This window comes from Nostoc sp. FACHB-190 (genome assembly GCF_014696905.1).
GTDB lineage: Bacteria > Cyanobacteriota > Cyanobacteriia > Cyanobacteriales > Nostocaceae > Nostoc_B.
This window is the reverse complement of sequence record NZ_JACJQW010000027.1, coordinates 57,672-115,342: the sequence shown is the minus strand read 5'-3', so window position 1 is coordinate 115,342 and position 57,671 is coordinate 57,672. Positions and strand designations below refer to the sequence as shown.

The window sequence follows — 57,671 nt, the reverse complement described above, 5'->3', positions numbered from 1 at the left end:
AGAGGTTTAATTGCACCGGAAATGATTGATGCTGCTTACGACAAGCAATTAGATGTGTTGTTTTCTGTGGGCGGGAATTTTTTAGAGGTTCTACCAGAACCAGATTATGTGGAAGGTGCTTTGCAAACTATACCTCTGCGGGTACATGCTGATATTGTGTTATCTAGCCAAATGTTAGTGGAACCAGCAGATACCGTAATTTTATTACCTGCAACCACTCGCTATGAAGTACCGGGGGGTGTGACGGAAACTTCTACAGAACGGCGAATCATTTTCAGCCCAGAAATTCCTGGCCCCCGTATTGGTGAGGCGCTACCAGAATGGGAGGTGTTTGTGGAATTAGCAAAACGGGTGCGTCCAGATTTGGCAGAAAAGATTCATTTTGAGAATACGGCGGCGATTCGGGAAGAAATTGCTCAAGTTGTGCCATTATACGCTGGGATGCAACACTTACAGCAGGCGGGCGACCAGTTTCAATATGGTGGTTCGCATTTGTGCTTTGGCTGGAATTTTGCCACAGCTGACGGGAAGGCACACTTTACAGTTTTATCGCCTGCACAAAAGGAAATACCAGAAGGCTGCTTTTTGGTAGCGACACGTCGGGGTAAGCAGTTTAATAGTATGGTGCAAGAACGCAAAGATGCCATTACTGGGGCTTTGCGCGAGGCGGTGTTAATGAATGCGGTTGATGCTGCTAAGTTGAATTTAAAAGATGGAGATCAGGTCATTTTAAAAAATGAATTGAGTGAGTTAACTGGCAGAATTTATCTAGCACCAATTCAGAAAGGAAATTTACAAGTTCATTGGCCAGAAGGGAATGTATTGCTTGATAAAAGTAAGCGATCGCTCGAAGGAGTCCCAGATTACAATGCTGTCGTAAGGCTGGAAAAACTCACCTAAATTATCTTCCAGAAAATTAATATGTTAGGAGCGATCGCAGGTGATATCATCGGTTCGGTATATGAAGTTAACAATATTAAAACCAAGGATTTTCCCTTATTCGATAGGCAATGTCGTTTCACCGATGATACTGTGCTAACTGTCGCAGTAGCGGAAATGATTCTCGATGGTGCAGACTCACTCGACAGTAGTCAATACATCGAGCAGTTTAAGTCTTATTTCCGCCGCTATCCCTACGCTGGTTATGGCAGTACTTTTAGAAGTTGGGCAAACTCTAACGATAGTCAGCCCTACAATAGTTGGGGTAACGGTTCGGCAATGCGCGTTAGTCCCATCGGCTTTGCTTTGCATGACTTAGATACTGTCCTGGAAGCCGCTAAAAGTTGTGCTGCTGTGACTCATAATCATCCTGAAGGTATCAAAGGCGCTCAAGCCACAGCCGCAGCTATATTTCTAGCTCGCACAGGTGCTGATAAACCAGCAATTAAAGCTTATTTGCAAACTACCTTTGATTACGATTTAGAAATTACCCTGGACGAAATTCGACCAAATTACAAGTTTGATGTTTCTTGTCAAGGTTCCGTTCCCCAAGCAATTATCGCCTTTTTAGAATCAACTGATTACGAAGATGCAATTCGGAATGCAATTTCTTTAGGTGGTGACAGTGACACCATTGCTTGTATTGCAGGTGGTATTGCTCAAGCATATTATCATGGCTTACCCCCTGCGATCGCTGACCAAGCACTATCTCATTTAAATGATCATTTATATACAATTACTCAAAGGTTTATGTTGCAGTACTGTAACTAGTGCAACAAGGCTGAAGTTCTGACTCAGCACTCAGCCGTAGCTTTTTGAGTTAACAAATACTCATACACTACACACACAGTCAACCAAATTAAACCTGCGGCGTAACCAGCAATCACATCACTAGGCCAATGTACTCCCAAATACAACCGACTAAAACCAATAGCCAAGATTAAGATTACCGTCAAAGTGAAAATCTGCGATCGCCATTGGGGAAATTCTTGGGATAAGGAATAGCCGATGCAACCATACACCACTATTGACACCATTGCATGGCCACTGGGAAAACTGTAATGATTCACATTAATAATGTAATCCCACAATGCCGGACGCGCCCTGACAAACAATTCTTTCAACAGAAAATTTAAGCTGATTCCACCAACTGCTGCCATCCCAAAGGTAGTAGCTTGGAGGTAACGGCGGCGATGCAGCAGAATTGCTTCCCATGTTAAACAAGTCAACAATAGCAGTGGTGGTTCAGCGAGAGAAGTGATACCCACCATAATTTTGTCTAGTAAAGGCGTGTGGAGTTTTTGAATCGCTAATAAAATCTGGGTGTCTAAATTATTGGTGTTTAAGATAGCTGTCCCCAAGGATAAAGCCGAAAAAGCTGCGGCTACGGGGATGATTTGACTCCGCGATTGAGTTATAGCAGCATTTGACTGCACAAATAAAGTAATACTTTTACTGGGAATAAATTCTGGTGCGGTACTGGGAGGTAATTGTTTATGACTTCTTGTGTAGTCTAGAACAATATTTTGTAGCATCCAGGCGATCGCATTTGGACTAAAATCTGGCTGAAACAGTACCAACACATTGCCTGTTAAATGATTTGCATTGGCTTGCAAAATTCCTTCTTGCTGGGGTAATCGCAATTCTAGATATTTTTTGAGAGTTAGAGAATCAAGCAGTCCCTTGACTTTATATCTAGCTCTACCTTGGATAGAAGTATGTAAGGCTCGAATCAAAGAACTTTCCCCCAGAAGACTGCCAAAATCAGTGTTCATGTTTCTGCTTCACAAATTTTTGTACTAGTTAGCAAAGTCAAGAGAACTGAAAAATCCCTTGCTCACATCGTATCAAGCCTTTCCCACTCTTCACGCCTGATCACAATAGTTATCGAAACATAAATTTTGTGGGCAAATTTTGACAAGTAGTTGATAATTGCGTCAAAGTATCATCAGGAGGAAACATGAGTTTCTATCGTAGTCGGAAAATTGTCGCAGCGTTGTTAATCTCAGTATTATTACTGACAACCGCTTGTAGTCCCAAAACCCCAGGACGGTTTGACCAAGCGCAACAAGAAAGTACTAAACAAAAAAGTGGTCAAGCAGTTGCTAAGACTGCTACCCAGGGAAGTGAATTTAACAAGTTATTCCCCAAATCGGGTGGTGGTTACGATAGCGTATTCACCCAAGAGAAAAAAGGCTTTGCAGAAGCCAAGCTGAAAAAAGCTGGTAAAGAAGTAGCGACGCTATCAATTTCAGATACCAGCAGCACCCCAGAAGCAGCTGCCAAATTCTCTAAAAGTACCAAAAAGATTGCTGGATATCCGGCTGTAGAACAAGGAAAAACCGCAACGGCAGTTTTAGTAGGTAAATATCAAGTCAAAGTTATCTCTAAGGGTACAACATTGACAGCCAGCGATCGCGCTGATTGGATTAGTAAATTCAACCTGAGTGGTTTAGCCAAACTTAAATAATCGCTACTCAAAATCTTTAGACACATAGCATTCCATAAGTTAGGACTATGTTTGTGGCTGAAACTCTTGAAACATTGAGTTACTACTCAGCACTTTGGCATAACAATTGCAACCAAGAGAGGAGATTTTTGTGAACAAACCTATTTTTGAATTAGTTGATCAACTACCCACTGGTGGTTTAACTGTATCTGTGTTGAAGGCTTTAGATTTTGCGGCTCCTGGTGAGTGGCAAAATACTGTTGGTTTTGTGAACACCATCAAAACTGTGACTGGTGAAGAAGATGAAAGTTTAATTCAACAAATTGGCGAACGGGCGATTTATCTGTATAATGACCGTTCTCAAGGCTATCAACGCGCAATGTGGCTTTATCAAACAGTTGATGGTACTGATAAAGCCCTCGGTGCAGCAGCTTTAGCCAACAAAGTCGGTGAAACAATTCCGCTTTTGGGTTTTCTCAACTCGATAACTCCCAAACCAGATAAAGCACAAACCATCGATTTGGCTTTAAAAGTAGTAGCTGAATTGGTAGCTTTCTGCCAAATTAATGGCATTCCTGGAGACAGCATCGGCGATTTTGTTGGTGCTTTAGGAGAGTATAGTGGTGAGTCACTCATCCGCTTGGCGGCATTAGTTTGTATTGATGGCATCATACCTTTAGGGCCAGATTTCATTCAGAAAGCACTATCTTTTATCAGTACCCTTAATCCCCAGGAACTATCACAAAATACGACTTTCAACACCATTCAAGATGCAATTCCTGGTAACGGTACTGGCGGTAAACTCGACTTTATTGGTCAAAGTCTTGATTCAGTCAAAGGTTGGATAGGTGGGTTTGTTAGCCAAAATAATTTAACTCAACAAACTGTTACCAGTCACTTGAAAAGTTTTGTAGAGTTCAGCGACGACAAGTTAGATTATTTGGCAGCTTTCTTAGATGTGTCTACCAATTATTATGAGCATACAGGCACACAAACTTTAGCACGTCGTTTAATTGAACGCGCCGTTGCTGAAATTTAGCTAACGTCAATATCAGTCATTAGTTATGGTTATTAACAAATGACCAATGACTAATGACTATTGACCAACTATAGATTTAAATTTTCTGCGATCGCGTTCAAATAAGGCTGAAAAATTACTAAATTTTCCAATTTTTCAAACTTACCTGTTACCGCACCAGGGTCAAAAGCTGTACTAATGATATAAAGTGAATTTCCATCAAAAGCCGCATAACTAATATATTGCTCTTGTAACCCACCTTCAGCTTTAATTCCTGTAAAACCATAGCGGATTCCTGGTAACTGACTAATTGATATTTCTTCTAATGGATGAGTTGTAAAAATCAGTTTATTGCCGTTACTTTTCTGACGGTCTTTACTCAAAGAAGTATAATAATCTTCCGCCCAAGCTTTCAAGGCGGTGATAGCTTTGCTGTGGTTAGCCGAATTTTTATAATCTAATTTTGAGTCTGGGAGAATGCCTGCATCGGCAAGATGCTTTTGCAAGTTGGGATTTTTACTCACTTGAGCAACACTAATCTCGACTGTACCTAAAACTTCACCTTGAGCAGATACACACAATAAAGGGGCATTTCCCTGACAAGGAATTACTTGCCAGCCACTAGGCACGACAATATTTTTACCTAAAACTTTTTGCCACAAATTTCCTGCTGTGGGCTGAGAAGTTTCTCCCGCCGCAGTTTGAGTAGCTGTCTTGGATGTCGGTGCGGCTTGGTTCTTGGTTTCTACTTTAGTTCCAGTAACGTAGGGAAGCACAAATTTTGCCCCCACTGGCATTAACAAAAGTAAAATTACAGCGATAAAAAGATGATAAACACGCAACATTTTGGGAAAATCCAGGGGCAGAAATTACCGAATTAGGCTACAGAATATAACATTTATAGAGCTTACGCACCAAAATTATTTATGGAGATTGGGTGTAAGGGTTTTGAACACTACACCCTTACAGATAAGTCGAAAGTAAAATAATTTTTGACTTTTAACTTTTGACTTCTCCTATCTCTACCTAAGCCTGATTAAAAATCATCATCATAATTTCGCATCGTTTTCGGGTCAGGCGCAAAGGCTAACCACAAAGGAAATTGCAGTATACCTAAACTGATTTGTTCTTCGGAATCATCAATGATAATTAAAGGTAATTGATTGGCTTTTACCAAACGGTCGGCTTTTTGGGCTAAAGCGTCTGCTGCTTCAAATAAGACAACGCCCCTGTCAGGGCCAAAATCTGGGCGACCGATACCCAAACAGTCTTGCAAACCCCGCCGCCATTCACCCAAGCGTTCTGGTGTGTTGGCTAAAACCAAAGTACGGACGCGATCGCCATACAATTTATGTAATATCGAAATAATCGCCGAAGCAATCAAAGTATTCTGCAAACGGCTACCCATCGTCCGCAAAGCACCCCGTCCCCCTTGACCAAAAAACCAATTCGAGACTCGTTCTGCATGAACAGGTTCAAAGGTGCGGCGTAATTGCCAAGCCGGGCCATAATAATCCGGTTTGTTGCGATATTGGTCAATCAAGCGGCGGACTTGCTTACTCGTTTCTTGAAACTGCTGTTGAGCAAATTGGGGTGTAATTGCTTCTGGTTCGGCGGGTTTAGCTTCTTTAACAGTTGGCTTTTCCCGTTCTCTAACTTCTGGTACCAGTTGTAACTGCTCGGCGGCGACGGCTAAGTCTTGTAAGCTACCAGTCAGATAATCTTTAAAACCTTGCACACGAATAGCCAAATCTTGCGATGCACCAGCAAATGTGGTTCGCATTTCGTTGCGGATGCGTTCTTGGCGGCGTTCTAACTGTTCTACAGAAATTTGCAGGGCTTGTTTACGTTGTTCTAATTGTGCTAATGATTCCTGCACAATGCGCCCTAGTGAAGTTTGCGTTTCACTTAATTGTGTTTGCAGCGTGTTGTAAGTTACTTGCAAACTCGCAATTTCGGCTTTGAGTGCAGCTTCAGTTTCTTGCAACTGAGCTAACCTTTGCTCTGCATCTGCGTATACTGATTCTGTTTTTAACCCTAATACAGTTGTCTCAGTTGCTAAGGGAAATTCTGGGGCTGGTTCATCTGTCAAACTAGCCAATTCTATACTTGTGTTGCTGGGTTCTGCGTCAACTGCTGAAGCGGTTGCTTCTGGTTCCAGAACTGACTCTACAGATGAATTGTCTGGGTTGTCTGTTGTCGGGTTTTCTGGTTGTATTTGCTCTAACCACTCATCTATTGGTTCTGGAGTTGGAGATGACTCAGGGTTCATAAACAATAATCTAATTCCTAGACGCGGATAAATTTTTTGGTTATTTGTCAATAGTCATTGGTCATTGGTTATTTGTGTATGATTCAAAACTGTTAACCATTGACTATTGACTCAGACTTAAATACGGGGACAGCGTTCTTCCAAACAGGTTTTTAAGGTGTTGGGGTCGAACAAAATTGGTAAAAAGTGAATACTGTTAATTTCTTTAAAATAAAACAGAACCGGAAACCCATTCCAGAATATCCGCCAGTTTTGCCATTCTCGGTAGGGAAAACGCCGAATTAACTTTTCACCTCTGTAAATATCTAAGTCGGTGGCAGTAAATTGCAAGCGTAACGTTACAGTTTGAAACAAAAGAAACAACCCAAAAACTGCGATCGCTCCTCCCACCAAAGGTTGCACAATTACAATGGGAATCGCTGCCAGCACCAATACAACAGGGATATTGTAACTAGGTTTGAGTTCCACTGTGGCTGTAGAATTAGGCGCAAATGAACTGGTCACTGTTTCAAATCCTGTTTCGGTAGTAGACATCTTTTTTATTTTAGGATTAGGGGCTAGGGACTAGAGACGAAAAAATAATTTTTACAGTACTTAATTTTGCCTCTCACCTCTAACCTGTAACCTGTAACCTGTAACCTGTAACCTGTAACCTGTCACCTCTAATTTAAAACCCCTTCACAAACGCACTACCCGCACCTTGAAACATCAACCACGACAAAAAGAAGTTGCTAACAAATATCAGTAGCAAAGCAGTCACCACAGCAGTCGTCGTTGATTGTCCTACACCTTTAGCGCCGCCTGTAGTTGTCAAACCCCAACTGCATCCAACAACTGCTATTAATAAGCCGAAACATACAGCTTTTACTAAAGCACTACCAATATCCCAAGTGTCTATTAGGTTGCGGGCAGAGTCTAAAAATACTGTATCAGCCAGTCCGTATATATGAGTGGCAATGATCAAGCCGCCGAACATCCCGGTGACTAACGACAAAAGTGTTAAAACTGGCAACATTAAACAGCAAGCAATCATGCGCGGAATCACTAAATAATCGATGGGGTCTGTTTTTAACACCAACAGCGCATCAATTTGTTCTGTCACTCGCATTGTACCGATTTCTGCGGCAAAGGCAGAACCAACCCGCCCCGCTAAAATCACGGCTGTGAGTACTGGTGAAAGTTCTCTGGTTAAAGCCACCGCCAATACACCACCCACAAGATTACCCGCACCAAAGTTAATAAACTCTCGCGCTACCTGAATGGTAAACACAGCACCCACAAAAATTGCAGTTAACAAAGCAATAAATAAAGAGTCTGGCCCTACGGCTGCCATTTGCTCTAAAGTGTTACGCCAATGAATCTTGCCGCGCAGCAGGTGAACTATTACTTGTCCACCCAGAAAAATCGCTGCCAGCAATCGCTGACCCCACGCTGCTAAACTGGAATTAGATGTAATCTGGCTCAATGTTCTGTAGCTAACTCGGTAATTGCCTTAAGAATAGCGAAAGTTTATAGCCAATAGTCAATAGTAATTTCTTAATACTCCCCACACTCCCCATCCTCCCCACACTTCCCACACTCCCCACCCTTCCCACACCCCCCACCCTCCCCAAACTCCCCACTCCCTCCGTGAACGTTAACTTACTTTAAAGTTACTCTCATAAAATAAAGCTCTACTTATATATGTTTACAATGTGTGGTATTTAGTAGAGATAAGCTCAAACCCTGAATTAGCAAAGATTTTATCGCTGCTCAAGTTGATTTTTCTTTGAAGCAGCTTGTGTTGTTACTGTCTGTTTTTTTAATGAAAACTTAAGATTTTTGACAGATTGGCCTCCAAGGGGCGATCGCACGTATTGTAGAAGATGAAAGATAGTTATTGGGCTGTTGTGCGTTGTCTTCCTGGAGGTTGTCTTTCATGGCTTTTTTGTTGAACTTTCTGCGTTCCTTATTAGTGACGGTTATTTTTAGCTTTGTTGCACCAATATTTTTCGTAGGCGGTATCTTGTTACTTTTAGCTGTGATTGGTTATTTGCCAGGATTACAAACAATCACAGAAGCTAGTGCCGCCAGCATATTACATTTTCTGGCGATTTTTGGTAATGGTACACCCCTACGCGGGCTAGTAATCATCGGTTTAACCTGGAGTTTTGTCGGCGCATTATTTGATTCTTATGCGTATTATCGTTGTCAAATTCTTCGCATAGATTCTTAAAAAATTGCGTAAATCGTCAGGTTTAAATCTGCTAGAAAAAGTTTAAAAATCAACTAGAATAAGCGTTTGAGATTTTAAAGCCCATCCTATTCGGGATAGGGATTATAAATTTAACTTGTAAAATTAATTACTTAATTATTAATCATCACAGTCGGAGTTGGGCAGAAATTAGCAACTGCGATCGCAAAATTGTTCACAAAAAAGCCCATAGCCCCCAGACTGAAGTTTGGGGCTAGATAAACTATGCTTGAATAGCGGAATGCCCATTTATTTTAAGCTCTGGGCATTTTATAGTGGGATAATATACGAGGTTTTTTGACTGCTCATGGTTTGGCCGTTTAAATCCAAGTTTCGTAAACAAATTGCGCGGATTGAAATTACAGGTGCGATCGCAAGTGCAACTCGCAAACGTGTATTAGAAGCCCTCAAGACCGTAGAAGAAAAGAAATTTCCAGCTTTACTTTTACGCATCGATAGCCCTGGGGGAACAGTAGGCGATTCTCAAGAAATATACAGCGCCCTGAAGCGACTGCGCGAAAAAATCAAAATTGTTGCTAGTTTTGGTAATATTTCCGCCTCCGGTGGAGTTTACATCGGTATGGGAGCCGAACACATCATGGCTAACCCCGGAACCATCACCGGTAGCATTGGTGTAATTCTGCGTGGTAATAACTTAGAACGCTTGCTTGACAAAATCGGTGTTTCTTTCAAAGTCATTAAGTCAGGGCCTTACAAAGACATTTTGGCATTTGATCGGGAATTAACAGAACCAGAACAACACATTCTGCAAGAATTGATTGACACCAGTTATCAGCAGTTTGTCCAAACTGTCGCCGAGGGTCGTTCTTTAGCCGTAGAAACTGTGAGAAGTTTCGCCGATGGCCGGATTTTTACCGGGCAGCAAGCCTTAGAATTGGGTGTTGTAGACCGCTTAGGAACAGAAGAAGATGCGCGTCGGTGGACAGCAGAACTAGTCGGTCTCGACCCCGAAAAAACCCCATACTTTACCCTCGAAGAACCCAAACCTTTGTTAAGTCGGATTCTACCGGGGAGTCGTCAGGTTTCATCAAGATTAGGTGCTGGTGCTGACTGGCTAGAATTTGAAATTTCTACTAGTGGTCTGCCATTGTGGTTATATAGACCATAAATGTCATTGGTTATTGGTCATTAGTCATTAGTAAAGGACAAATGACTAATAACAAAGGACAAAGGACAAATAAATTAAGGAGGATTTTTGGCGTGGAATGGCAAATGCGAGCAATTCGTGGAGCAACAACTGTTTCAGAAAATACAATTGAAGCTATGCGAGAAGCAGTTACAGAACTGCTAGATGAACTAGAACAACGCAATAAAATTCAACCACAAGACATGATTAGCGTGACTTTTTCCGTCACACGCGATTTAGATGCGATTTTCCCCGCCGCGATCGCCCGCACACGCTCTGGTTGGGATAATGTTGCAATGTTAGATGTGCAGCAAATGTACGTTGAAGGTAGTTTACAACGTTGCGTCCGCTTCTTAATTCATGCTTATTTGCCAGTCTCTGCGCCAATTCACCACATTTATTTACGTCACGCTTCTAATTTACGTCCCGACTGGAGTTTACCCCAGACTTTACATACATCACAGCCAGCAATTGAAATCCTGAATTCCTAACTGAAGTAGAGCTACGTAAATATTTATAGTTGGGAAAAGGCAGGAGACAGGAGGGTTTTTCTTAATATAGTTTTGTTTTTTCCCACCGACTTAATTAGAGCAAATTCCCAACTTTTAGTTATCAGTTGGCTTGTGATGATGAAAGCGGATTCCTAAAAAAATGTCGTAAACAAATTCAAAAAAATCTTTTTTTTGTAATAATCCCGAAGTTTGATAACAGCCTTTTGCATCTAACAGTGGCTTCATCACATAATATGCTGGTTGATAATTGTACCAGGGAATTGAAGGCCAAAGATGATGCACTAGGTGATAATTTTGTCCCATAATCAAGAGGTTGAGAATGGGATTGGGATAGACGCGGGCATTTTTCCAGCGATCGCGCTCTACAAACGGCCGATGTGGCAGATAATCAAAAAATAATCCCAATGCTATGCCAACTATAAAGGCGGGAATAAACCAAAAATTGAGAATATAACCTAAAAATCCATACTGAACGGAAATATAGACAATAGTCACAACAATCAAGCGGCTGATAAACCACTCTAACAATTCATATTTTCGCCACAGTTTTCTTTTAAAGAAAAACACCTCATGGTATAAAAACCTCACTGCAATCAACCACAAAGGACCCCCTGTAGAGACATAATGATCCGGGTCATCTTCGGGATGATTGACATTACCATGATGTTGCAAATGTACGCGCGTAAACACAGGAAACGCAAAAGCCAATATTAAAGCACTACCATGACCCAGCATCGCGTTAATAATCCGGTTACGATGTGCAGACTGGTGACAAGCATCGTGAATTACTGTCCCAGAGCCATGCAAAGCTAGGGTATTAATCGAAAAGCATAACCAGTGCGGCCATTCCCACAACCAGTAGCCAAAATTTGATAGCACCAGCATTGTGACAGCAGACAAAAAAATTAACATTGTCGGGCTGAAATTACCAGGAGGCTCTAAGAATTCCTTGGGTGGGATTTTCAATACTTTCTGTTCTGCCTCCAACGCCAGCATTCTTTACTCCTTACCTGCTCAAACATTACGAATATACGATCAATATTAGTAAAAAATAAAGTTTAATGAAGTTTTGTATAGCAATTTTTTATCTAAACATCTGCTTCACAGCAGATGAATAACGCTATGATTCCAAACGAAACCCAAGTATTTGCTGATGATTAGGGTGTGTCCCTCAGTTATTCAAGAGTAGAGAGAAAATATATTCCTGGGGAGAGAGGGCATCAAGTTTAGTGTACGATAACTATTCTGTTCCCTAGTTCCTAGGAATAATCCAAGGGAAATCCAGCGATTTAAATTCACAATCTTTCCCCAAATCTACCTTTTATCTGCCCCACGCTAACTGCTTAAATTGATGTGGCAGTAACTGAACACAGCATCTCCCTTAACTTACTATGACTGCTTAATAAGCTCCCTAAAATCAGCCCCTATGCAATTAAGAGATTCTCTACGTCGGACAAAAATTGTCGCTACAATTGGCCCCGCTACCAGCAGCCCAGAAATGCTCAAAGCGATTATCGAAGCAGGAGCAACCACGCTGCGCCTTAACTTTTCTCATGGTACTCATGCTGATCACCAGCGCAATATTCGCTTAATTAGGCAAACTGCTTTTGAACTTAATCAGCCAGTGGCAATTTTGCAAGACTTGCAAGGGCCAAAAATTCGTTTAGGGCGGTTTGAAGATGGGTCTATAGTTTTAGCAAAAGGCGATCGCTTCATCTTAACTAATCGCCAAGTTGTAGGTACACAAGAAATTAGCTGTGTAACTTACGAATATTTGGCAGAAGAAGTCCCAACCGGCGCGAAAATTCTCCTCGATGATGGACGAGTCGAGATGGTGGTGGAAGAAACCAATCGGGAAAAAGGTGATTTGCATTGCCGTGTAACAGTCGGTGGCAAATTATCTAACAACAAAGGTGTAAACTTTCCTGGGGTTTACCTGTCCATTAAAGCCATGACCGACAAAGACCGCGAGGACTTGATGTTTGGTCTCGACCAAGGCGTAGACTGGGTAGCACTTTCCTTTGTCCGCAACCCCCAAGATGTGATCGAAATCAAAGAATTGATTTCTAGCACAGGCAAGCAAGTACCAGTCATTGCCAAAATTGAAAAGCATGAAGCTATTGAACAAATGGAAGCTGTTCTAGCTTTGTGTGACGGCGTAATGGTTGCTAGAGGAGACTTAGGGGTTGAACTACCAGCCGAAGATGTCCCTGTATTACAAAAACGGTTAATTTCCACAGCCAACCGCTTGGGGATTCCGATTATCACCGCTACCCAAATGTTAGATAGCATGGTGAGCAATCCCCGCCCCACCCGTGCGGAAGTATCAGACGTAGCCAACGCCATTTTAGATGGTACTGATGCAGTCATGCTTTCCAACGAAACTGCCGTTGGTAGCTACCCGGTGGAAGCAGTCGCTACAATGGCGCGGATTGCTGAACGGATAGAACAAGAAGAACGGAACTCAGCCACACGCCAACTCCGAGATAGTAGACGTTCCATTCCCAACGCTATTAGCCAAGCTGTCGGTCAAATTGCTGAAAACCTTGGCGCAGCCGCAATCATGACCTTAACCCAAACTGGGGCGACGGCGCGTAACGTGTCTAAATTCCGTCCCCATACCCCTATTTTGGCGGTGACACCCCATGTCAACGTAGCGCGACAATTACAACTAGTTTGGGGTGTAAAACCACTACTAGTATTGGGACTACCTTCCACTGGTCAAACCTTCCAAGCAGCCATCAACGTCGCTCAAGAACATAAATTACTGTTTGAAGGCGATTTGGTCGTGATGACTGCTGGTACACTGCAAGGCGTTTCTGGTTCCACAGACTTAATTAAAGTTGAAGTAGTTACAGCTATATTAGGTCAAGGAATTGGACTGGGCCAAGGTTCCGTCAGTGGTCGCGCCAGAGTTGCTCAAACAGGAATGGATGTCAGCAACTTTAACCCCGGCGATATCTTAGTCGCGCCCCGCACTGGTGCTGATTTTGTCGATGCCATCCGCAAAGCCTCTGGTATTATCACTGAGGAAGAAAGCTTGACTTGTCACGCCGCCGTGATTGGCTTACGCCTGGGTGTACCTGTGATTGTTGGTGTCAAGAAAGCCACCCAAGTCATTCGTGATGGGGCGATTTTAACCTTGGATGTGCAACGGGGGTTAATTTACTCTGGCGCGGTGGGAACACCGTAAACATCACTTCGACTGCGCTCAGTGACCAAACTTCGACTGCGGAGACGCTAACGCGAACGACTGCGCTCAGTGACCAAACTTCGACTGCGGAGACGCTAACGCGAACGACTGCGCTCAGTGAGCAGGGGGTTGGAGGATTTATACTTAATTGAACAAAATTAGGACTTACGCAAAAAACGAAAAAATAGGGTTTTAGAACAGGGTGCAGGGGTATGAGGGTGTAAGTATTCAAAACCCTTACGCCCCATACCCTTACACCCCCACGCCCAATCCCTACAGACAATTTTGGTGCATAAGTCCTGAAAATCTCTAACAACTCTCTGCGCCTCCGCGCACGCCAATGATGTTTCACGCAGTGGCTCCTCTGCGTGAAACATCATTGGAACAAGTGCTAGGACAAAAAAACAGCCGCCCCCACGAGAGAAGCAGCTGTTTTTAATTTATTTGACTACAGAGTATTAGTAATCGAAGTCGCCGCCGCCCATACCAGCGCCAGCAGCAGGAGCAGCATCTTTGGGTTCTGGTTTGTCAACAACGATACATTCGGTTGTCAACACCATACCCGCGATAGAAGCAGCGTTTTGCAGTGCAGAACGAGTTACTTTAGCGGGGTCAACGATACCAGCTGCCAACATATCAACAAATTCGTTGGTAGCAGCGTTGAAACCAACATTAAATTCTTGTTCTTTAACACGTTCAGCAATGACAGCGCCATTTTGACCTGCGTTTTCAGCAATTCTCTTCAGAGGTGCTGGTAATGCGCGAGAGACAATCAAAGCGCCAGTCAACTCTTCATCTTTGAGATTAGCTTTAGCCCACTCTTCGAGTTGAGGAGCGAGGTGAGCCAGAGTTGTACCACCACCAGGAACGATACCTTCTTCTACCGCAGCTTTGGTAGCGTTGATAGCGTCTTCGAGGCGGAGTTTCTTGTCTTTCATTTCGGTTTCGGTGGCTGCACCAACTTTGACTACAGCTACACCGCCAGCCAATTTAGCCAGACGTTCTTGTAATTTTTCTTTGTCGTAGGAAGATTCGGTTTCTTCCATTTGACGGCGAATTTGTTCGATGCGAGCTTTAACGCCAGCTTCGTTACCTTCAGCAACAATTGTGGTGTTGTCTTTGGTGATGGTGATGCGGCGAGCTTTGCCTAAACCATCAAGCTTGGTGTTTTCTAGCTTCAGACCTGCATCTTCGGTGATGAGTTGACCACCGGTGAGGATAGCGATGTCTTCTAGCATAGCTTTGCGGCGATCGCCAAATCCAGGCGCTTTTACAGCAGCTACGTTCAGCACACCACGCAGGCGGTTAACAACTAAGGTTGCTAAAGCTTCTTTTTCAATATCTTCAGCAATAATTACCAAGGGCTTGCCTTGACGTGCAACTTGCTCAAGAACAGGTACTAAATCTTGTACTAAAGCGATTTTCTTATCGGTCAGCAGTAAGTAAGGATCATCAAATACTGCTTCCATCCGCTCAGGATCAGTTGCGAAGTAAGGAGAGATGTAGCCTTTGTCAAAGCGCATCCCTTCGGTGATTTCCAATTCGGTGGTCATGGATTTTCCTTCTTCCAAGGAAATTACACCTTCTTTACCCACCTTATCCATTGCTTGGGCAATCATCTGACCGACTTCATCGTCGTTACCGGCAGAGATAGAACCAACTTGAGCAATAGCTTTGGAATCTTCTACAGGACGAGCGTGTTCGGCAATTTTTTCTACCAAGAAGGTGGTAGCTTTATCAATACCGCGCTTCAACAGGATGGCGTTAGCGCCAGCTGCTACGTTCCGCAAGCCTTCTTTCACGATCGCATGAGCCAATACGGTTGCGGTTGTGGTACCATCACCCGCAGCGTCGTTGGTTTTAGAAGCAGCTTGACGAATCAAAGAAACGCCAGTGTTTTCAATATGATCTTCTAATTCGATTTCTTTGGCGATGGTCACACCGTCGTTGACGATTTGTGGTGCGCCAAATTTCTTCTCTAGAACTACGTTACGACCTTTGGGGCCGAGGGTCACAGCTACAGCCTCAGCTAAGATGTCAATGCCTCGTTCTAGGGCGCGACGTGCGTTTTCGTTGTAAATAATGCGCTTTGCCATAGTTGTTAATCTTCCTGTGTCAGTTATTTTTTGTCAGTGGTTGTTTGTCATTTGTCATTTGTCCAGGGACTTTTGACTTGTGACTTGTGACTTTTGACTAGGAAACGATGGCTAGAATGTCTTTTTCAGAGAGCAGTACATACTCTTCCGTGCCGAGTTTCACATCTGTGCCAGCATATTTGGAGTACAACACTTTGTCTCCAACTTTGACTTCTAACTCTTGACGGCTACCGTCATCGTTACGTTTGCCAGCTCCAAGAGCAACAACTTCCCCTACTTGGGGTTTTTCTTTGGCGGTGTCGGGTAAGTAAAGACCACCGGCGGTCTTTTCTTCTGATGCGCTTACTTTGACAAAAACGCGATCGCCTAAAGGTTTAACTGTAGATACGCTTAAAGATACAGCTGCCATACAAATTTCTCCAGAGTTAGCACTCTCAACTCCTGAGTGCTAATTTACCGAAGAAAAGCCTGCAATGGCAACATTTTGTGATGTACGGGTTTCCGAACTCTTGGAAGAAAGCAGGGGAGCAAGGGAGCGGAGGGGCGGAGGAGAAAACTTTCTATAAAAATTTCTCTTTGTTTCACTGCACACTACTCCCCATCTCCTCTGCACCCCTGCCCGTCTGCCCTTCTTTTCCCCACACCCTTACACCCCTAAACCCCTCCTTTCCCCACTCCCTAACCCTCAGTAATCGGAAGTTCACTTAAGTATTAGTACCTAATTAGGTTTAATTTTCTGATTTCCATCCGTAAGTTACGAATATTTTTATATGGTCAACTTTATTTGCAAAGCTTGGAAATTGTTATAGAACAGTAAACAGGGAGCTACAAATGAGTAACAATACCAAGATTCAACAACTATCACATCGACCAAACCATTAAATATGTAGACCACAAGAAAACCTTAAGTAATTGTGTAAAAATTTTAGGAATTGCCAAAAATCAGCGACATATTTTTATGTGTGCTGACCACACAGTTGCTAACTCTGGTTAACAGCAAGTTATTTGGTAGTTCTGGGAAGGCTTAAATCAGCTAATCAAGAACTCAAACTTGGTGAAAAGCGATAAAAGTTTACCCCTCTGCATCTTGACAATTCAAGACAATTGCTTGCCACTTTGTTGTTCTAGACAGATAATGGTTTTCTGCTCGGATGGTGGTGTCTGGTATCGCCAAGCAAATTTGCAAGTTACTGAGAGGATCATCCAAACATACTTGATCGGCATAATGGTGGTAGAAGATTTGCATTTTTAACCCATCTTTGCCGGAAATTCCCCTACTTGCTTGTTAACATCTGATAAGGCTTCACATCCGCAGGATATAGTAAAGCAGTACGCTGATGAAAGTGCAGGTTGTTATAAAGCTGGGGTCATCACAAGCCAATACTTACTAGTGAATGGCAGATGATTATTATTCAATCAGTGTTTTTTCACCCGTACCTTTCAAAGCGATATATAATAGCGCATTATAATTACTACTGCTCTACGTATCCTTACCGGACTTTTGCCAATGAGTTAGTGGTCTTAAATAAGGTGAGAACCGCTTTTGAGACTTCGAGGACGCAAAGGCAAGTTAAGTGGGAAAAAAGACAACATCTCGATAAATCCACCATTATTAAGGATAACCATTCAAGACCTTGATGGATCGAAGCGCGACAAGTGCCACTGCTATGAAAGAGCCCAGCATGAAAGATCACAAACGCCTTCTACTAATTGATGACGACCCTAACCTCATCTTGCTGGTAAAGGATTACTTGGAATTTAGAGGATATGAAGTCGTCACTGCTGAAAATGGACGCGAAGCTCTGGAAATTCTAGAGCATGATGTTCCAGATATGATCATCTGTGACGTAATGATGCCGGAAATGGACGGTTACACTTTTGTGGAACAAGTCCGGCAAAACGAACGTACTAGTTGGATTCCTGTTTTATTCCTATCAGCCAAGGGACAAAGTGCAGACCGAGTTAAAGGTTTAAATAAAGGCGCTGACGTATATATGGTCAAGCCTTTTGAGCCAGAAGAACTCGTAGCACAAGTAGAATCTTCGCTGAAACAAACTATCCGTTGGAAGGAACACCAAGCCAAAGGCGGGGAAAACGGTTCTCGTATTCAAGTTCCTTTTGATGTGCAGCTAACTCCAACCGAACTGAAAGTAGTACAGTTTGTAGCCAGGGGTTTAGCGAACCGAGAAATTGCTGAAGAATTAAACGTTAGTCAGCGTACCGTTGAAAGCCATGTGTCCAATATGTTGGGCAAAACCAATCTCCATAACCGCACTGAATTAGCGCGGTGGGCGATTGAAAACCAAATGGCTTAAAAGGCTTTCAGCATTCAGCCGTCAGCTTTTGACTGTTTAACCTGACTGCTGATAGCTGAAAGCTGGTATATCAGCTAGTACTCATGAAAGAGAGACTAGAGACTAAGTACTAGAGGCTGGAGACAAAAGAGCAGTATTTTTACTCAGCATTTAGCACTTAGTACTCAGCACTTTTTCAGTTCAGCACAGCTGCTTTTCAACAGTTAAATAAAAAAGCAGCTAAATCCTGATAAAATGCGCCAATCTCAGCAACAGCGCACCCCATTGAACAATCGGTCATCCCAAGAGTCAGTGACTTCAGGAATTATTACTGGTTAATAGTTATTGAAAGTACAGCACAAATGGTGTGATTGCATCTACCCTCCTTGGGGTAATCTCTTTTTAGATTTTGGATTGGGATCGGCTTTGCATCAGTGCTAAGACATAACGAAAATGCGGAAATGGTGAATCCTGCAAGCAATCCACTGCATCACTTGACCCAAAGATTAAAAGCGATCGCCTGTACGATGTTAGGGCGATCGCTTTTAGTTTTAATATGACTGACGCAATGAGAAAAAATCAAGGGTCTATAGGAGGGTGTGGGGGTTTAGGGGTGTATCCAAGACCCTTACACACTCACACCCAACCTTGGTACATAAGCCTAGATAAGTAGTTAAACATAATTAATTACACAAAGTCATTGCGAATGGAGCGAAGCGAAATGAAGCAATCGCAAGGGCTGGGATTGCTTCGCTTCGCTCGCAATGACTGTAATTAATTTTGCGTGGTTACTTAGATAGCTTAAGCCGCAGGTTCCAACAATTGAATATTCGAGAAAATAAATTCTTGAATATTCAGATGTCCATTGGTTTCGGTGCGAATTTCTCGACGGTTGAGAATAAAGTATTTACCTACTTTTTCATATTCATCGGTAAATTCGCTTCTACCACCCTTCTGTTCGCCAGTATTGGGGTCATGGTAAACAGAGTCATAAGTGTGGGATAAGTAGCCTTCGCCAGTGTCATGACTGCTGAAAGTGTTGATAGTCACGACCACGCCATGAATGTGACGGTGAACTAAGCTAACTTCGTTATTGCGGACTTTATATTTATCGCCAGTACCTTTACCACCAAGGATGATTTCGACTGCATCGCTTAAGTCGGTGTCACCATAGCTAAAAGTATTTTCGCCGTGGGTTTGTTCAAAACTGCGACGGACACGGTGAATGGCAATTTCCCAAGCTTGACCGTGGATAGCTTTTTTAACGGCTTCGTCTTCTACTCCCAAAACTTCTGCTTTGAGTTCAGCATTGATGATGACTTTACCTGTAATAACTTTATCGTCATACTTATAGGTAACATCTGCGGTATAACCGGGGAAATTATTATCCCATGTGTAACGGTTTTCATAAGCAGCCCGGAAAAGTTCCTGAGCAGAGAGTTTGGTAACTGTCATGTGCTTCTCCTAGCGTATCCAGTGATAATAGCGTTTTATTCTTGCTGGTATTAGCATAGATGTAATTGTCGAGCAGAGCATAGTCCCCAATCGGGTACACTTATGGCTAATTCTCTTCATGCTGTATTTGGTGCGATCGCTAGTGTCCGTAATGAGCAAGAATTACATCTGGCTCTCAAGGATAAAATTAGCGACCATTTTGGCGTGCAGCATTGGGGTATTTATCTTTTAGATGAAACAGCACCAACCGAAATTGATATTCCCGCTATTCCCTCAGTATGTTTAGAGGGGAACCCTGTCGGACGCTATGTTGTTGAGCGTCACGCTCCCGCCCATGAGCAATTATTATTGTCTCCAGGCGACTGGAAAAATTTTTGCTCTCGTTCTGACCACGAACACGTCATGACAGGGCCAATTGTTTGCGATGGTCAGTTAGTTGGTACTTTACACTTAGCACGCGATCGCGGCAAGCCTGCCTTTGATGGCAACGATTTAGCTGATTTGAGTGCTGTATGCTTGCATTTGTCTGCTAAACTCGCCACTTTAAGGGCAAAACCCACAATTTCGCCTTTAGTTAGCCGCCTGACACCACGCGAGTTAGAAATCGCGGAATTGGTAGCCCAAGGTTTAACTAACGCCGAAATTGGTGAAAAACTCTGGATTACGCAAAACTCAGTTAAGCAAGCTCTAAAGCGGATGTTTCGCAAGCTAGAAGTATCAGCACGGGCGGAAATGGTAGCGAAATTACAGGATGTTTTGGTTTCCTAGAGTAATAACAAAATTAATACAGCGTTTTTCATTCCAATGAGATACATTCATCTAGTCTCTAATGCCTAGCCTCTAGGGCGTGTTTTCAAACTATTAATTTTGCCTCCTAATACCATTTTGGATTTTAGATTTTAGATTTTGCATTGAGACAGGCTTTACTGGTAAGCTTTTGGGCAATTCATTTGTCGCAATCATTCTTCAATTTGGTATAACTTTTTAGATCCCCCTAAATCCACGCCACTTGCTACAACGGAGGGAACCTCCGCAACGCAGTGGCTCCCCTTAAAAAGGGGGACTTTAAGAGTTTCTTAGCCCCCCTTTTTAGGCTTTCAAGGGCAGGTTTTTAAACCTTCGATAAATAGTTGAGAATATTCTCAATTATGAAACGTAGTTTTAACTGTTCAGACAATAATTTTGGTTTTAAAAGCCCAAAAATTTGTCTAATAAAAAAAGCCTGCCCTTGAAAGCCCTTTTTAGGGGGGTTGGGGGGATCACAGAGTTTGAAAACAGTCCCTATCCCCTATCAACTTGTACTACACTCAACCGAAAAATGCTGTGTGACTCGCCCGCCAATTCTTCAATCTTGTATAGATGATACATTTAGCAAATATTTTGAATTACCTTACGCGCCAGCCGATATTCTTGCAGAATTTGATCTTAAATACGAACGCAAGCGGCTAGACTTACCAAGATATGAAGAGAAACTCAATTGTTTAGAATTTTTGAGTCGTTATTTGCAACGTAATTTAACCTACGTCAACCCAATTAGTGAAACAGCAAGACGAGAAGTATTAATTGCACCCACACTATTAGAAATTTGTGCCGAAACTCATGCTCAATTAAATATTGAATATCCTGTTAATGTAAATGAAAAATTAAAAGGAAGCTTTGATTACTACATCAACGGTGATGTGGGAATGTTAGTTCGCGTAGCGTCTCTTTCACGAGAAAAGTAGGCGCAAAGACGCAAAGATTTCTTAGTACAAGATTATAAGCTAGTCAAAAGAATAACCTGCGAAGAAAATTTCAAATGGTTCGTCTTCATCGTAAATGATTATGTATCTCCCTTCACCTCGTCCAATACTATCCCAAAACTCTTCACAAGCATCTGGCTGTTCTTCTTCTACAAGAATTGATTGCACCATTTGAAGCGTTGGTTTATCAGTACTAAACCATCTGATGAGATCATCAGTAGGCACTGGACAAACAGCGCAGGTTTGAGGATGGTCACTAACCTCCATCATATCTAAAATAGAAGCTGTTCCATCAAATGGTGAATTAGATAAAGCTTCTTTTATAGTACTGGGATTTAATTCACTACGATGGAATCTTCCAGCTTTAAATTCTTGCTGACGCAAATTTTGCAATGTAAAATTAACGTTTTCCTCATAAGGCACAAAATAGTGCCAAGGTTCAGCGCCCATTTTATATTTAACTCCTAATCTAGTATCTATCAAAAATTATTATTGATAGTTATATCCTAGATTTTGGATGAGGCAATATATTTAAGATTAAACTCCTTGTAAAAGTCATTATTTGCGAGCTTTTCTTTGCGCCTTTGCGCCTACCCTGCGGGAAGCCGCTATCGCGTCTATGCGCGAGACAAAAAAATATTTATGTAAGATGTCTATTAATTATGCGATATCGAGTGACAAGCCGCTTTGCATCTACGCACACAACAAACATCAAAACCACAGGTAAAATTAACCGTAACCTGTGGTTTTAAATTTGAACTAGACACGAGCTAAGGTGACAATTTCTAACTGATCTTGATATTTACCCTGTCTTGCTTCGTAACTAATAGCACAGGGTTCACCTTCTAAAAAGAGTAACTGCACTACACCTTCATTGGCATATATACGACAGTCTGCACTAGAAGAATTAGAAAATTCCAGGGTTAAATGACCGCGCCACGCCGCTTCCGCAGGAGTTAGGTTGGCGATTATGCCGCAATTATGCACGAAAACTCCTGCTTCTAAGGCAAAATTACCTGCTTCTGGTACTGTTAAACAATAAACATCGTGAATACCAGGTACTTCTTTTACAGAGGTAACTTTGTGGTTTTTGACAGAATGAGTTTGTGATAAACCTCTAAACGATTGTATAACGTCTGGAAATCTCCTAAATACAGAGCGATCGCAATTAAGTAATCGAGCCGCACCACGAATAGAACCTGTTTGATCTAGCGCCGAACGCACAACATCAGCAGTAATTTCATGACGAGTCTTGGAAGCATCTGCTAGTTGTTTCATCAATTGGGATTGCTGATAACGTCTTGTACCGTCATCTTTTGCCCAAGCTTGTTTACTCAGTTCTCCTGTTAAAGCTCTAGCTGTGGGATTTTTGTAATACTCAATCATCGCATCACGATGTGCTTGCCGAGTATCATCAGAACAATTTCTTCTCCCTTCAATTACTCTTTGGCGGATTTCTTCATATTTGGCATCATGCCAGAAATTGAAAGCTTTTTCTTTTTGCTGTTGAGAAAACATTGCATTCCAATCAGCATTTTGTTTGAGTCTGGTAAAAGCTTCTCTGATAGATTCTCCATGTTCATCAGGGTCAAATTCATCGCCATAGTTTTCCTGATTGTGTAATCGAATGTGTGCCGAGGCATCCATTCTCACAATATTCCAAGGATTATTATTTAAACGATTAAAATCAACATGATGGCGGTGAGTGTTAGGCGTATTCTCGTAAATTCCGTAATATAAATTCCACTCATCACTCAATCGATGAGTCGGATAAAGATGACCGTTAAGCGGTTGATACACCATCTCATAACCACGAGCAACCTGACGGTAAAGAGGCATTAAAGAATCTTGTGGTTTGAGAGTATGAGCCTCAACCATTCGACCATCTCTAGTCATAAAAAGATGATCTGGTGTACAAAATATTGATTCGTTATTGTCTAAAGTTACTTCCAATAAAGAATCTCGCCCAATATATCTGGGATTTTCTAGTAAAGTGACTATTATTCTTCCGTGTTGACCAATACTATAGCCCCAAAATTTTTCTCCATTTTCAGAGCGTTCAGCCATTTCTTCTAGCGTTGGGGATGTGCCATCCACTAGAGCTACACGAGTATCACCTCTAAAGCACCTTGCATACGTGCTTTTACCTATACAAACTACTGTAATATTATCTGGAACCTCTAGTCGTTCTAAAGCAACGCCCAGCCCATAGCTGTGAGCAGGCAAAATAAAATAACTGCCATTGACATCTGTATGCAGTGGTGTTGACTCTAGATTGTGCGGATTAAAGTTTTTGGGGTCAACCACAGTTCCCGGTATGTGGCGAAAAATCCGAAACTCAGCCGGAGAGAGGCGAATATCGTAGCCATAAGAAGAAAGACCGTAGCTGATAACGGGTTGAGCATCTACAGATGTTTCTTTCTGCACTTTTCGGATTAAGCTTGGCTCAAAGGGTGAAATCATCCCTTGTTGAGCCATTTCGGTAATCCATTTATCGTTCTTAATCACAAGTTCACAGGTAATTCCAACCGAACTACTAGAATATCGTGAACGGAGTATTTTGTTTAGGGGCGATCGCTCCGGCGAATTTCGGTGATTTGGTCAGCGACATCTAATAAGGATTTGGGCATTTCTGGGCCTGTGAGAATGATATCGATGTGGGGCGGACGTTTTGCCAGAAACTCTAAAACATCGGCTTCAGGAATCAAGCCAAAGTTGATGGCTAAACTTAACTCATCTAAAACTACCAAGGAATATTTACCTTCGTAGACGACATTTTGAGTATGTTGCCATAATTTTTGTAAAGCTTGGTTTTCGGCTTCGTCTAGTTGTGGTGTATCGATACAGCGAGGCAAATCACAGCGTATCCAGTCGAGATGCTGTCCTAACTGAATTGGTTTGTCCTGTCCTTGACCGATACCGCCTTTAAGAAACTGTACTACTAATACAGATGTGCCTTGACCAGCAATTCTCAAGGCTTGCGCCATAACAGTAGTGAAAAAGTTACGGTGAGAACTGGTGAAAACCTGCACAAGCCCTTCTACTGGATTTGGTAAGGAAATGGTCGAATTGGTGCTGAAAGATTCTAACTGGGCAACCATAAGGAAAATTTAGAAAATTACAAAAAAATAAATATGTTCTGTTGAGAGTGGTTCAAATCTATTTATATGATTAACCTGATTTTGACAAGGGTGTTCTGAGGAAAGGGAAATAGGGAGTAGAGAGTAGGGAATGGGTAAAGCTGGAACGGAAAAGTCATCCAAAATCCAACATTGGGATGAGATAAGTACTCACCCAGCGTTAATCACACACTTTCTTTTCCTGTTCCCTGTTCCTTACCTCCAATAATGAATTTAATTTTGTACTACTACTTATTGACATTTTTGTTTTTTGGATGAAACTAGTCGCAACACGATCGCAAAATTTGGAGCTATGAATGAAATTAGCCGAGTCTCATCAGAACTCTGAATTTGGAAAAAACAGAGTAGAATGTTGTGAATTTTACCAGATGAGGAGTGAAATCAAGTGAAATTAGTGATTCTGGGAGGTTCAGGATCAGGTAAAAGCACTCAAGCGCAAAGGCTGGGCAGACACTTTGATATACCTCAGATTTCTACGGGTGAAATTTTACGGGAAGCGATCGCTAACTATAGCGAACTTGGTCGCCATGCACAACCCTACGTAGCCAGAGGCGAGTTAGTTCCCGATGAAATGATGATTGAATTAATGCGCCTGCGCCTGACCAAGCCTGATGTTGGTTGTGGTTGGATATTAGAAGGTTATCCCCGCACCGCCTTTCAATCGGAAGAATTAGATTTTTTATTAGATGCTTTAGGACAGAAACTAGACTGGGCAATTTATTTACAAGTCCCGCAAGCCGTCATGGTTAGCCGTTCCTTGGGGCGTTCTCTCCCAGATGACCAACCAGAAATCGTCCAGCGTCGTGTAGAACTCTTTTACGATCGCACTATCCCCATCCTAGAATATTACGATCGTCGCCGCCGCCTGTTAACCATCAACGGCGATCAACCACCCGATATGGTCGAACAGAATATTTTGAATTTGCTGTTGAGTGCTGAGTGCTGAGTGTCGTACACTTCGACTTCGCTCAGTGTACGTTTTGAGTCAAAAGATAAAATTTCAGATTGCAAATTTCAGACTTCACACTTCCCACAGTATTCTAATAGGAAAATCTTGAGGCAAATTCAATGGCATGGCAGCGTCCCGATGGCAGACAACCTTACGAACTCCGTCCTGTAAGCTTTCAGTCTGGCTTTACTCGCTTTGCGCCTGGTTCAGTGTTAGCTAGATGCGGCGATACTCAGGTACTTTGTAATGTCAGCGTGACTGAGGGAGTACCGAGATTTTTAACGGGAAGTGGCAAAGGTTGGTTAACGGCTGAGTACCGAATGTTACCCGCCGCCACTCAGCAACGCCAGGAAAGGGAATTGTTGAAATTGTCGGGAAGGACGCAAGAAATTCAACGGTTAATCGGACGCAGCTTAAGAGCCACCCTAGATTTTGAAGCTTTAGGAGAACGTACCATCACTGTAGATGCTGATGTTTTGCAAGCAGATGCAGGAACCAGAACCACAGCCATTACAGGTGGTTTTGTGGCTTTAGCGCAGGCAATTTCGCAATTATTACAGCGCGGGGTGTTAGAGCGATCGCCTTTATCTGGACAAGTAGCAGCCGTTTCTGTAGGCTTATTAGACGGTGAACCATATCTAGATTTAAACTACCCAGAAGACGTGGCCGCTACAGTCGATTTCAACGTTGTTATGGATAATCGCCTGGGAATTATTGAAGTTCAAGGAACAGCAGAAGAAGGTAGTTTTACTCGCACTCAGTTAAATCAGTTGTTAGATTTTACCGAAAAAGGTATTCAACAATTATTAATTGCTCAACGTGAGGCTATTCCTGACTGGGAAAAACTTTATCAAGTCTGAAGTATGAAATTTTGTCTTGTGACTCAGCACTTTGACATAACTTTCTGACTCAAAGCCTACATAAACTAGTCGGGAAACCCGCCCACGCCAGTGGCTCCCTTATACCCCTGTACCCCCACACCCTCGCCAAAACCCTTGATTTTTCGTTTTTATGCGTAAGTTCTAATGTAGTATTTTCTAGTTGACTAAGTTTAGAGTAACAGCAATGTCTGATTAACCCTTGCAATCATTTATCAACATGGCTTTCTAACTCAACTAGCGGAGTTTTGTGTGGCTACCTTAAAAACCTTGGAACCTGGCGATGAAGCATTGCTCGAAAACTTTTTGTTGCAACACGCCGATACTTCAATGTTTTTGCGCTCAAATTGGCGTGAAGCAGGGTTACTCGACCAAGGTGCAAGGTTTCAGGGAACATACATAGCCGCGATCGCTAATGAAATTATAGTTGCAGTCGCCGCACATTATTGGAATGGGATGCTCATAGTTCAAGCACCAGCGCATCTGGCGGAAGTGGTACAAGCAGTAGTCAACCAGTCCCATCGCCAGATTTCGGGAATTGCCGGCCCCACAGTGCAAGTTACAGCTACTAAGCAAGTTTTGGGACTAGTTGAACAACCAACTCAACTTGATGACAGTGAAATATTGTTGTCTTTAGCCTTGCCAAATTTACAAGTACCTCCAGCTTTAGCATCAGGAGAAGTTGAATGTCGCTTGCCTTACCCAGAAGAATTTGACTTACTTAGCCATTGGTGTGCTGACTACAATATAGAAGCTTTGGGACACCCCCACACCCCTGATTTAGTCGTGAATTGTCGCCGTGAGTTAGAAGCACGCCAAGCCAGGGCGAGACATTGGATTTTAGTCGCCCAAGATATGCCCATCGCTTATACAACTTTTAATGCTTGGCTACCTGATATTGTGCAGATTGGCGGCGTATGGACACCACCAGCTTTAAGGGGTAGAGGTTACGCCAAATGTGTAGTAGCTGGCTCATTATTAGAAGCGCGATCGCATGGAGTTGAACGTGCTATCTTATTCACCAATCGAGACAATTATCCAGCCCTAGCAGCATACCAGGCGATCGGTTTTCGTCCCACTGGCGAAGAATTTGGTTTGGTGATGTTTCAGTCAACATCAACTTGACTGGTTGTCAGCGTTGAATTTTCTAGTTCCAGAATTAAATACAATAGAAATTGTCGCAATTGAAACCATAATTGCCACCAGCCGCAGACAGCCATTCCCAATCCAAAATCTCAAATCCCAAATCCAAAATTCTTATGAGAGCTACAAGCCCAATTGTTGCATCTGAGCAACTGGCAACTCAGCAACTCTCAACCGTCAGGCGATTTTTACAATACCTGCGACCATATCGCAAAGAAATTCCCATTGCCTTGACATTAGTACTAATTGGTGCGTCAACTCAGGCGATCGCACCTTTTTTACTTGGTTGGTCAGTTGACCATCTAATTGCCCAAGGTAATTTATCTGGGTTGTTGCTGCTGTTAGGACTATTAGCATTACTCTACGTACTTGGTATTTCGGCAACCCGTGGTCAAATTGTGCGTGTCGGCTGGATTATGCAGCGATTATTGGCACAACTGCGCCAAGATATCTTTCTGAAAATTCAGAGTTTGCCACTCAGCTTTTTTGACCGCAGTGAAGCAGGCGATTTGATGAGTCGCTTACTAAATGATGTCAATACCGTCAATCAAGCATTCGGACAAACCGTTGCCCAAATGTTGGGTAACGTTTTTAGTTTGGTTGGAATTGTCATTGCGATGTTGGCAATTAATTTACAACTCGGTTTATTGAGTAACCTAGTTGTACCACTGATGATTTTTACCACCAGCTTATTTGCTCGTTGGGCAAGAACTAAATTCCGCGTCACCCGGCAAACCATTGGTGACCTCTCAGCCAAATTAGAAGAAGATATTAGTAGTGTGCGTGAAGCCCAAGCATTTAACCGCGTACACATCAACATTCAAGAATTTGACATGCTCAACGCAGCTAACCGGGATGCCAATGTCGAGGCGGTGGCGATTACTGCGGCCTTTTTACCTTCAATTGATTTTCTTAACACCCTCGCCACCGCAGGCGTACTCGCATTCGGTGGTTATCTCGCCGTTACTGGAGCTGCAACAGTGGGTGTGGTGACATCATTTTTACTCTACGTCCAACAATTTTTCCGCCCGATTCAAATTCTCAGTCAGTTTTATACCCAAGCCCAATCAGCTTTTGCTGGACTAGAGCGGATTTTCCTGCTGTTAGATGAACCAGCCCAACTCAAAGATGCGCCAGATGCCCAAGAAATGCCAGCAATTCAAGGTGAGGTGAGATTTGAGAATGTCACCTTTGGCTATAATCCAGAGCAACTGGTTCTCAAAGGCGTGAACTTACACGCTAGTCCTGGACAAATGATTGCCTTAGTCGGGTCAACAGGTTCAGGTAAAACGACAATCATTAACCTAATATTGCGTTTTTATGATGTCTCTGGCGGGGCAGTCAAAATAGATGACATTGATGTGCGGCGTGTCACCCAAGCCAGTTTGCGCCGTCAGATTGGGATTGTTTTGCAAGATAATATTTTGTTCAGTGGCACTGTCGCCGAAAATATTGCCTTTGGCGCTCCTTACGCCAGCCAAGCCGAAATTGAAAGTGCGGCTCAATTGGCAAATGTCCATGAGTTTATTACTTCCTTACCACAAGGTTACGCCACCAAACTAGGTGAACGAGGTGCGCCCCTCAGTCAAGGACAGCGACAACTTATTAGTATTGCCCGTGCGGTGTTGATTAATCCCCGAATTTTGATTTTAGATGAAGCAACTAGCAGTATTGATACTCGTACAGAAGCATTAGTGCAGAGTGCGATCGCGCGGTTGTTACAAGGTCGTACCAGCTTTGTCATTGCTCACCGCCTCAGCACCGTCACCCAAGCAGATCAAGTCTTAGTCATTCAACAAGGGCAAATAGTCGAACAAGGCACTCACACACAACTGATAAAACAACAAGGAGTCTATGCAAATCTTTATAGCCTCCAACTAGGCGCAAATAATTCATAGGCATCATCTCAAACCTATAAATGGTATATCTGGAAATTGTTGCTCAAATTTAATTATGTCTGTTCAAGTCTACGGCATACCCAACTGTGGTACTTGCAAAAAAGCTCTAACTTGGCTGCAAAACAACCAAATTGACTATGAGTTTATCAACACCAAAGAAAATCCGCCCACCCGTGAGCAAATCGAAAATTGGGTAAAGTCCCTGGGTTCTGCTGTGATGCGAAATACCTCCGGGCAATCTTACCGCGCTTTAGGCGAACAAAAAAAGACTTGGAGTGAACAACAATGGATAGACGCATTCACACTTGATGCGATGTTACTCAAACGTCCATTGTTTGTTAAAGATGGAACAGCCGTATTGACTGGTTTCAAAAATGAGACATTAGTACGAGAAAAATTAGAATAGTTCCCAGAGGAAACTCCAGCCCAAACAGGCAAATGTTCGGTATTTCGATTTCCCAGACAATAATCTTGACTGGAGACTGTGACATTTTCATGTGTGGTTGTGAAATTTTTTCATTGGACTGCCTTCTGCCTTCTTCAATTAAAATTGCTGAGGTGGAAGTTTGAGCGTGACAACTTCTTTGATTCACAATGATTGATCAACCACAAACAGCAACAGCTTGGCAGGGAAAACTAAACTTAGTATATGAGAATCGCCAAAATTCGACCCAGCTAATTTATAACCATCATCAAGCACCCCTCAAAGTGCAACGTCCGTTTTACCCAGAAGGTGAAAAAGTCTGTCATAGTGTGATTTTACATACAGCCGGGGGTGTGGTGGGAGGCGATCGCTTATCATCTTATTTTCACCTTAAACCCGATACCCAAGCTTTAATCACCACAGCCGCAGCCAGTAAAATCTATCGCAGTAATGGTTTACAAGCCAGACAAACTCTAGATATTCAAATTGATGCAGGCGCTTGTTTAGAATTGTTACCCCAAGAAACAATTTTGTTTAACGGCGCAGATTATCGCCAAGATTTACAGGTAGAATTAGCACCCGGAGCGAGTTTTTTAAGCTGGGAAATTACCCGCTTTGGTCGCAGTGCTAGAGGAGAGAAATTCTTACAAGGAAAATGGCGATCGCACACTGAAATTTGGCAGCAAGGTGTTCCATTATGGATAGACCGTCAATTTTTACCAGGGAACCCCGAAATTTTTCACAGTCCATCTGGTTTATTTGGACAACCCATCGTCGGTAGCTTGCTTTGGCTTGGTCATCCAGTCTCCACAGAAATTGTCGAACAAGCACGTTCTCTCTTTACCCACCACTCCTCACTCCCCACTCCCCACTCCCCACTCCCCACTCCTCACTCAGCACTCAGCACTCAGCACTCAGCACTCAGCACTCAGCACTTAATAGGAGTGACACAACTAGAACATGGACTTTTGTGTAGATATCGCGGCGCTTCCACATCTGAGGTGCGAAACTGGTTTACAGCTGTTTGGCACATACTACGAACATCTTTTTTAAGTCGTGGTATATGTATACCGAGAGTTTGGCAGATTTAAACAAACGATAAAGGATGCAAAGATGCAACTTACGCCGCAGGAAAAAGATAAATTATTAATTTTTACTGCTGCTTTATTAGCGGAAAGACGCAAAGAAAGAGGCTTGAAATTAAATTATCCTGAAGCAGTGGCTTATATATCTGCTGCAATTTTAGAAGGCGCAAGAGATGGACAGACTGTTGCGGAATTGATGAGTTACGGCACAACTTTATTAAGCCAAGATGATGTCATGGAAGGTGTCGCAGAAATGGTACATGAAGTCCAGGTAGAAGCCACTTTTCCAGATGGCACAAAGTTAGTGACAGTACATAATCCAATTCGTTAAATTTATTTTAGAAAATTACTATGATACCTGGAGAAATTATCACAGCAGCAGGGGAACTAGAACTAAATGCAGGTCGTCCGACTGTAAAATTGCCAGTGGCAAATACAGGCGATCGCCCTATCCAAGTAGGTTCACATTTTCATTTTTATGAAGTCAATTCTGCATTAATTTTTGATAGAGAACAAGCCAAAGGAATGCGCCTTGATATTCCGGCTGGTACGGCAGTACGCTTTGAGCCAGGAGATGAAAAGGAAGTCACTTTAATACCCTTTACTGGTAGTCGGCAAGTTTATGGATTTAATGCTAAGGTAAATGGCCAATTATAGTTAAGGCTTTCATGCCTTAATACCAAATACATAAAGGCAGGGTCAGATGTTTTTGAAAGATTTACGCGGGTTAAATCTAGAATTTTTAAACACATTAAAAGGTGCAATTACTCTATTTATAGATCCTGGTCGTGCTGATGCAACTCCTGATATTGAAGATGGAATGATTAACATCAAAGCGACTAAATTAGCAATTGAATATATCAAATCAAAACCAGAAGTAACACAAATTATTCAAGAACGTTATATTGCACCGCCTCCAGATATGGAAGCGATTGGCAAATGTCCTGAAGGTTCACTAGGATATGCTTTTGCTAAATATATAAAAGATACAGGTTTTGACCCCAATTACTATCGGGGTTTAAAAATCACAGATGACACCAGCTATATCTTGCATCGCCTCCGACAAACTCATGATATTTGGCATGTAGTTACAGGATTAGGCTTTGATGTCAATGGTGAATTAGGATTACAAGCATTTTGTTTAGCTCAAATTCGTATCCCCTTACCCATTATTCTCTTAGCAGGGGGATTAATGAGAACATTAATTAATGCACCAGAACAAATGGATAATTTATTAACACAAATTGCCATAGGCTATCGTATGGGAGCAAAAGCTAAACCCCTGATAGCCCAAAAATGGGAAGAAAACTGGAATAAACCTCTATCCCAATGGCGCAGCGACCTGGGAATTGAACCCACCTCAGTCTATATACCCTAAAACTCAAATCTGCCCTCAATATATGGAGTGTTTTAGATGGGATTGAAGAAGAATTCAGAAGTCAGAATTCAGGAGTCAGAATCAATTAGTGGGGGTTTTAAACCCATTTATTCATCCACCCAGCGATGCACTGATGCCGAAGTGTCGCACAGAATTCAATTCTGAATTCTGGCTCCTGACTACTGAATTCCGTTTTGATAAAAAATAATTATCAGGATTAGTTATGAGTTATAAAATGTCTCGCCGCGCCTACGCAGAAACCTATGGGCCGACTGTAGGCGATCGCATCCGTCTGGCTGATACAGAATTGTTTATCGAAGTTGAACAAGACTTTACTACCTACGGTGATGAAGTGAAGTTTGGCGGTGGTAAAGTGATTCGTGATGGGATGGGACAATCGCCGATTTCTAACGCCGATGGTGCTGTCGATTTAGTCATTACCAATGCGTTAATCCTTGATTGGTGGGGAATCGTCAAAGCAGACATCGGCATTAAAGATGGCAAGATATTTAAAATTGGGAAAGCTGGTAATCCTTATATTCAAGACAACGTAGATATTATTATTGGCCCTGGAACTGAAGCCTTAGCTGGAGAGGGAATGATTCTCACGGCGGGCGGAATTGATAGCCATATACATTTTATTTGTCCCCAACAAATTGAAGTGGCGATCGCCTCTGGAATCACAACCATGATTGGCGGCGGTACTGGCCCCGCCACCGGAACCAACGCCACCACCTGCACCCCCGGCCCTTGGAACATTTACCGGATGTTACAAGCTGCTGATGCTTTTCCCATGAATTTAGGCTTTTTGGGTAAAGGTAACGCCAGTCAACCCCAAGCACTAGCAGAACAAATTCAAGCCGGTGCAATGGGTTTAAAATTGCATGAAGACTGGGGGACGACTCCCGCCACCATTGATACCTGTCTGAGTGTGGCTGATGAATACGATGTGCAGGTAGCTATCCACACTGACACCCTCAACGAAGCCGGGTTTGTGGAAGATACCATCGCCGCCTTTAAAAACCGCGCCATTCATACCTACCACACCGAAGGCGCAGGTGGCGGACATGCACCAGATATTATCAAAGTCTGCGGTCAAGCAAATGTTCTCCCCTCTTCCACAAATCCCACCCGTCCCTATACCCTCAATACCTTAGATGAACACCTAGATATGTTGATGGTATGTCATCACCTCGACCCAAGTATTGCCGAAGATGTGGCTTTTGCAGAGTCGCGCATTCGCCGAGAAACCATCGCCGCCGAAGATATTTTGCATGACTTAGGGGCGTTTAGTATGATTTCTTCTGACTCCCAAGCAATGGGGAGAGTGGGGGAGGTAATAATTCGTACTTGGCAGACTGCCCATAAAATGAAGGTACAACGGGGAAGTCTAGAGGGAGATAACCAAGCGGATAATTTACGCGCCAAAAGATACGTAGCAAAATACACTATTAACCCAGCCATTACACATGGAATTGCTGATTATGTCGGTTCTGTAGAAGCCGGAAAAATTGCAGACTTATGCTTGTGGCGACCTGCATTTTTTGGTGTCAAGCCAGAGATAGTGATTAAAGGTGGAATGATAGCTTGGGCGCAAATGGGTGATGCTAACGCCAGTATTCCCACACCCCAACCTGTTCATATACAACCAATGTTTGGCAGTTTTGCGGGTGCGAGGAATGCAACATCTTTCACCTTTGTTTCCCAAGCAGCTTTAGAAAGAGAAATTCCCCATCAGTTGGGATTACAAAAATCAACTGTGGCGGTGACTGGAACTCGCCAATTAAGTAAAGGTGACTTGAAGCTAAATGACGCATTACCACACATCGAAGTAGACCCAGAAACTTACGAAGTCAGGGCTGATGGCGAATTGCTGACTTGTGAACCTGCAACAGTTTTACCAATGGCCCAGCGTTACTTTTTGTTTTGAGTTGCCAAAATTATAAGAGAGAGTGCGATCGCCTAGCACTCTCTCTTATATAGGACTTACGCAGTAAGACGAAAAACCAAGGATTTTGGTAATGGTAGGTTTTATCAGTATAGGGGTGTATGTATTCAAAACTCTTCATCCCACAACCTTTAACCCTTACACCCAGTCTCCACAGACAATTTTTGTGCGTAAGTCCTGTTATAAAGAAATTTCCCTAACCAAGTTTTGTATTTTTACTTGGAAGGAGATGTCGAACCTGGTTGAACACCACTATCAGGAGTTGTAGATTCTGGTGCAGGAGTTACACTACCAGGAGTGCTGGAATCTGGGGCTGGTGTAATTTGATTAGGAGTTGTAGATTCTGGTGCAGGAGTTACACTGCCAGGAGTTGTAGATTCTGGTGTAGTAGTGCTACCGGGGGTTGTAGAATCTGGGGCTGGTGTAATTTGATTAGGAGTTGTGGAATCTGGTGCAGGAGTTGTAGATTCTGGTGTGCTGCTACCAGGTGCGGGAATTGTATTGGTAGGATTTGTGGAATCTGGTGCAGTTGTACTGCCAGGAGTTGTAGGTTCAGCAGGTACTGTTGTGCTGTTAGGTGTTGACTCAGGTGTGGTTGTTGTACTGTCTGGGCTGGTTGTGGTGCTAGAAGGCTGTGTTTCGGGTACGGTGGTAGTACCAGAAGAACTTGGGGTAAGTGGTTGACCGTTGGGACAACGGGAATTTAAGGGGAAACGTTCACACAGAATTTTTAAACCTTCTGGTGACAATTGAATTTCCGTTGGTGAACTAGTGGATGGGCTACTGGACTGAGCAATTGGGGATTTACTGGATTGAGCAACTGCAACGTTAGCACTCAAAGCCAAAGTCAAAGCTGTACCAATCAACGACAGAGATTTTCCCTTCATTATGAACTTAACCTCAACGGAAACAGAACACTCGCCCCATTAAACCAAACAATTAAATTTAGAAAATCATCCTAAAAGCTGATGTTTATTTTTGCTGAAAAATTTAGTCATCTCTGCGGAAATATAAGAGTTTCAATAATTTTACTGAAGTAAATTCGTTGTTAAAAATACAAACAATTTTAATATTTTTTTTAAGCAGAGGATAATTAATTCCAGATAGAATCAGAGATACATAGATAAAAATCAGAAATTTATCAATGTAAACCTAATAACTTACTCTCATACAACATCTAGATACATAAATATTTTTCCAGTAACTATTAAAATTCTTTATGCGACGAGACTCGATATTTTATAAACTATTTCAACAATTCCCACCTTTGTTATTTGAGCTACTGCAACATCCTCCCAATAATGCTCAAAGTTATCGGTTTGATTCCGTGGCTATTAAAGAACCTAGATTTGAAATTGATGGCGTTGTCTTGAAAAGTTTTGTGGAAGGAAACCTTCCCCACAAACTTTTCGCTTTCTCCCACCAGAAGATGAAGGCGCAGGAATCGTGTATTTCTGTGAGGTACAGTTTCAAAGAGATGAACATCTGTATAAAAGAGTTTTTGCCGAATCATCATTATATTTTTACCGTAATAGTACCCGATTTATTGATTGGCAAGCAGTGATAATTTATCCATCACGCAATATTGAGCAAACAAATACTCATCCCCATCGCTCATTGTTGAACGGTGAACAAGTGCATCGGGTGTATTTAGATGAATTAGGAGATATTCGCTCTTTACCTATGTGGGTAGCACTGATGGTTTTAACTACCTTATAAGAAGAACAAGCACCCGTAGAAGCACGATATTTGTTAACTAAAGCAAGTCAAGAAACTTCATCGCCATCAAGTCGCGCGATAATAGAAATGATTACAACGATAATGGTCTATAAATTTGAAGTATTAAGTCGCACAGAGGTAGAGCAAATGCTAGGAATTACACTCAAGGAAACAAGAGTTTACAGAGAAATTAAGGAAGAAGGGCGTGAAGAAGGACGTGAGGTGATGGCTAATGCTATTTGTCGCCAGTTGAGTAAACGATTGGGACAGGAACTTTCTCCAGAAATACATGACTCAGTTTTTAGTTTGTCTTTACCTTTACTGGAAGATTTGAGTGAGGCGCTGTTAGATTTTACTGGTGTGGCTGATTTACAAGCTTGGTTAGACGCGCGATGATTCGCAATTGGCACAATTGCTGCTGTGGCTGATGAATAATATAAGACGGTTCAGTGATGAAGAAATGTAGGTTGCTTAGAGCGATCGCGCTGAATATTCTCTTCATTTGACTCAGCCAGTTTGATTTTTATACAATCCCATACAGGTCAAAGACTTCTGTCACGTTGCTATTAAATTTAATACAAAGTTTCGATGCTTAGTGAAATTTAAATTATAAATATCCCCCTAATTCACCCTTTTGAAGAGGAACTTTGATTGTACTTCCTCTATTTTCAAGGGGGCTAGGGGGATCGAAACCTTCACTAACTGTATTGCCTCATAACTCACATCTTGCACTTTCGTGAGAGTGGCTATTGTTCTTTAATGATGATTAGAGGTGTAATAAACCTTCCCACCAGTGTCAGGGACAAAATGGCAGCTAACACAAGAACGCCATAAAGCCTTCCAAATTGGTTCTTCAGACTTGCGGTAATATTCACCCATTACAGGTTTGATGGCTTCAGTAGCCTTCAATAAATTGTAGTGAGGAATATTCAAGAAGATGTGATGGGCAACGTGAGTACCGATATCGTGATGGATATGATTAACCAAACCGTAATTGCGATCGATACTCGAAATTGCACCTTTGAGGAAAGTCCAATCATCACCACGATACCAAGGAATATCAGGTTCAGTGTGATGTAAAAATGTTACCAAATCTAACCAAATCACAAACACGATGTAGGGCATAGCGTAGTATTTAAACAACCACATCCAACCCCATTGATAGGTGAGTACCCCTAACAAACCTACCATCCCAATCCAGAGTGCAGTGCTAGTAATAATGTCCCATTTTTCTGAGGGCTTGAAAAGTGAGCTACTTGGTGAAAAGTGCGAACCTTCTTTGTTGGGAGAACGCTTAAATAAATAGACTGGATAAGCCAATAAAAATAAATAATATCGACCTATTTTCTGTGCCAAAGGCATTTCTTTATACTGTGATTCACTCACAGGATACCAGCTTTCATCATTATCAATATTACCAGTATTTTTATGATGTGTCCTATGGCTGATGCGCCAGCCGTGATAAGGCACTAGTATAGGAGTATGAGATAAATGCCCAATTAAGTCATTGAGCCATTTATGCTTGGAAAAAGATTGATGTCCGCAGTCATGACCAACAACAAATAAAGCCCAAAACATTGTGCCTTGCATTAACCAGAAAAAAGGCCAAAAATACCAAGAATCAAGATAATGCGCCACTGCATAAAGTGAACCAATAATCAGAATGTCACGAAAGAAATAAAACAGCGATTTACTGACATTGGGTTGAAAACATTCATCTGGGATAGCAGCTTTTAAATCTTGGAGAGTAAACGGCAGTTTAGTTGCATCCTCAGAAGCTTGATTTGCACGAGAACTGTCGAACGGGATAGTAGTTGATTGCACTTGGTTCTTTGATAAAAAATAAAGTCGAACTGTTTTAGAGGTTTTCCTTCCCCTTTGGGATACTTGCGATGCTGATATAGACGCAAGACAAAAATATCTGGCAATTCACTGAGCAATAACTAAAATTTATAGAGAATTGCCAGAAATCTTTAATGTGCAGACAAATAATCTCTTCGCTCTACTTTGAGGATCTGAGATTAATTCAGCGAGATTTTAGCTGAATTTTGGTTTACTTACCTGCGTAATATTCGTTAAAAGTTTGATAACCCTCATCAGTCACATAAAGTTGACATTGGTCTGTAATTTGTTTCATTAAAGACCAAGAAAACTTAAATTCGTCATGCAAATAATTTCCCCAATTTTCTTTAATGCTGCTGTACGCTAGGCGTAAATTATAAGAGGGGATAGCAGTAGAAATGTGATGTGGGACGTGGACGTTAATATCGTGGCACAGGAACTCTACCCACCGGGGATAATCACAATGAATAGTCCCGAATAGCTGCGCCATTGCTTCATTCCATTTGCTGGCTTTGTCAAACGGCACATCAGAGAAAGTGTGGTGAACAATGGTGAAGGTACTCATCCAGAAATGGTATATCATCCAAGGTATAAACCAGAATTTGATAAATCCCCAAATCCCAGTTGTAGCAATGAGGGTAGGAAACACAACTGCTGCAAAAACCACAACTACAGCAACTGAAAGTTTAATACTTCCTTGGTCTTTAACTTTAAAGTTGCGCCAATCGAAATGCACAACCGCCCAATGTCCAATGGAACCTACCCACCACAGCCGCTTTTTCATGAATAATTTAAAAGCAGATTGACGAGTGTTACCCCAATTGGTAAAAACTTCTGGTCGGATGGGATGCCAAGCATTATCCTCATCTAACTTGTTGGTATGTTTGTGATGATGATTATGCTTGATTCGCCAACTGTGAAAAGGGTAGATCAGGGGCATCATAAATATATGCCCTACTAAATCATTTACCCACTTCTTTTTGGCAAATGAACGATGACCGCAGTCATGTCCAATTACAAAAAAACCTGTTAAAGCAGTCCCTGTAAAAATCCAGGCAAGAGGCAATAGAAACCAGGGAGAAATTGCCAAACTATAGTAGCCTAAACCCACCATCAAAACATTGAAGAAAACCTGTGTCCAAGCTTTACGTCTATTCTGCTGAAAACATTCTTTTGGCAAAGTTTTGATAATATCTTTGAGCCTTAGTTGGGAATTACTAAGGTCTTTATTTGTGGCTTGCGTCTTGATGATTGATGTAGTCATGAAAACCTAAAAAACAACAAACTCCTCCACCAAGTCACATCAAAGTAACTTGTCGTAAAAATCTTTGAATTAACGCTCTGGATTATAGCAACTTTAGCTACCCAAGCACAGAAGTAAGTAGCTTTTAGATAGAACTGACCAAGAGTATGTCATGGTAAAATCACCAATTTATCTATGAGGTCAATTCAACATCTAATAATCTAAAACCCAAAAATATTTGACTAATGGATATTAGAAATACCTTTGTCATTAATCATTGGCAAACCAATAACTAATGACAAATGATAAACGAATTACGACTTTTTGTCTGCAAGTTTTACATTTTTGGCTAGACCGAAGAGTTGCAAAAACTGAATTGTCATCCAGGTCATATCGATTTCCCACCATTCCAAACCGTGACGGGCTGAGTATTGAAAAGCATGGTGGTTATTGTGCCAACCTTCACCAAAAACTAGTAGGGCTACCCACCAGCAGTTAGTTGAGTTATCGCCAGATTCATGGCTGCGATAGCCAAATTTATGGGTAGCACTGTTCACTAACCAGGTGCAATGATAAACCCAGACAATGCGAACAAAAATTCCCCAGATGACAAATGGCCAACCGCCTAGAAACAACAAGAGAAAACCTAGAGCAAATTGGATGAGAATAAAATATTTTTCTAAAAACTGATAAACTGGGTCTTCGGCAATATCTTTGGTAAAGCGAGGAACATCAGCATGAGCAGGGCATTTGTGAATTAGCCAACCCATGTGGCTCCACCAAAAGCCTTTATTGGAATCATGGGGATCTGGGTCAGTATCGGAATATAAATGATGAATGCGGTGTGTTCCTACCCATTCTATTGGCCCTCCTTGACAGGCTAATGTCCCGAAGAATACCAAGAGATATTCCAACCATTTGGGCGTTTGGAAACTGCGGTGAGTAACAAGGCGGTGAAAACCTAGGGTGATTCCTAAACCACCTGTTATCCAGTAAAGTAATAAACCCACACCAACTGCCGTCCAGCTAAAGTTGCTAGGAACAAGGGCAAATAACGCGCCGATGTGTAGACCAACGAAAAATAGGGTATTCACCCAATTGATTTGAGGTTTAGTTGAAGTAGCAATTGTCATGCAGTAACCTGTGTTGAAATTGTTCAGCCTAATCTGCGCGATCGCACAATCCGCACATTTATAATTTTTTATTTAATGAGGAAATAATGAACAGCTTGGAACAGATGCGGCAAGCAGAACAGGCACTGTTAGAGATTTTTTCTGGAATTGACGCTCAGGTCAAGCATAATCTAAAAAGAGTCCTGGATGCCTTTCGTAATCAGCGCGTAGGAGCGCACCACTTTGCCAGTGTAAGTGGTTACGGTCATGATGATTTAGGACGAGAAACTTTAGATAAAGTTTTTGCGGAAGTAATGGGTGCAGAGGCCGCAGCCGTGCGAGTGCAGTTTGTATCGGGAACTCACGCGATCGCTTGCGCCCTTTATGGTGTACTCCGTCCTGGTGATGAAATGTTAGCAGTGGTCGGCTCTCCCTACGATACGCTTGAAGAAGTGATTGGGTTACGGGGTGAAGGCCAAGGCTCCCTTATAGAGTTTGGCATAAAATACCGCCAATTGGAGCTAACTTTAGGAGGAACTATCGATTGGCAAGCTTTAAGTAATAGCGTTAATCATAACACTCGTTTAGTTTTAATTCAGCGTTCTTGCGGCTATTCTTGGCGGACTAGCTTATCAATTGCGGATATCACCAAGATTGTGCATATCGTCAAACAGCAAAATCCTGATACTGTTTGCTTTGTGGATAACTGCTACGGCGAATTTATCGAAACTCAAGAACCCACTCATGTTGGTGCGGATTTAATGGCGGGTTCCTTAATTAAAAATCCTGGTGGGACAATTGTTACCGCAGGCGGTTACGTAGCTGGTCGGGCTGATTTGGTAGAAGCTGCCGCCTGTCGCCTCACAGCCCCCGGTATCGGTAGTTATGGCGGTGCTACTTTTGACCAAAATCGCTTGTTATTCCAAGGCTTATTTTTATCACCGCAGATGGTGGGTGAGGCGATGAAGGGAACTTTCTTGACTGGTTATGTTTTTGACAAACTTGGTTATCCGGTGAATCCTGCGCCCCTTGCACCTCGTGGTGATGTGATTCAGGCGATTAAACTGGGTTCAGCGAAAAAATTAATCGCTTTTTGTAAGGCGGTGCAGCAAAATTCCCCCGTGGGTTCTTATCTTGACCCCATACCGGATGCTATGCCGGGATATGAGAGTAAAGTTGTGATGGCTGGGGGAACATTTATTGAGGGGAGTACCTTGGAATTTTCGGCGGATGGGCCGTTGCGGGAGCCTTATATAGTTTATTGCCAAGGGGGGACTCATTGGACTCATGTAGCGATCGCATTAGAAGCGGCAATTGAAGCAGTTGGGAGTGCTTGAAGTTACATGAGTTAGGATTGTCTCACGCAGAGACGCGGAGGCGCAGAGAGTTAATGATTGAGAATGAGATTACTGGTGCTGTGGTGAATGTTGCTTATAAGGTTCACACAACATTGGGGCCTGGGTTGCTGGAATCTGTATTATGAGTCGGTTATGGATTTTGAGTTACGGAGGCGAAAGTTAAAGGTTAGTAGACAGGTAGCAATTCCGGTGATTTATGAAGGTATGTATTTGGATGAAGGCTTCCGTGCTGATTTGATAGTCGAGGATCGGGTGATTGTTGAACTCAAATCGGTAGAAGCGGTTCATCCAGTACACAAAAAGCAACTACTTACTTACCTCCGCCTTGCTGATAAACGAGTCGGATTACTCATCAACTTCAACGTCACACTCATCAAAGATGGAATATCCCGCGTAGTTAATAACCTCTAAAAAACTCTCTGCGCCTCCGCGCCTCTGCGTGAAATATCACTCCGGTAATTTATACTCCCCAACAATCCGTTTAGCATACTCCGGCACATGCGCCTCTAACTTCTCAGGATGATTCCGCTTCACATACAAGTAATTTCTTGTAAAGTGCGAATCAATTGAGAATCGGGCATATTCCAAACCTTTGGGGCCGATTTTATCAATGACTACGCCCATCATTTTTGCTACCCACATCGGTAAGGTTACGCCTTTGTCATAAGCCGGAATCCCTTGTTGTACGGCTTCTTTACGGTTCCCTTGGGACATTACAGGTTGAGTGTCTATCTGGTCTTTTACCAAGTCCAGCATTTCTTTACCTGTATCATTTCTCACTAAAATCCACTGCCAGCCGAAGGGTGCGCCCATGTAACCAACGACTAAATCGGCTAGGGAGTTGACGTAATCAAAGCAACTCATACAAGAGGGGGCGAAGACATCTTTGAGTTGGTTGGTTTTTAAGCCAAAGAAGGGGACTTTCTCAATTGAGCCGTCTTCGTGTTTGAAGTGAATGCGGAAGTCTTGCATGAATTCGTAGTGTACTACTGTGTCAGGCGATCGGCTGGTGGTTTCTAGGAATTTTTTCAGTCCGGCGCGGGTGACGTTATCTACGCAGGGTGTACCTAAGACGTATAACTTTTCTAGACCGAGTTTCTTTTCTACTGCCCGGAGTGCTTGAATTTGGCAACCAACGCCAATGACTAATAGTCGCTTCATCCCGGATTTTTCTACTTCTTCCAAAATAGAAAGGTTGGGAGAGAGTGTTGGTTTATTTACCCGTGCCGCCAGTATTTCTTCTGGGGTGCGAGCAATCACAGGCATGGGTTGGAAGCGGTCTTCTTTGGTATTTTGAACGCAGACTACGCCTTCGACTAAGCCACGATTTAGCATTTCGATGGCAATACTGCTAACTATCCCCGTCCATTGTGCGCCTTCGATGGGCTGTTGTTTCCGGGCTGTCATCATTTCTTGATGCACGCCAAAGTAAAGTTCATCCGGGTTTTCGAGATGGCGCGAACGACTGTGGGTTTGGGTTTCGAGGGTGTCTATCTGCTGGGTAATAAACGCACAAGCTTCCTTGACATAGTGAATATAGTATGTATCACACAGCCCACATTCACTGCACAGTTCTTTGGCAGGGCGACGGCTACCGGGTTTTAAGGCTTTGGCTTTTGTATGCTTGCTAGAATCAACAGAGGTCATATAAAGTTTGTTTTATCCAGGAATCCTTTTACTACAATACCTTTACAGCTTATGAACTTAACTATAGAAATTGAAAAAGAAGAGGATGGAAGTTTATTAGCTGAGGTAATTAATTTTCCTGGCGTGCTGGTTTATAGGGTCACAAAAAGATTTTAAGCCTTAGCTTTGTAAGTGCTTTCCCGATAAGTTGGAACTGATCAAAAATTTTTGCATTGATGATACAGAGACGTTAAAGATATTTAGTAAATGAAAGATAAAAGTTTTTTACATAATGATGAATTTTATCAACTTCCTACTACGAAATTATTAGAAATACTCGAAAATGGTTTGTTGTTGGAGAGGGGACGTGCATTATTTATTCTTGCGCGGCTTTCTGGTGACAATAAAGAACTTATTCCCATAATTGTAAAGCAGATATACGATTCTAAAAACCGGACTGCTATAACAATTGGTACAGTTTCTATTTCTTGTTTAGGTATTGCTGGCTTATTAGAAGCAGATACTCAAGATACAAGAGATATTGTCAATTTACTTCTCGAAACATGGACAGAACCAGACCGTAGCAATATTATTGATTTTTTAAAGTTACAGCATATTTCGGGTACATAATTGCTCTAAAGTAACTAAAAACAACGGAGAAGAATTTCTAATATCATTGATATGACTAAGTAGATAGACACCATTATTTAGAAGACGCATTTCGACTTCTCCCCAAGGGAGACGCTACGCGAACGCTCAATGCTCATTATGCTGGCTAAAAGAGGGTTGAGCGGAGCCGAAATCCGTTAATCGCAAGTTAGGTTTAATTTAGTCCTTCTACTTGTATCAATATTGAGATTAGGCAAAAAAATGCCCAGATGCAGGGGATTGCTTACTTGAAAGAGTAGTTGGATTTACACACAAGCGCATAAATATAATGAAGCTTATCAAAAATTTCAAATGCAACGGAAGTTGAGATGAAGTACGATCGCCCTCTTCCTTGTAAAAATTAATTATTTTTTACAATACTTAAAAGTGTGATAAAAAAGTTACTGTAATCCTTAAAAAATGTTGAAGATATTATGATTAACGTCAGCGAAGCTCTAGAACCTCTTGCGGCTTGGTTTCGTTCTTTGGGAATACCCCAGCCGATTGTGGAATGGGGGCATCCTGTGATGATGGGAATTGTTGTGGTAGTGATGGGTAGCTATGTTGCATGGACTGGCTGGCGCGGGAGGCTGGCGCAGGATAAAGATGTGTCTTTTAACAACCGTATGGGGCATCGTCTCCTAGCACCTTGGATGTTTTTCTTTTTAGCGGCTGGTTATCCTGGTGGAGTTTTATCTTTAGTGATGCAGCGTCACCCAATTTTTGAGAGTCCCCATTTTTGGACAGGTTCACTTGTACTAATACTTTTATTAATTAATAGTTTACTGACGTTAGGTGGTTTTGGTGGTGATAAACCTGCTTTACGTACTACCCATGCCTATTTAGGTAGCGGAATTTTGGGGCTGTTGGTGATTCACGGTGTCTTGGGGTTGATTTAATACCTTGAGGACTAACGCACAATGATTGTCTGTTGAGAATGGGTATAAGGGTTTAGGTATTCAAAATCCTTACACTCTGTACCTTGATTTTTCACATCACTGCGTCAATTTTATTAGTTTAGATACACGAAGCCCGCAAATGCGGGCTTTGTTTGTATGAATCTAATAAACTATACTTCACCAACAGCATCAATTTTGAGTGCTGCCCAGTTGAGAGTTTGAATTGTCTTATGCTTCAGACGAGTGGTGTGATTATTTGCCTTGGTTATATTTTTGGGTTGTTGTTTACAGCTGTTCCTTGGGGTGGGGTATGGGTGTTAATTTTGGCGATAGTGGGGGCAGTTTTTTTGAGAAAGCGCAACACACCGCCCCAGCCCAAAGAAAGCATTGTCAGCAAAAGTAAAGCTACACCCAATATTTGGCAATCATTCCCTCATCCGCGAGCTTGGTTAGTTGCTGGTTTGGTAGGATTGTTAGCAACCTTTTATTTTCAATTGCGATCGCCTCAACCCAGTGTCAAAGATATTAGTCAATTTGTCCCCGCAGATAATGTGGCGAATCAAGAACAGCTATTTATTGTGCGCGGTGAAGTAGAAACTAGTCCCCGGTTAACTCGCAGTCAACGGGGACAATTGTGGTTAGCAGCAACTCAGCTAGATGAAATTAAAAATGGCAATGGCCCAGCCAGTGTACCAAAAGGTGTTACAGGTAAATTGTATGTAACTTTACCACTGCTGCAAGCAACTGGCTTACATCCTGGGCAAGAAATTGCTGTCACAGGGATTTTATATAAACCAAAAGCTGCTTCTAACCCTGGTGCGTTTGACTTTCAAAAGTATCTCAAACAAGAAGGATCATTTGCTGGTTTGATTGGAAGGCAAATCAATATTGTCAATGATGAGAATACATGGGGATGGTGGCAAGTTCGAGAGCAAATTTTAAAATCATTTGTTGAAAGTTTAGGCATTCCCGCAGGAACGCTGGTGAGTGCAATGGTTTTGGGTAGTAAAGCGGTTGATTTGCCTTATGATATTCGGGATTTATTTGTCAAAGCTGGAATGGCTCATGCTTTGGCTGCATCTGGGTTTCAAACTTCGTTAATTTTGGGTGTAATTTTACAGCTAACAAAACGCACAAATAAAGCAATTCAATTTACACTCGGTTTTGTGGGTTTAATGATTTTTCTCAGTTTATCAGGATTTCAACCTGCGGTATTACGAGCCGTAATTATGGGTAGTGCGGCATTGGTTGGGTTGTTATTAGATAGAAAAGTCAAACAGTTTGGTTCGCTTTTATTAGCCGCAACATTATTATTGTTATTTAATCCTTTGTGGATATGGGATTTAGGTTTTCAACTGAGTTTTTTAGCCACATTAGGATTAATTGTCACTGTCCCAGCAATCACAGAAAAATTGAATTGGCTACCACCTGCGATCGCATCTTTAATTGCTGTACCTTTAGCCGCCACAATTTGGACTTTACCTGTCCAACTTGCAGTATTTGGTGTAGTCCCGGCTTATAGTTTGTTGCTGAATATGATTACTACACCATTTATTTCCGTGATTAGTATTGGTGGGATTATGAGTGCGATCGCGGCATTAGCATCATCTAATCTTGGTAGTATTCTGGCTGGAGTCTTGCAATATCCTAGCGACTGGCTCATTCAGTTGGTAGAATTTTTTAGTAACTTGCCAGGAAACTCATTAGTCGTGGGGAGTATTTCAACTTGGCAAATGTTAGGCGTTTATGCTTTGATTCTTTTAGTTTGCTTAGTTAAATGGTGGCAAAAACGCTGGTGGTTTGCTGGGCTAATGATATTTGGTTTAGTACTCGTTCCCGCTTGGCATTCCGCAAATACATTATTTCGGATTACTGTGTTAGAAGCTGGTTCAGAACCAGTTGTTGTCATTCAAGATAAAGGCAATGTCACCTTAATTAACAGTGGTGATGAAGGTACTGGACGTTACACAATTGTACCATTTTTGCAACAGCAAGGCGTGAATAAAGTTGACTGGGCGATCGCTAGTGATTTTGATAATAACGATAATAATGCTTGGTTAGAAGTAGTCCAAACCATTCCCATCAAAAATTTCTACAAATATGCTCTTAAGCCAGAGACTAACCCCACAAATCAAGAAATTCAACAAGCAATTCAAAAGCATCAAGGTATTTATCAAACTGTTGTTCCAGGACAACAAGTAGTTACAGGTTTAACAGTTGCCCAACTAATTAAAGAGAAATTACCTGTTTTATATTTGCAAATTCAAAATCAAACTTGGTTACTAGTAGGTGATGTAGAGCCTCAAGAAATAGAAAGATTAGCTAAATCTGGCAGTTTACCTAGTCCTCAAGTATTGTGGTGTACGCCGGAAGCTTTGAAAGATTTAATTAAATTATTTCAGCCAAAAATAGCTATTGCTACCTCTACTAACCTGGAGCCAAAAATTATGAATGAACTTAGTAAAAACACAACCCAAATTTTTCTCACTGGACGCGATGGTGCAATTCAATGGACACCGAATAATCAGTTTGAATCATTTATTCAAGAAACAGAAAATAAATCATCTGTTTTATAGACAAGAATTGTGGTGAGTAATGAGTAGTAAGTAATACTACTCTTATACCAATTTAATATGAAGACGCATATAAAAATCAATTACCCCCCTTAATCCCCCGTTGGAAAGGGGGGAAATAAGACAATCTAGTTCCCTCCCCTTTATAAGGGGAGGGTTAGGGACTCACAAGTGTAGGTTTTTAACAGAGTGATGAGTAGCGACTCTAAAAATCACGATTTAATCAGAGTTTCATCACCCTCACACCCTTACACCCCTACACCCTAAATCAAGATTTTTGGGGCAGAACGTAAAAAACCTACACCTGTCAGAGGGTTAGGGAGGGGTAAAATACTGTGCAGATTTACATAAAATTGGTATTACGAGAATACCTAACGGCGAACCCGCAGGATAGGAAACAAAGTTATAGGCGTTTGAGAGAGTTATTGCGTAAGTCTTAACTCATTACTCATTACCCATTCTCATTACTTAAATAAATTAGCCTAGACTGGGTGTCTGGCATCACTGTAAACTCGATTTCTGCAAAGGTCTTAATTATTTCAATTTTTGCAGTATTTATGATGATGTTAAAAAAATGCAACAAAGTTATAAGAAAAATAGTGGCTATTCAAAATACATCCTAAACTAGTTGAAAAAATCTTAAGTATATGCAGAAGCACCGCTTAGGGAAAGTAGTGGTTTTCTTTGGCAACTTTCCCTTGACTATTCATGTACCCGCAGCACCACGGAATGAGCAGTTAAATTTTTTGCGCGATCGCATCATTTTTCATGCTAATAATCTTGTAGAACATGGATTATGGGAAGAACCACTGAGTGATCGTGAACTAGAAAGAATTATGGCAGATGTGGAAATTGAGCCAGTATTTTTTCCTCGGCTTTGTGATGTTGTAGCTTATCCTGGGCAGATATTGAGAAAATTATTCAGACATTAAAGAAAAATACAGAATCAAAAATTAATAGACATATTGCCAAAATTTTGATTTACAAGCTTTTCCTTGCGCTCATAGGTAAACCAAAAAATTCAATTCTGACTCCTGATTTCTAATTCTGCTAAAGCTACCGCACCCCAAAGTGGTGCATCATCACCCAAAGCCGCCGGAAGAATTTCAAAATCTATTTCTGGTAAGGCGGTTTCACGGGCTGTTTTCTCTACAGTATTCCACCAAAGTTCTCCTGCTTTGGTTACACTACCGCCTAAAATAAACCTTTGTGGGTTAATCAAATTCGCTACATTTCCAATACCCACACCCAAAGCCCAAGCGCCACCTTGCAAAATATTAATTGCCAACTCATCACCTTGCGCCACCGCGTCACTGATGATTTTGCCAGTGATTAAATCTAAATCGTCATTGACTAAGCTACGTAATTGTTTACCTGAAAAGTGATTTGCTGGTTTTAATAAATATTCTTTGGCATCTTGAGCCATATAAGGGCCTGATGCTAGTCTTTCTACACATCCTTGTTTACCACATAAACATACTGGCCCCGCAGGATTAACTACTATATGTCCAATTTCACCAGCCATACCTGCGTTACCACGCCAAGGTTTACCATTCAGTATCCAACCACCGCCTACACCAGTGCTGATGGTGATATAAAACAAGCTATCGTATTCTTGACCAGCACCAAAGCGATGTTCACCCAAAGCTGCAATATTAGCATCGTTATCTACACTAGCAGGTACACCAAATTCTTGTTCTAGCAAGTGTTTGAGAGGTAGATTTTCCCAGCCAGGGACATGATGCGAAAGTCGCACTGTGCCTGTAGTAAAGTCTACAGGGCCGCCAAAGCTAACACCAATAGCTGTGGGAGTTTCACCTTGGAGTAAATTATAGATGAGCGATCGCATAATTTCTAAATCAGTGGTAGCATTAGCACCTGTGGGTGAGAGACGACGTTCATAACGCAACCATTGACGCGAACCAAGTTGAGTTACGGCTGCGGCTAACTTAGTACCACCAAAATCAAGGGCTAGAATTAATGTCATTTGTTTGAATAAGCTAAATGCGATCGCTTATTCAGCTTACTAGGGATGCAAAATGACAATCAAGCACACAGCCTAGAAGATTTTTTGGCTGTAGATTTTATTAGGATACATATTTTCAAAATAAGTAATAGCAACTTCACCAAATACCTTCACAGCAGTCGCCCCAATTACAGGTTGCACAACTTGTCCAATACCAGGAACCCACCCTGCAATCATACCGCCCATCTCAAATAAAACTTGTCCACCACCCATTGCGATGATTGCAGCTGCTGTTGCGCCAGCGCCACTAGCAGGAATTAAATTCACACCATAAACTTGAGCAATTCTACTAACAACAGCCGCCTGTACACCAGCTAAACCAGCTTGAAACGTAACTACACCAATCATAAAAGTTCCACCAGCAATTCCAGCTGCTGCTCCTGCTCCCATCATCAACCAAAGTTCATCTCTAGCTTGGTCACGACAATATTTATTCATAGCAGAAATCTCGCTACCAAAAATTATTTCTTGTCTACTCAGGAAATTTCAGATTCATAACTGGGTAGATGCAGCGAGCAGCATTGGCTCTCAACATACTTTGCGTTTCTAGGCTTTAGAGGAAGGGATAGATAATACTAATTCTATAAGAAACTACACTCAATAAACCCTGTAGAAAGTTTGTATACAACCTCTCTTTAACAACCGATAAATTACGTTTTGATTAAGAAATAGTATAGGAATCATATTTGATTTCTGAAAAACCAAATTGTCTAGAAACACATTTATGATATTATCTAAGGATACTGGCAATATCCACCTAGAGATATCATCAATCAGTAAATTTAGCTATTTTTGATACACCGAAAGAGTTTATTTAAAAATAATTAAATTTTTCAAATAGAGATGTGATACCAATTCACGAAATTACTGATACAAATCACTTCCTCTGCAACTCAGATTCCGGTCGCCGAGAGACTTGTACCGAGCGTTCGCGCAGCGTCTCCGTCAGGAGAAGTCGAGGCGCTGCTTTCATGTCTGTATCATTTTTAAAGTGAAATGGTATGACAATTCACATCTCTATTGTTTGATTTAATTTAACGATTTTTTGTCTCTAAATCTCTCAGTCGCACTTCATTTTCCCGCTTACCAGTTCTGAGGGAATCTTCATAATTTCTGGTAGCTTGTGAATGTTGACGTTCTTTAGTAGCGTAATAAGGTTTACTAGGTTCATTTCTGCCTATTCTGCGGTCTTTAGCAGTGTAATAAGGCGGTGCTGTTTCTACTTTATGATTTTTTGCAGAATAATAGCCATCAGCCAACACAGAATTACTCGGTAAGCTAATCAAAATCACCAAAGCAGCGAGGATAAATACTGCTATTTTGCTAATTAACTGACGAAGAAGGCTTGGAATGTTTAGCATGGAAAAATTCTCCTATGTCTGAAACAAATGCCTAAATGCTAAAAATACTAATTGCGATTAACGTCTTCCTCTAGGCTAATTATCTGTATATAAAAAGGAAGGTGATAAATATTCACCTTCCTTAATTAAGAATCTTATTGGTTAAATTTAGGCAATAGTTACATCTGGTGATAAATAAACATCTTGAATGGCGTGAAAGAGTTTCACACCTTCTTCAAATGGACGCTGAAAAGCTTTACGTCCAGAAATTAAGCCAGTACCACCAGCCCGTTTATTAATCACAGCAGTGCGTACTGCTTCCGCAAAATCATTTTTACCAGACGCGCCACCAGAATTAATTAAGCCTGCTCTGCCAGCATAGCAATTTAACACTTGATAACGAGTTAAATCTATGGGATGATCAGTGGTTAAGTCTGTATAAATTCGCTCATTTGTTTTGCCGTAACTTTCACCTGTAGCTTTAGCAACTGCACCATAACCATTGTTATATTCAGGTAATTTCTGTTTGATAATATCGGCTTCAATGGTTACACCCAAATGATTTGCTTGTCCAGTTAAGTCAGCCGCCAGATGATAATCTTTATCTTGTTTGAAAGCATTATTCCGCAAATAGCACCAAAGAATAGTCACCATACCCAATTCATGGGCGCGTTCAAATGCACGACTAATTTCTTGAATTTGTCTAGTTGATTGTTCGGAACCAAAGTAAATTGTTGCGCCTATAGCAACTGCACCTAAATTCCAAGCTTGTTCGACACTAGCAAATAAGACTTGATCAAATTGGTTGGGAAAGGTTAAGAGTTCGTTATGGTTAATTTTGACAATAAACGGAATTTTGTGGGCATATTTGCGTGAGACAATGCCTAATACTCCTAAAGTTGTGGCAACAGCATTACAACCACCGGCTATTGCTAATTTGACGATATTTTCTGGGTCAAAGTATATCGGGTTTGGCGCGAAAGATGCTCCAGCCGAGTGTTCAATGCCTTGGTCAACAGGTAAAATTGAAAGATAACCAGTATTTGCCAAACGACCTGTAGAATAAAGTTGTTGCAGATTCCGCAACACTTGAGGATTGCGATCGCTATTTAACCAAACTCGATCTACAAAGTCTGGCCCTGGTAAATGCAATAAATCTTGAGAAACTTTGGCTTTGTAGTTCAGCAGGTCTTCTGCTTCTTTACCTAACACTGACTCGATAGAACTAGCCTCTATCAATGTAGTAGTCATAGCACTTTCCTCAAACTTGAGAAAATAAGTTGGCCCTTACCCTAGCATTCTGACATTTTATCTCTCAGACAACCGAACTATTTCAGCAAAAACTTATTTTTGGAAGCTAGTATATGTTCTTTAGAGTTAATTTGAGTAATCGCCCTAGTACAAAAAGGCAAAAGTAAAAATAAATAATAACCATACCACAAGCCTTTTAGGAATTCCAAATAGTCTGTTTATTTAAGCCGACCTGTACTAGTGCCAAATATTTTTCAGTATTTTTTGCTATTACTGCTGTCAGTTGTGCCGCTTTTATCTTTTTAGAGAAATTGTACACAACAAACAGCATAGTTGAATGTGATGTATTAGCCAAAAAAAAGAGAGGTTGTTATTTTACCTCTCTTTTTTAAATTTCATCAACTCAGGTATCAGGACTTTTATCCTTTACCTGTAACTTTTTCAATATCTGTTGGGTTTGTGAACAATGAAGCTGAGGACTTGGCACTGCTTGATGTTGTCGAAACCTACAACACGGATGTAGTGAGTAGGATATTGAGAACGGCAAGCTTGAACTTCGCCTAATACTTCGCGGGTGGTTTTAGCACCGAACAAAGGCAGCTTCCACAGTGTCCAGTAGAACTCTGTGGGTTCAGAAACTTCGTTAAATTCAATTGCTGGAATGTAGCCTTGGCTCAGAATGTACTGAACTTGTTTTTCAATTTGAGCATCGCTGAGGGGGGGAAGATAAGAAAGGGTTTCGTAGCGGCGCTCTTTTGGTAGGGTTTGCATAACTGGTGATAACTGTTTGCTATTTTGTGACGGCTTGGAAATTTCCTAACTGGCTAAGTTATCCCAGTCAGGATCGGAAAAACTCTGTTGTTCTGATTCAGGACTGGGGTTAGATAAACTCAGCTGCGTGATGCGTTCTAAGTGCTGGCGGCGTTGTTCTGTATTAGCTTGCTGAATACCAGTCCGAACCATTTCTGGTAAGAACTCAACAACTTCTTCGGCAATGTGTTCTCTGACTGTCATTATCCGCAAAGCTAAATCTGGCTTTTCTTGGAAAAGTTGTTTAATGTAAGCTTCTCCATCCTGGACTTTTCCTGCGGAAAAGTTATGTAACCAAATTGCCAATGGTGGATTCGTTTCGCCTAGCTGTGCCAGTACAGTCCTTAGCGCCTGATAAGTCAGGTAGCTTTGGAGCGTTCTGGCTGTATCTTTCGCAATTTGCTTGAGATTCATGCTTGACCCAGCCCAAATTTAAGTTAAAAGTAAAAAGTAATAAGTAAAAAGATTTCTTTTACCTTTTAACTTTTTACCTTTTACTTGATGATCAGACGGTATCAACTGCCTCAAACTCGAACTTGATTTCTTTCCACAGTTCGCAAGCCGCAGCCAATTCAGGAGACCACTTAGCGGCTTCACGGATGATATCGTTACCTTCACGAGCCAAGTTGCGGCCTTCGTTACGAGCTTGGACTACTGCTTCTAACGCTACACGGTTAGCAGTAGCACCAGGAGCATTACCCCAAGGGTGTCCAAGTGTACCACCACCGAATTGTAGTACGGAGTCATCACCAAAGATTTCAACTAGTGCGGGCATGTGCCATACGTGGATACCACCGGAAGCAACTGCCAATACACCAGGTAGAGAAGCCCAATCTTGGGTAAAGTAGATACCGCGAGACTTGTCTTGTTCGACGTAGTTTTCACGCAACAGGTCAACGAAGCCCATTGTAATACCACGTTCACCTTCCAATTTACCTACAACTGTACCGGTGTGAATGTGGTCACCACCAGATAAACGTAGGGCTTTAGCTAATACACGGAAGTGGATACCGTGGTTCTTTTGACGGTCGATTACTGCGTGCATCGCGCGGTGGATGTGCAGGAGAACGCCGTTGTCACGACACCAACGAGCCAAGGTGGTGTTAGCGGTGAAACCTGCTGTTAGGTAGTCGTGCATGATGATGGGCTGATTGAGTTCTTTAGCGTATTCAGCCCGCTTCAGCATTTCTTCACAGGTAGGAGCAGTCACGTTGAGGTAGTGACCTTTGATTTCGCCGGTTTCTGCTTGTGCTTTGCTGATAGCATCAGACACGAACAAGAAGCGATCGCGCCATCTTTGGAATGGTGCAGAGTTGATGTTTTCGTCGTCTTTGGTGAAGTCCAAACCACCGCGCAAACACTCGTATACAGCGCGTCCGTAGTTCTTAGCAGACAAACCTAGTTTGGGCTTAATTGTACAACCCAACAAAGGACGACCGTATTTGTTTAATTTGTCACGCTCAACTTGGATACCGTGAGGAGGCCCTTGGAAGGTTTTAATGTAAGCAACAGGAAAGCGAAGGTCTTCTAAACGCAATGCCCGCAAAGCTTTAAAACCAAATACGTTACCTACAATTGAGGTTAAAACGTTGGTGATGGAGCCTTCTTCAAAGAGATCCAGAGGATAGGCAATGTAGGCAATAAACTGGTTGTCTTCGCCAGGAACTGGTTCGATATCGTAGCAACGACCTTTGTAACGATCTAGATCGGTTAATAAGTCTGTCCATACGGTTGTCCAAGTACCAGTAGAAGACTCAGCCGCTACAGCCGCAGCTGCTTCTTCAAAGGGAACTCCAGGCTGGGGTGTAACACGGAACGCCGCCAGAAGATCCGTATCTTTAGGTGTGTAATCAGGTGTGTAATAAGTTAGTCTGTAATCTTGAACCCCGGCTTTATACCCAGCTTTTGACTGAGTCTTCGTTTGAGCGTAAGACATATCTATCCTTCCAAGATGTCACTCTTTTTACTTATCAAATCACGTTTTGTGCAACTTCCTCTCACCATTTTTTCACCCCCATCACTAGAGGAGAAAGTTAGGCACAATTTGTTGTTAGAGGTCGTCTTCGCCAAAGGGTAGCAGTGCTTCTTTAATTAACACTTGGTTTTTACCAGTGCTGTTCATGCTCAGGAGTGCATATCCTGGCGCTTGCGCCCTCGTTGGATGAAAAAATTTCTTTTATCTATTCTTCTTGACTCGCTAAACCTTTGTAGCCTCATTAAAAACTCTCTAATTTGCAGAAAGTAAGAGGTTATTCTCGTTTACATCCGTTTAATTATGGAAATGCGCGTTCTCGCTTACATTTCCGCACCCGCACTCCTGCTGTGTTTCCAATTTGTAGAAAACAAACCAGAAGAGACTTTGCGGGATGCTGATTTAGTCGAGTAGTCAGCGAAAGACAAAATTGCACACAACGTAATTTGTAACTTGTCTCACAATATATCAATAAATTGCATAAGTTATTCTTTGAAAGTTCTTAACTTATTTATTTAATTTTTTTATTACATAAAGTTTTAAACATTTTGTTAAAAATAGTTTACAAAAATGTACAAAGGTGTAGGGCATTAAGCTTGGCAAAATCATGACTACTGATATCCTAAAAAATCAAATGTTAAGTATTGACAGATGTTTTATTTTCTGCATGTGTGGGAATCTTAACTAACAAAGGATTGTGGGTTAAGGTGTATGGAATGGAAAGATTCGTCGAGTGTTGCATTGACTACAAGGCATTGTCTACTATCTTTCAGGACTTACGCACAAAGATTATCTGTAGAGATTAAGTGAAAGGGTGAAAGGATTTGAGATGTAAGGATTTTGAATCAGTACACCCCTATACCCTCGCCAAAACCCTTGATTGTTCGTTGATTTATTCAATAAGTCGGTGATCTAGTTGTGTGATGGTTTTGCGGTAGGCGATCGCTGTTTGTAGATAAAATAAAATAAAGTGATTTTCAAAGAAAACATCATCATGTCTTCGCTTCCTGTCAACGAAGCTCAAAAACAGTTGCAACAGCTAATCGACCAAGTTGCAGAACAAGGTAAACCTGTAATTATTCAAGGCGATCGCGGTAATGCTATTCTGCTGTCAGAACAGGATTGGTCTGCAATTCAAGAAACTCTCTACTTGTTATCTGTTCCTGGAATGCGAGAATCTATCAAAGAAGGACTAGCAACTCCTATTCAAGAATGCAATGAGGAATTGAATTGGTGAGTTGGCGTTTAGTTTACACAAAGCAAGCACAAAAAGATGCAAAAAAATTAGCCGCTAGTAACTTGAAAGAACAAGCTGAGGAATTACTCGCCATTCTTGAACAAAACCCTTGGCAAAATCCTCCACCTTATGAAAAGTTAGTTGGCGACTTAATAGGTGCTTATTCTCGCAGGATAAATATACAGCATAGATTAGTAAGTAACCACGCAAAATTAATTACAGTCATTGCGAGCGAAGCGAAGCAATCCCAGCCCTTGCGATTGCTTCATTTCGCTTCGCTCCATTCGCAATGACTTTGTGTAATTAATTATGTTTAACTACTTATATGAAATCATTGAATCTGAGCAAGTATTCAAAATAATTCGGATGTGGACACATTATGAGTAAATAGAAAGTCTGGGTTCTATTTGTTCGTAAAGCGATCGCTCTCATCAACAAGAAAGATACGATGGTTTTGCGGTAGGCGATCGCTGTTTTTAGATAGAATAAAATAAAGGTGTAGCTTGGGTGGAATGAAATGGAACCCAACATTATTAAGACCTTGTTGGGTTACGCTATCGCTTCACCCAACCTACCATTTCTTAATTTTGGGATTTGTATTCTTCATAAATTCTCACAGCAGCTTCTAGATATTGAACCAGTAAATGATAATCAGAGATATGAGATAATACTAATTCAACAGCCGCAGTAGTTTCCATTCTGCCAAGATGCTCTTCTTCATTTTTAAAGGCTTCGATAGACCACCACAATCGAGCTATAGCAGTTTGTATTTCTTCCCTTTCAGGCAGGTACCATATTTCTTGACCAACTTCATAACACTGTAAAGAAGTTAAGAAATTAACTTCTTCAATTGCTTGCTGAACATATTTATCAAGCTTGGAGAATTTATCAGATTTTATATCTACTGAATATATTTTTATACATTCCATCCCCCATTTGATTGCTAAACTATAATGATATTTTTGTAATTCTTGAACAATTGGATAAGCCCAAAGTATTTTTTTCTGCGCTATGGTTTGTTTTACATCTTCTATGATTTGTTTCATGATTAAACCGAAGGAATAAATAAATTAAACTTACCTTGAAAAGATAAAATACCAATCAAGAAAAGTGAAAAAGGCTTTTAAACACCAAAATAAGCAATTAAATTCTAAAGTTATTAAATATCTATTGACAATTCAGGATTAAAGTAGTTATTTGGTTCATCTGGATAACCACGGGGATTGCAAATAATTCGAGTCTGTCCAATTTGATAATCTAGTGAATGGTGAATGTGACCATGAATCCAGAATAATGCTTGAGATTCAGCAACTAAATCATCTAGATTTGAAGCATAAGCGGCACTTAAAATATCTTCTTTATATTCAAAAGATATAGATTTTATACTAGGAGCATGATGGCTAATAATTACAGTTTTACCAGATAAACTAGGTAATGTATTTTTTAACCAGTTCACTGACTTTTTACAAATTATGGCTGTATCAATACTTCTTAATCTTGAATATTGTGGACTTACTCTAATTTTTTTGTAATCATTCATGACATAATTAGCTTCGGCTCCTGCAATACGTGGCTCACCAAATAATTTAAAGTCAGTCCACAAACTACAACCTAGAAAATTTACATCTTCAATAGTAACTAAATCATTTTCCAGAACATTAACATTAGTCCCTAACGAATAATCTTTGAGTTTTTCAACAAGCCTTGGATATGCACTACCATAGTATTCATGATTTCCTAATACATATATAGCTGGTTTATTAGGAATGTTTTCAATTGCCCATTTAATTCCTCTTTCTCGTAAATTAATATCTCCAGCTAA

General features: G+C 41.6%; 56 protein-coding genes and 2 pseudogenes (2 of these 58 cut by a window edge). 31 read left to right on the top strand and 27 right to left on the bottom strand.

Annotation, left to right across the window (positions count from 1 at the left end):
• Positions 1–900, top strand: the 3' portion of a protein-coding gene (locus H6G28_RS25010; RefSeq protein WP_190675099.1) for an FdhF/YdeP family oxidoreductase. 1,326 nt of this gene lie to the left of the window's left edge; only the last 900 of its 2,226 coding nucleotides appear in the window; its start codon lies beyond the left edge, outside the window; the stop codon is at positions 898–900.
• A gap of 21 nt (positions 901–921) precedes the next feature.
• A complete protein-coding gene (locus tag H6G28_RS25005) occupies positions 922–1,710 on the top strand; it encodes an ADP-ribosylglycohydrolase family protein (protein WP_190592356.1) in 789 nt (262 codons plus the stop codon).
• Between the two features lie 23 nt (positions 1,711–1,733).
• Here H6G28_RS25005 and H6G28_RS25000 read toward each other — a convergent pair whose 3' ends face one another.
• Positions 1,734–2,714 (bottom strand): phosphatase PAP2 family protein, encoded by a 981-nt coding sequence (locus tag H6G28_RS25000; RefSeq protein WP_190592357.1) that lies wholly within the window; start codon positions 2,712–2,714, stop codon positions 1,734–1,736.
• Positions 2,715–2,899: 185 nt separating this feature from the next.
• Here H6G28_RS25000 and H6G28_RS24995 point away from each other — a divergent pair, with 185 nt between their 5' ends.
• Positions 2,900–3,409: a hypothetical protein gene (locus tag H6G28_RS24995; RefSeq protein WP_190592358.1), complete on the top strand. Its 510-nt coding sequence runs from the start codon at positions 2,900–2,902 to the stop codon at positions 3,407–3,409.
• Between the two features lie 130 nt (positions 3,410–3,539).
• Entirely contained in the window at positions 3,540–4,427 is an 888-nt protein-coding gene (locus H6G28_RS24990) for a hypothetical protein (protein WP_190675096.1), read from the top strand.
• Positions 4,428–4,495: 68 nt separating this feature from the next.
• On the opposite strand, the gene H6G28_RS24985 is transcribed toward H6G28_RS24990, so the two are convergent.
• From H6G28_RS24985 to H6G28_RS24970, 4 genes are all read right to left on the bottom strand, one after another.
• Complete coding sequence (locus H6G28_RS24985; RefSeq protein WP_190592360.1) at positions 4,496–5,251, bottom strand: hypothetical protein; 756 nt, start codon at positions 5,249–5,251, stop codon at positions 4,496–4,498.
• Positions 5,252–5,442: 191 nt separating this feature from the next.
• Positions 5,443–6,678 carry a DUF3086 domain-containing protein gene (locus H6G28_RS24980; RefSeq protein WP_190592429.1) on the bottom strand — a complete coding sequence of 412 codons (1,236 nt, stop codon included), beginning with the start codon at positions 6,676–6,678 and terminating at the stop codon, positions 5,443–5,445.
• Between the two features lie 117 nt (positions 6,679–6,795).
• Positions 6,796–7,212 (bottom strand): DUF3119 family protein, encoded by a 417-nt coding sequence (locus H6G28_RS24975; protein ID WP_190592361.1) that lies wholly within the window; start codon positions 7,210–7,212, stop codon positions 6,796–6,798.
• A 133-nt stretch (positions 7,213–7,345) separates the two neighbouring features.
• On the bottom strand, positions 7,346–8,143 hold the full coding sequence (locus H6G28_RS24970) for an MlaE family lipid ABC transporter permease subunit (RefSeq protein WP_190675093.1): 798 nt from the start codon (positions 8,141–8,143) through the stop codon (positions 7,346–7,348).
• A gap of 453 nt (positions 8,144–8,596) precedes the next feature.
• Between H6G28_RS24970 and H6G28_RS24965 the strand changes: the two genes are divergently transcribed.
• The 3 genes from H6G28_RS24965 to aroH all read left to right on the top strand — a co-directional run bounded on the left by H6G28_RS24965 (position 8,597) and on the right by aroH (position 10,549).
• Positions 8,597–8,893, top strand: a complete 297-nt coding sequence (locus H6G28_RS24965; RefSeq protein ID WP_190592381.1) for a hypothetical protein — start codon at positions 8,597–8,599, stop codon at positions 8,891–8,893.
• Positions 8,894–9,218: 325 nt separating this feature from the next.
• Entirely contained in the window at positions 9,219–10,040 is an 822-nt protein-coding gene (gene sppA / locus H6G28_RS24960) for a signal peptide peptidase SppA (protein ID WP_190592382.1), read from the top strand.
• A gap of 92 nt (positions 10,041–10,132) precedes the next feature.
• Positions 10,133–10,549 (top strand): chorismate mutase, encoded by a 417-nt coding sequence (gene aroH / locus H6G28_RS24955; protein WP_062287729.1) that lies wholly within the window; start codon positions 10,133–10,135, stop codon positions 10,547–10,549.
• A gap of 114 nt (positions 10,550–10,663) precedes the next feature.
• Here aroH and crtR read toward each other — a convergent pair whose 3' ends face one another.
• Positions 10,664–11,566 carry a beta-carotene hydroxylase gene (crtR, locus tag H6G28_RS24950; RefSeq protein WP_190592383.1) on the bottom strand — a complete coding sequence of 301 codons (903 nt, stop codon included), beginning with the start codon at positions 11,564–11,566 and terminating at the stop codon, positions 10,664–10,666.
• 430 nt (positions 11,567–11,996) lie between these two features.
• Between crtR and pyk the strand changes: the two genes are divergently transcribed.
• Complete coding sequence (pyk, locus tag H6G28_RS24945) at positions 11,997–13,763, top strand: pyruvate kinase (protein ID WP_190592384.1); 1,767 nt, start codon at positions 11,997–11,999, stop codon at positions 13,761–13,763.
• A 458-nt stretch (positions 13,764–14,221) separates the two neighbouring features.
• Here pyk and groL read toward each other — a convergent pair whose 3' ends face one another.
• The 3 genes from groL to H6G28_RS24930 form a co-directional block, all read right to left on the bottom strand.
• Positions 14,222–15,859, bottom strand: coding sequence for a chaperonin GroEL (gene groL, locus H6G28_RS24940; protein WP_190592385.1), 1,638 nt, complete (start codon positions 15,857–15,859; stop codon positions 14,222–14,224).
• A gap of 97 nt (positions 15,860–15,956) precedes the next feature.
• Entirely contained in the window at positions 15,957–16,268 is a 312-nt protein-coding gene (groES, locus tag H6G28_RS24935; RefSeq protein ID WP_190592386.1) for a co-chaperone GroES, read from the bottom strand.
• Positions 16,269–16,931: 663 nt separating this feature from the next.
• A complete protein-coding gene (locus H6G28_RS24930; RefSeq protein WP_190592387.1) occupies positions 16,932–17,105 on the bottom strand; it encodes a hypothetical protein in 174 nt (57 codons plus the stop codon).
• 391 nt (positions 17,106–17,496) lie between these two features.
• Between H6G28_RS24930 and H6G28_RS24925 the strand changes: the two genes are divergently transcribed.
• Positions 17,497–18,174, top strand: coding sequence for a response regulator transcription factor (locus tag H6G28_RS24925; protein WP_015113911.1), 678 nt, complete (start codon positions 17,497–17,499; stop codon positions 18,172–18,174).
• Between the two features lie 413 nt (positions 18,175–18,587).
• Positions 18,588–18,713, top strand: a complete 126-nt coding sequence (locus H6G28_RS37460) for a hypothetical protein (RefSeq protein ID WP_277877317.1) — start codon at positions 18,588–18,590, stop codon at positions 18,711–18,713.
• A gap of 241 nt (positions 18,714–18,954) precedes the next feature.
• On the opposite strand, the gene H6G28_RS24920 is transcribed toward H6G28_RS37460, so the two are convergent.
• Positions 18,955–19,608, bottom strand: a complete 654-nt coding sequence (locus H6G28_RS24920) for a DUF3386 domain-containing protein (protein WP_190592388.1) — start codon at positions 19,606–19,608, stop codon at positions 18,955–18,957.
• Between the two features lie 102 nt (positions 19,609–19,710).
• On the opposite strand from H6G28_RS24920, the gene H6G28_RS24915 reads away from it, so the two are divergent.
• Positions 19,711–20,376 carry a LuxR C-terminal-related transcriptional regulator gene (locus H6G28_RS24915; RefSeq protein ID WP_190675090.1) on the top strand — a complete coding sequence of 222 codons (666 nt, stop codon included), beginning with the start codon at positions 19,711–19,713 and terminating at the stop codon, positions 20,374–20,376.
• Between the two features lie 557 nt (positions 20,377–20,933).
• Positions 20,934–21,332, top strand: coding sequence for a hypothetical protein (locus H6G28_RS24910; RefSeq protein WP_242049303.1), 399 nt, complete (start codon positions 20,934–20,936; stop codon positions 21,330–21,332).
• A gap of 39 nt (positions 21,333–21,371) precedes the next feature.
• Here H6G28_RS24910 and H6G28_RS24905 read toward each other — a convergent pair whose 3' ends face one another.
• The 3 genes from H6G28_RS24905 to H6G28_RS24895 form a co-directional block, all read right to left on the bottom strand.
• The gene (locus tag H6G28_RS24905) at positions 21,372–21,800 is read right to left on the bottom strand and encodes a hypothetical protein (RefSeq protein WP_190675088.1); all 429 of its coding nucleotides are present in this window, start codon (positions 21,798–21,800) and stop codon (positions 21,372–21,374) included.
• 309 nt (positions 21,801–22,109) lie between these two features.
• On the bottom strand, positions 22,110–23,858 hold the full coding sequence (locus H6G28_RS36975; RefSeq protein ID WP_190675085.1) for a dCTP deaminase domain-containing protein: 1,749 nt from the start codon (positions 23,856–23,858) through the stop codon (positions 22,110–22,112).
• A gap of 56 nt (positions 23,859–23,914) precedes the next feature.
• Positions 23,915–24,451, bottom strand: a complete 537-nt coding sequence (locus tag H6G28_RS24895; protein ID WP_190592393.1) for a P-loop NTPase family protein — start codon at positions 24,449–24,451, stop codon at positions 23,915–23,917.
• Positions 24,452–24,875: 424 nt separating this feature from the next.
• On the opposite strand from H6G28_RS24895, the gene H6G28_RS24890 reads away from it, so the two are divergent.
• From H6G28_RS24890 to ureC, 10 genes are all read left to right on the top strand, one after another.
• Positions 24,876–25,436, top strand: a complete 561-nt coding sequence (locus tag H6G28_RS24890; protein ID WP_190675082.1) for an adenylate kinase family protein — start codon at positions 24,876–24,878, stop codon at positions 25,434–25,436.
• Between the two features lie 122 nt (positions 25,437–25,558).
• The gene (rph, locus tag H6G28_RS24885; RefSeq protein WP_190675079.1) at positions 25,559–26,299 is read left to right on the top strand and encodes a ribonuclease PH; all 741 of its coding nucleotides are present in this window, start codon (positions 25,559–25,561) and stop codon (positions 26,297–26,299) included.
• A gap of 270 nt (positions 26,300–26,569) precedes the next feature.
• A complete protein-coding gene (locus H6G28_RS24880; protein ID WP_190675076.1) occupies positions 26,570–27,442 on the top strand; it encodes a GNAT family N-acetyltransferase in 873 nt (290 codons plus the stop codon).
• A gap of 134 nt (positions 27,443–27,576) precedes the next feature.
• Positions 27,577–29,358 carry an ABC transporter ATP-binding protein gene (locus H6G28_RS24875; RefSeq protein ID WP_190675073.1) on the top strand — a complete coding sequence of 594 codons (1,782 nt, stop codon included), beginning with the start codon at positions 27,577–27,579 and terminating at the stop codon, positions 29,356–29,358.
• Between the two features lie 55 nt (positions 29,359–29,413).
• A complete protein-coding gene (locus tag H6G28_RS24870; protein ID WP_190675070.1) occupies positions 29,414–29,764 on the top strand; it encodes a Spx/MgsR family RNA polymerase-binding regulatory protein in 351 nt (116 codons plus the stop codon).
• A gap of 188 nt (positions 29,765–29,952) precedes the next feature.
• On the top strand, positions 29,953–30,873 hold the full coding sequence (locus H6G28_RS24865; RefSeq protein WP_190675066.1) for an urease accessory protein UreD: 921 nt from the start codon (positions 29,953–29,955) through the stop codon (positions 30,871–30,873).
• Between the two features lie 22 nt (positions 30,874–30,895).
• Entirely contained in the window at positions 30,896–31,198 is a 303-nt protein-coding gene (gene ureA, locus H6G28_RS24860; RefSeq protein ID WP_190675063.1) for an urease subunit gamma, read from the top strand.
• Positions 31,199–31,218: 20 nt separating this feature from the next.
• Positions 31,219–31,524, top strand: coding sequence for an urease subunit beta (locus H6G28_RS24855; RefSeq protein ID WP_190592403.1), 306 nt, complete (start codon positions 31,219–31,221; stop codon positions 31,522–31,524).
• A 46-nt stretch (positions 31,525–31,570) separates the two neighbouring features.
• The gene (locus H6G28_RS24850) at positions 31,571–32,245 is read left to right on the top strand and encodes a Coq4 family protein (RefSeq protein WP_190675060.1); all 675 of its coding nucleotides are present in this window, start codon (positions 31,571–31,573) and stop codon (positions 32,243–32,245) included.
• Between the two features lie 223 nt (positions 32,246–32,468).
• Positions 32,469–34,175, top strand: coding sequence for an urease subunit alpha (gene ureC, locus H6G28_RS24845; RefSeq protein WP_190675057.1), 1,707 nt, complete (start codon positions 32,469–32,471; stop codon positions 34,173–34,175).
• A 233-nt stretch (positions 34,176–34,408) separates the two neighbouring features.
• Here ureC and H6G28_RS24840 read toward each other — a convergent pair whose 3' ends face one another.
• Positions 34,409–35,080, bottom strand: coding sequence for a hypothetical protein (locus H6G28_RS24840; RefSeq protein ID WP_190592406.1), 672 nt, complete (start codon positions 35,078–35,080; stop codon positions 34,409–34,411).
• 332 nt (positions 35,081–35,412) lie between these two features.
• Between H6G28_RS24840 and H6G28_RS24835 the strand changes: the two are divergent.
• Positions 35,413–36,308, top strand: a pseudogene (locus H6G28_RS24835) (Rpn family recombination-promoting nuclease/putative transposase).
• A gap of 360 nt (positions 36,309–36,668) precedes the next feature.
• On the opposite strand, the gene H6G28_RS24830 reads toward H6G28_RS24835, so the two are convergent.
• The 3 genes from H6G28_RS24830 to H6G28_RS24820 form a co-directional block, all read right to left on the bottom strand.
• Positions 36,669–37,736, bottom strand: coding sequence for a fatty acid desaturase (locus H6G28_RS24830; RefSeq protein WP_190592407.1), 1,068 nt, complete (start codon positions 37,734–37,736; stop codon positions 36,669–36,671).
• 229 nt (positions 37,737–37,965) lie between these two features.
• Positions 37,966–39,018: a fatty acid desaturase gene (locus tag H6G28_RS24825; protein WP_190592408.1), complete on the bottom strand. Its 1,053-nt coding sequence runs from the start codon at positions 39,016–39,018 to the stop codon at positions 37,966–37,968.
• A gap of 293 nt (positions 39,019–39,311) precedes the next feature.
• On the bottom strand, positions 39,312–40,130 hold the full coding sequence (locus H6G28_RS24820; RefSeq protein ID WP_190592409.1) for an acyl-CoA desaturase: 819 nt from the start codon (positions 40,128–40,130) through the stop codon (positions 39,312–39,314).
• An 86-nt stretch (positions 40,131–40,216) separates the two neighbouring features.
• On the opposite strand from H6G28_RS24820, the gene H6G28_RS24815 reads away from it, so the two are divergent.
• Positions 40,217–41,446: a methionine gamma-lyase family protein gene (locus H6G28_RS24815; protein WP_190675055.1), complete on the top strand. Its 1,230-nt coding sequence runs from the start codon at positions 40,217–40,219 to the stop codon at positions 41,444–41,446.
• 53 nt (positions 41,447–41,499) lie between these two features.
• Positions 41,500–41,878 (top strand): annotated as a pseudogene (locus H6G28_RS24810) (GxxExxY protein).
• A 36-nt stretch (positions 41,879–41,914) separates the two neighbouring features.
• Here the strand turns inward: H6G28_RS24810 and H6G28_RS24805 are convergent.
• Positions 41,915–43,114, bottom strand: coding sequence for a Coenzyme F420 hydrogenase/dehydrogenase, beta subunit C-terminal domain (locus H6G28_RS24805; RefSeq protein ID WP_190675052.1), 1,200 nt, complete (start codon positions 43,112–43,114; stop codon positions 41,915–41,917).
• A gap of 246 nt (positions 43,115–43,360) precedes the next feature.
• Here H6G28_RS24805 and H6G28_RS24800 point away from each other — a divergent pair, with 246 nt between their 5' ends.
• The 4 genes from H6G28_RS24800 to H6G28_RS24785 all read left to right on the top strand — a co-directional run bounded on the left by H6G28_RS24800 (position 43,361) and on the right by H6G28_RS24785 (position 48,145).
• Positions 43,361–43,723 carry a hypothetical protein gene (locus tag H6G28_RS24800; protein ID WP_190675044.1) on the top strand — a complete coding sequence of 121 codons (363 nt, stop codon included), beginning with the start codon at positions 43,361–43,363 and terminating at the stop codon, positions 43,721–43,723.
• Positions 43,724–44,175: 452 nt separating this feature from the next.
• Positions 44,176–44,640, top strand: a complete 465-nt coding sequence (locus H6G28_RS24795; RefSeq protein ID WP_190675042.1) for a DUF4079 domain-containing protein — start codon at positions 44,176–44,178, stop codon at positions 44,638–44,640.
• Between the two features lie 230 nt (positions 44,641–44,870).
• The gene (locus H6G28_RS24790) at positions 44,871–47,216 is read left to right on the top strand and encodes a ComEC/Rec2 family competence protein (RefSeq protein ID WP_190675041.1); all 2,346 of its coding nucleotides are present in this window, start codon (positions 44,871–44,873) and stop codon (positions 47,214–47,216) included.
• A gap of 644 nt (positions 47,217–47,860) precedes the next feature.
• Positions 47,861–48,145 (top strand): hypothetical protein, encoded by a 285-nt coding sequence (locus tag H6G28_RS24785; protein WP_190592417.1) that lies wholly within the window; start codon positions 47,861–47,863, stop codon positions 48,143–48,145.
• A gap of 89 nt (positions 48,146–48,234) precedes the next feature.
• Here H6G28_RS24785 and H6G28_RS24780 read toward each other — a convergent pair whose 3' ends face one another.
• The 7 genes from H6G28_RS24780 to H6G28_RS24750 form a co-directional block, all read right to left on the bottom strand.
• Positions 48,235–49,200, bottom strand: coding sequence for an ROK family protein (locus tag H6G28_RS24780; protein ID WP_190592418.1), 966 nt, complete (start codon positions 49,198–49,200; stop codon positions 48,235–48,237).
• A gap of 72 nt (positions 49,201–49,272) precedes the next feature.
• On the bottom strand, positions 49,273–49,677 hold the full coding sequence (locus H6G28_RS24775) for a hypothetical protein (protein WP_190592419.1): 405 nt from the start codon (positions 49,675–49,677) through the stop codon (positions 49,273–49,275).
• 596 nt (positions 49,678–50,273) lie between these two features.
• Entirely contained in the window at positions 50,274–50,600 is a 327-nt protein-coding gene (locus tag H6G28_RS24770; RefSeq protein WP_190592420.1) for a hypothetical protein, read from the bottom strand.
• 147 nt (positions 50,601–50,747) lie between these two features.
• A complete protein-coding gene (locus tag H6G28_RS24765; RefSeq protein ID WP_190592421.1) occupies positions 50,748–51,830 on the bottom strand; it encodes a class I fructose-bisphosphate aldolase in 1,083 nt (360 codons plus the stop codon).
• Positions 51,831–52,271: 441 nt separating this feature from the next.
• Entirely contained in the window at positions 52,272–52,601 is a 330-nt protein-coding gene (locus tag H6G28_RS24760; RefSeq protein ID WP_190592422.1) for a ribulose bisphosphate carboxylase small subunit, read from the bottom strand.
• Between the two features lie 45 nt (positions 52,602–52,646).
• Positions 52,647–53,054 (bottom strand): RuBisCO chaperone RbcX, encoded by a 408-nt coding sequence (gene rcbX / locus H6G28_RS24755; RefSeq protein WP_190592423.1) that lies wholly within the window; start codon positions 53,052–53,054, stop codon positions 52,647–52,649.
• Positions 53,055–53,145: 91 nt separating this feature from the next.
• Complete coding sequence (locus H6G28_RS24750) at positions 53,146–54,576, bottom strand: form I ribulose bisphosphate carboxylase large subunit (RefSeq protein ID WP_190592424.1); 1,431 nt, start codon at positions 54,574–54,576, stop codon at positions 53,146–53,148.
• 1,030 nt (positions 54,577–55,606) lie between these two features.
• Here H6G28_RS24750 and H6G28_RS24745 point away from each other — a divergent pair.
• Together H6G28_RS24745 and H6G28_RS24740 are read left to right on the top strand one after the other, a co-directional pair.
• Entirely contained in the window at positions 55,607–55,849 is a 243-nt protein-coding gene (locus H6G28_RS24745; protein ID WP_190592425.1) for a type II toxin-antitoxin system Phd/YefM family antitoxin, read from the top strand.
• Positions 55,846–56,142 carry a Txe/YoeB family addiction module toxin gene (locus H6G28_RS24740; RefSeq protein WP_190675040.1) on the top strand — a complete coding sequence of 99 codons (297 nt, stop codon included), beginning with the start codon at positions 55,846–55,848 and terminating at the stop codon, positions 56,140–56,142. The genes H6G28_RS24745 and H6G28_RS24740 overlap by 4 nt, the downstream gene beginning before the upstream one ends.
• Positions 56,143–56,430: 288 nt before the next feature.
• Here the strand turns inward: H6G28_RS24740 and H6G28_RS24735 are convergent, their stop codons facing one another.
• Together H6G28_RS24735 and H6G28_RS24730 are read right to left on the bottom strand one after the other, a co-directional pair.
• A complete protein-coding gene (locus H6G28_RS24735; protein WP_190675039.1) occupies positions 56,431–56,895 on the bottom strand; it encodes a hypothetical protein in 465 nt (154 codons plus the stop codon).
• Positions 56,896–57,008: 113 nt separating this feature from the next.
• Positions 57,009–57,671, bottom strand: the 3' portion of a protein-coding gene (locus H6G28_RS24730; RefSeq protein ID WP_190675038.1) for a metallophosphoesterase. 81 nt of this gene lie beyond the right edge of the window; only the last 663 of its 744 coding nucleotides appear in the window; its start codon lies off the right edge, out of view — the gene reads right to left on this strand; its stop codon occupies positions 57,009–57,011.

Coding starts and splice junctions, on each gene's coding strand:
- H6G28_RS24780 (WP_190592418.1), bottom strand. CDS start 49,200: ATGACATTAATTCTAGCCCTTGATTTTGGTGGTACTAAGTTAGCCGCA.
- H6G28_RS24875 (WP_190675073.1), top strand. CDS start 27,577: ATGAGAGCTACAAGCCCAATTGTTGCATCTGAGCAACTGGCAACTCAG.
- ureA (WP_190675063.1), top strand. CDS start 30,896: ATGCAACTTACGCCGCAGGAAAAAGATAAATTATTAATTTTTACTGCT.
- H6G28_RS24785 (WP_190592417.1), top strand. CDS start 47,861: ATGCAGAAGCACCGCTTAGGGAAAGTAGTGGTTTTCTTTGGCAACTTT.
- H6G28_RS24805 (WP_190675052.1), bottom strand. CDS start 43,114: ATGACCTCTGTTGATTCTAGCAAGCATACAAAAGCCAAAGCCTTAAAA.
- H6G28_RS24760 (WP_190592422.1), bottom strand. CDS start 52,601: ATGCAAACCCTACCAAAAGAGCGCCGCTACGAAACCCTTTCTTATCTT.
- H6G28_RS24985 (WP_190592360.1), bottom strand. CDS start 5,251: ATGTTGCGTGTTTATCATCTTTTTATCGCTGTAATTTTACTTTTGTTA.
- rph (WP_190675079.1), top strand. CDS start 25,559: ATGGCATGGCAGCGTCCCGATGGCAGACAACCTTACGAACTCCGTCCT.
- H6G28_RS24735 (WP_190675039.1), bottom strand. CDS start 56,895: ATGAAACAAATCATAGAAGATGTAAAACAAACCATAGCGCAGAAAAAA.
- H6G28_RS24750 (WP_190592424.1), bottom strand. CDS start 54,576: ATGTCTTACGCTCAAACGAAGACTCAGTCAAAAGCTGGGTATAAAGCC.
- H6G28_RS25000 (WP_190592357.1), bottom strand. CDS start 2,714: ATGAACACTGATTTTGGCAGTCTTCTGGGGGAAAGTTCTTTGATTCGA.
- H6G28_RS24825 (WP_190592408.1), bottom strand. CDS start 39,018: ATGACTACATCAATCATCAAGACGCAAGCCACAAATAAAGACCTTAGT.
- H6G28_RS24895 (WP_190592393.1), bottom strand. CDS start 24,451: ATGGTTGCCCAGTTAGAATCTTTCAGCACCAATTCGACCATTTCCTTA.
- H6G28_RS24980 (WP_190592429.1), bottom strand. CDS start 6,678: ATGAACCCTGAGTCATCTCCAACTCCAGAACCAATAGATGAGTGGTTA.
- H6G28_RS24745 (WP_190592425.1), top strand. CDS start 55,607: ATGTCTTCGCTTCCTGTCAACGAAGCTCAAAAACAGTTGCAACAGCTA.
- H6G28_RS24920 (WP_190592388.1), bottom strand. CDS start 19,608: ATGACAGTTACCAAACTCTCTGCTCAGGAACTTTTCCGGGCTGCTTAT.
- H6G28_RS24975 (WP_190592361.1), bottom strand. CDS start 7,212: ATGTCTACTACCGAAACAGGATTTGAAACAGTGACCAGTTCATTTGCG.
- groES (WP_190592386.1), bottom strand. CDS start 16,268: ATGGCAGCTGTATCTTTAAGCGTATCTACAGTTAAACCTTTAGGCGAT.
- H6G28_RS24770 (WP_190592420.1), bottom strand. CDS start 50,600: ATGCTAAACATTCCAAGCCTTCTTCGTCAGTTAATTAGCAAAATAGCA.
- H6G28_RS24855 (WP_190592403.1), top strand. CDS start 31,219: ATGATACCTGGAGAAATTATCACAGCAGCAGGGGAACTAGAACTAAAT.
- H6G28_RS24925 (WP_015113911.1), top strand. CDS start 17,497: ATGGATCGAAGCGCGACAAGTGCCACTGCTATGAAAGAGCCCAGCATG.
- H6G28_RS24930 (WP_190592387.1), bottom strand. CDS start 17,105: ATGCAAATCTTCTACCACCATTATGCCGATCAAGTATGTTTGGATGAT.
- H6G28_RS24850 (WP_190675060.1), top strand. CDS start 31,571: ATGTTTTTGAAAGATTTACGCGGGTTAAATCTAGAATTTTTAAACACA.
- H6G28_RS24815 (WP_190675055.1), top strand. CDS start 40,217: ATGAACAGCTTGGAACAGATGCGGCAAGCAGAACAGGCACTGTTAGAG.
- pyk (WP_190592384.1), top strand. CDS start 11,997: ATGCAATTAAGAGATTCTCTACGTCGGACAAAAATTGTCGCTACAATT.
- H6G28_RS24965 (WP_190592381.1), top strand. CDS start 8,597: ATGGCTTTTTTGTTGAACTTTCTGCGTTCCTTATTAGTGACGGTTATT.
- rcbX (WP_190592423.1), bottom strand. CDS start 53,054: ATGAATCTCAAGCAAATTGCGAAAGATACAGCCAGAACGCTCCAAAGC.
- H6G28_RS24795 (WP_190675042.1), top strand. CDS start 44,176: ATGATTAACGTCAGCGAAGCTCTAGAACCTCTTGCGGCTTGGTTTCGT.
- H6G28_RS24865 (WP_190675066.1), top strand. CDS start 29,953: ATGATTGATCAACCACAAACAGCAACAGCTTGGCAGGGAAAACTAAAC.
- crtR (WP_190592383.1), bottom strand. CDS start 11,566: ATGCTGGCGTTGGAGGCAGAACAGAAAGTATTGAAAATCCCACCCAAG.
- H6G28_RS24905 (WP_190675088.1), bottom strand. CDS start 21,800: ATGGGCGCTGAACCTTGGCACTATTTTGTGCCTTATGAGGAAAACGTT.
- H6G28_RS25005 (WP_190592356.1), top strand. CDS start 922: ATGTTAGGAGCGATCGCAGGTGATATCATCGGTTCGGTATATGAAGTT.
- H6G28_RS24800 (WP_190675044.1), top strand. CDS start 43,361: ATGAAAGATAAAAGTTTTTTACATAATGATGAATTTTATCAACTTCCT.
- H6G28_RS24915 (WP_190675090.1), top strand. CDS start 19,711: ATGGCTAATTCTCTTCATGCTGTATTTGGTGCGATCGCTAGTGTCCGT.
- H6G28_RS24775 (WP_190592419.1), bottom strand. CDS start 49,677: ATGAATAAATATTGTCGTGACCAAGCTAGAGATGAACTTTGGTTGATG.
- groL (WP_190592385.1), bottom strand. CDS start 15,859: ATGGCAAAGCGCATTATTTACAACGAAAACGCACGTCGCGCCCTAGAA.
- H6G28_RS24765 (WP_190592421.1), bottom strand. CDS start 51,830: ATGACTACTACATTGATAGAGGCTAGTTCTATCGAGTCAGTGTTAGGT.
- ureC (WP_190675057.1), top strand. CDS start 32,469: ATGAGTTATAAAATGTCTCGCCGCGCCTACGCAGAAACCTATGGGCCG.
- sppA (WP_190592382.1), top strand. CDS start 9,219: ATGGTTTGGCCGTTTAAATCCAAGTTTCGTAAACAAATTGCGCGGATT.
- H6G28_RS24995 (WP_190592358.1), top strand. CDS start 2,900: ATGAGTTTCTATCGTAGTCGGAAAATTGTCGCAGCGTTGTTAATCTCA.
- H6G28_RS24790 (WP_190675041.1), top strand. CDS start 44,871: ATGCTTCAGACGAGTGGTGTGATTATTTGCCTTGGTTATATTTTTGGG.
- H6G28_RS24870 (WP_190675070.1), top strand. CDS start 29,414: ATGTCTGTTCAAGTCTACGGCATACCCAACTGTGGTACTTGCAAAAAA.
- H6G28_RS24820 (WP_190592409.1), bottom strand. CDS start 40,130: ATGACAATTGCTACTTCAACTAAACCTCAAATCAATTGGGTGAATACC.
- H6G28_RS24840 (WP_190592406.1), bottom strand. CDS start 35,080: ATGAAGGGAAAATCTCTGTCGTTGATTGGTACAGCTTTGACTTTGGCT.